A 55,515-nucleotide genomic window follows, 5' to 3' on the forward strand; every position below is an offset into this window, starting at 1 on the left:
CTGTCCTCGGGCACCCCGGCCCACCCCTTCGCGTACACGAAGGACCAGGTCGTCAAGACGCTCGCCGGGCTGATGGAGCGGTTCCGCCCGACGCATGTGCGCACCCTGGACCCGACACCGGGCGTGGACGGCAAGCCGCAGAAGATCATCGACCACCAGGACCACATCTTCAGCGCCCGCTTCGCCCAGGCCGCGCTCCAGCTGTACGCCAAGTCCGCGAACCACCCGGACTTCACCATCCAGACCTACCTCGGCTACAACACCAGCCACCTGCCGCACGCCTTCGCCAAGCCGGCCTCCGACGCCAAGGCCGACATCGTGAAGACGTACGCGTGGATGGACCCGGACGACAACTACTGCGCCAGCACGGCCGGTTGCGGCGACCGCAAGGTCTCGACCAGTCCGTACGGCAACAACTGGGCCCAGTCGGTCCGTTACAGCCGCACCAACTCCACCTCCTGGCTCCAGTCAGCCAAGGACGGCAGCCTGTGGGCGTTCGGCGTGCTCGACCAGCGGCTCGCCGTCTGGCACAAGGCGCCCGGCGCGGACGGCACTTGGGGCAAACCCGAGCTGCTGCCCGGCGACGGCATGGACTCCGGGGTGAGCGCGACGCGGCTGCCGGACGGCCGGCTCGCGGTGTTCGGCACCCGTACGGTCTTCGGCGCCGGGCTCACCGACTACCACCGCGAGGTGGTGGCCACGGAGCAGACGGCGGACGGCGGCTTCGGTCCGTGGCGTTCGCTCGGCGCGCCCGACCGGAGCGGCAGCGACGGCGTCTTCGACATGTCCACGCCGACCGCGGCGGTGGACGGCTCCGGGAAGCTCACCGTGTTCCTGCGCGGCGGCGACCGGCAGCTGCACTCCGCGGCCAGGACCGCGGACGGCGGCTGGACCCCGTGGACCGGCCTCGGCGGCGCCGGCCTGGTCGGCGACCCGGTGGCGGCCACCGACGGCGGCGGCCGCGTCCACGTGTTCTCCAGCACCCCGAAGTCGATGCTGACCTGGGCGCAGGCGGACCCGGGCGCCCCGGTGCCCGCGCGCGCCGAGGAGACCAAGCTGCCGCCGAACACGACGGGCCTGTCCGCCCGCGCGGACGGCGACGGGGTGCGGGTGTACTACCGCCAGGGCGGCTCGGGCAACGTCCAGAGCGTGCTGTTCACCGGGACCGTCCCGTCCGCGGTCACCGACCTCGGCGACACCTCCGGCTACGGCATGGTCGGCGCGGCCGGCCCGCTGCTCGCGGGCCGCACCGCCTCCGGCGCGCTCGCCACCCTGGAGCCGGGCGGCGCGGCCCCGCAGTGGAAGCCGGACAGCACCATCCTGTTCACCGGCGCCCCCTCGGCCGTGCAGGACGGCCGCGGCACCGTGGCGGCGGCGATCGGTCTGGACGGCCGCTTGTACTGGACGCAGACCGCCGCCGACGGCCCGATCGGCGGCTGGAAGCCGGCCGGAAAGTAGCCGCCGCCCGTCACCGCACGAGGCTCTTCTCGCGCTGGGCGGGCGCGGCCGCAGGGGCCGGCGCCTGCGGCCCGGGGACCAGCCACCGGGGCAGGCGCGGCTCCACCAGGGGCCGGACCAGGACGCGTACCGGCTTCGTGGACAGCAGCGCGACCACCGCCACGGCGACCGCGCTGAGCACCAGCTGCCCCGCCGGCCCCGCCTCCCGGACGACCCGGAAGACCCCGTAGTACTCGGCGACGCGGAGCAGGATGCCGTGCAGCAGATACGGGTAGAGGGTGACCGCGCCGAACGCCGTGATCCACAGGCGGCGGCCCGGCACCAGCGCCAGGAACGACGCCACCAGCAGCGCGCTCACCGCGAACAGCGCCAGCCTGAGCAGCAGGTACCGGCCGAGCGGGACGTGCAGCGCGACGTTTCCGGCGTCCATGGACAGCCAGTCGTCGTTCGGGTCCGGTGACAATCGGTAGGCGAGCGCGAGGGCCCCGATGAAGACGGGCACGGCGATGCGGCGGGCCGTGCGGGTGCGCAGCCGGGCGAAGTGTTCGGGGCGCAGCCGCAGTCCCAGGACGAAGTACGGCAGGAACATCAGTACCCGGGGCAGCGCCAGGTCCGCGCCGATGACGGTCGTGCCCGCGGCGAGCGAGATCACGACCGCGATGGCGACCGGATGGCGCAGGGCGTTCCATACGGGGGTGGTGAGCCGCCAGACGAACAGGGCGATGAGGAACCAGCACAGGTACGTCGGCGAGGTCGGGGTGATCGCGAGCTCGGTGCCGCGCAGCCAGTGGTAGACGAGGCTGTAGATGGTCTCGAAGATCAGATACGGCGCCAGCACTCCGGACAGGAGCCGGCGGATCTGGTCGGGGCGGCCGGTGAAGCTGCGTGAGAAGTAGCCGGAGAGCAGAATGAAAGCCGGCATGTGAAAGGCGTAGACCAGGTTGTGCAGGGCTCTGAGCGCCTGCGTGTGGGGGGTGATCACCTGCTCCCAGCTGTGGCCGAGCGCGACCAGGGCGATCAGCAGGAACTTGGCGTTGTCGAAGAACGGACTGCGATCGGGGGTTCGGGGGCTGCCAGGACCGGGATGGGGGGTGGAGCTGGTCATTCACCCCAATGTAGGGGGACGGGAGCGCCTCATGGGGTCATCAGCGCGGTGGGCACGGGACGTTCCCCGGGTCTTCACCCACTTTCACCTTCCAGGTTGTCATGGACACCCCTAACCTCTGGGTGCACCGCCCCGCCAACCCCCACTCATTCCCGGAGGTAGCCGTGTCCGGCGAGCCAAAACCGCGCCGCACCCGCACCGCCCTGCTCTCCGCCCTCGGCCTCACGGCCGCGTCCGTCGGCCTGTGGGCCGGCCTCGGCGGAACGTCCGCCGCGCACGCCGCGGCGAGCGTCCCCACCCCGGACCACGTGATCGTGGTCGTCATGGAGAACCACGCGTACAACCAGGTCATCGGCAGCTCCAGCGCCCCGTACATCAACTCGCTGAAGGACGGCGGTGCCAACCTCACCGCCTCGTACGCCGAGACCCACCCGAGCCAGCCGAACTACTACGCGATGTTCTCCGGCTCGACGCAGGGCATCACCGACGACAGCTGCGTCACCCCCGGCTTCTCCGCCGAGCCGAACCTCGCCTCCGAGCTGATCGCGGCCGGCAAGACGTGGGCCAGCTACAACGAGTCGCTGCCCGGTCAGGGAGCCACCGACTGCTCCAGCGGCGACTACGCGCAGAAGCACAACCCGTGGTTCGGCTTCTCCAACGTGCCGACGTCGTCGGCGTACACCTTCGACCAGTTCCCCACCGACTACTCGACGCTGCCGCAGGTCTCCTACGTCGTCCCGAACCTGTGCAGCGACATGCACGACTGCTCGGTCGCCACGGGTGACACCTGGATCCAGAACAACCTCGGCGCGTACGCGACCTGGGCCCAGACGCACAACAGCCTGCTCGTCATCACCTTCGACGAGGACAACCGGCTCGCCGGCAACAGGATCCCGACGGTCCTCTACGGCCAGCAGGTGACCCCGGGCTCCTCGTCCTCGACGACGTACAACCACTACAGCCTGCTCCGCACGATCGAGGACATGTACGGCACCTCGCACGCGGGCGAGGCCGCCAACTCCTCCGACATCACGGGTATCTGGAACAGCTGACGTGTACGTAGCGGACAGTCGCGGCACTCCCGCCGCCGCGGCCGACGCCGCCCGGATCTCCTCCGGGCGGCGTTCGGCCGTCGCCCCCACCGTGTTCGCGCTCGGCACGGTCAGTCTCATCACCGACGTCTCCTCGGAGATGGTCACCGCCGTCCTCCCGCTGTACCTGGTGACCGGCCTCGGCCTGTCCCCGCTCGGCTTCGGGCTGCTCGACGGCGTGTACAACGGCTTCAGCGCGCTGGTGCGCCTGGTCGGCGGCCATCTGGCCGACCGCGGCGGGCGCCACAAGACGGTCGCGGTGCTCGGCTACGGCCTGTCCGCGCTGTGCAAACCCCTTCTGCTGCTCGCGAGTTCACTGCCGGCGATCGGCGCGGTGCTCGCCGCGGACCGCACCGGAAAGGGGCTGCGCACCGCGCCGCGCGACGCCCTGATCTCACTGGCCTCCGAGCCGGAGACACGCGGCCGGGCCTTCGGGGTGCACCGGGCGATGGACACGGCGGGAGCCCTTCTCGGCCCCCTGACCGCCTTCCTGATCCTGCGTCAGGCGGCGGACGGCTACGACGCGGTGTTCACGGTGAGCTTCTGCGTGGCGGCGGTCGGCGTCCTGGTCCTGCTCCTCTTCGTGCCCTCCCGCACCACCGAGGCTCCCGCCGAGGGCGCCCCCCGCCCCTCCCTGAAGGCCGCCCTGGCCCTCCTTCGCGACCGGACCGTACGCCAACTCACCCTGGCCGCCCTCCTGTTGGGCCTTGCCACGGTGAGCGACTCGTTCATCTACCTGCTCCTCCAGCACCGCCTCGGCGTCCCCGACCGCTGGTTCGCGCTGCTTCCGCTGGGCACCGCCGCCGCGTTCCTGCTGCTCGCCGTGCCACTGGGACGCCTCGCCGACAAGGTGGGCCGCTGGCAGGTGTTCCTCGGCGGCCATCTCGCGCTGCTCCTCGCGTACGCGCTGCTCCTGACCGGCTGGCAGAGCCCGGCGCTCCCCTTCCTCACGCTGGCCCTGCACGGCGCCTTCTACGCGGCGACCGACGGCGTGCTGATGGCCGCGGCGGCCGGGTCGGTGCCGGCCGGGCTCCGCTCCTCCGGACTCGCGCTGATCCAGACCGGCCAGGCCGCGGCCCGCTTCGTCTGCTCGATCGCCTTCGGCGCGGCCTGGACGGCCTGGGGCGACCGGACGGCGCTGGGCACGGCGGCGACGGCACTGGCCGCCTGCGCGGTGGGGGCCTTCCTGCTCCGCCCCTCGACCAGCCCGAAGGAAGTCCGGCCTTGACGCTCCGCAACAAGATCCTGGTGCTCGTGGCGGCGCTCGCCGTCCTGGCGGCCGTCGCCACCGCGTCCGTGCTGCACGCGGCCGGCCGCGAGGACCGCAAGAACCGGACCCGGGCGGGCGGCCCCCAAGTGACCGAGGGAGAGGTGTCGTTGACGCCGGACGCCACCCGCCGGATCGTGTTCCGCAACATGGCGTGGGGCCCGCACCGCGACGAGCTGGCCACGGTGCCCGCCACCGATCCGGCGGGCCCGCGCACGGCCTCCGGCGTGAAGTGCCTGCGCTTCTACGCGGCGGCTGGCACCGGCATCTGCCTCCGGGCCGAGCGCGGCACGGTCCAGGACTCGTACCGTGCGGTGGTCCTCGACGCCCGGCTCAAGGAGCGCGCGCACTACAGCCTGCCGGGCATCCCGACCCGGGCCAGGGTCTCCCCCAGCGGCCGCTGGGTGGCCTGGACGGTGTTCGTCGGCGGCGACTCGTACGCGGGCACGAACTTCTCGACCCGCACCGCGATCCTCGACACCAGGACCGGTCGACTCACCCAGTCCCTCGAAGAGTTCAAGGCCCTGAAGGACGGCCACGAGCACCACGCCGCCGACACCAACTTCTGGGGCGTGACCTTCGCCGCCGACGACCGGCAGTTCTACGCGACGATGGCGACGGGCGGCCAGACCTACCTCGTCCGCGGCGACCTCGCGGCCCGCACCGTGACCACCCTCCACGCGAACGTCGAGTGCCCCTCGCTCTCCCCCGACGGCACCCGGATCGTCTACAAGAAGCGGGTGCCGGGCCTGCCCGCCGACGCGCCCTGGCGGCTGTACGCCCTGGACCTGGCGACGATGGGCGAGAGCGCGCTCGCGGAGCCGAGGAGCGTCGACGACCAGGCGGTCTGGCAGGACGGCCACACGGTCGCCTACTCCCTGGCCGGGGACTACGGCAGCGACCTGTACACGGTCCCCGCCGACGGCACGGGCAAGCCGCAGCGCCTGCTCACGGCGGGTCTCGCCCCGGCCTATCTGGGCTGAGACACAGGCTCTGACTACTCCTTGTGGGCGCGGTAGTAGTCCCGCTCCATCTCCCGGGTCTCCACCATGACGTGCAGCCGGCGGCCCGCGACCCCCGTCACATGCTTGCGGGCGATCTCCAGGACGGTCTCGCTCAGCTCCTCGATCGCCTTCGGGGTGCGCCCGGAGAGGATCGCGACCTGGATGAAGACGGCGTCGATGTCGTCCTCGGCCGCGCCGAAGTACGACTCCTCGATGCGCCGGAAGCGGGTCTTGAAGGCCTCGGTGGTCGCGTTGATCGGGGCGGGCGCGACCTCGTGGACCTCACGGGCGAAGGCCTGGCGGTCGAAGGTCGCGGCGAGCCGCTCGGAGTACTCGACGGTGACGAATGGCATGAGACCGATTCCCTTGTGTAGTGGAGCAGTTGATCAGGTGGACGTCTTGCGGGCCGCGTAGTGGCGGGCGGCCCGCACCCGGTTTCCGCACTTGGTGGTGCACCAGCGGCGGGCCGCGTGGGAGCGCAGGAACCAGCGGGTGCAGCCCTGGGCGCCGCAGGGCGCGAGCAGATCGGCGTCGGCCCCGGTGAGCAGGTCGGCGCCGTCCTCGGCGAGCAGGGAGAGGGCGGCGCCGACCGGGTTCCCGGTGTCGGGTTCGTCGGCGCGGTGCGGTGCGCGGCCGGTCCACAGGAGGCGGGGCGTGGGGGGCGCGGCGGCCAGCGCGGAATTGAGCGCGTCCAGGCTCGGCGCGGGCGGCCGGGTCCCCTCGGCCCGCGCCGCGAACAGCTCCCGGAGCGCCTCGCGCAGGGAGCGCAGCCGGCTCGCCTGACGGCCGTTGAGGACCGTCCGGTCGGGCAGCAGCTCATGACGTACGAGCCAGAGCCGCGCGGCGTCGGTGTCCTCCAGGAGGTCCACCCGCCCGTGGCTCAGCGCGAACCGGGTGTTCACCAGGGCGAGGGAAGCAAAGCGCTCCTCGCCGGGAACGGGCGGCTGATGGAGGTAGTGCGGCGCGTCATGATCCACGCCTCTCATGCTAATGCTTGCCGTTCCCCGTGAGAAGGTCTAGCGTCCCTCACGGCAAAGGGAAACCTGAAGCGTTAGACAGGGGGCGCCCGGAAGATGACGTACGACATGACGGCCTTCGATGTGGACCGGATACGCGAGGACTTCCCGATCCTCGGCCGCACGCTCGACAGCGGGGCCCGGCTGGTCTATCTGGACTCGGGCGCCACCACCCAGAAGCCGCTCCAAGTCCTGGACGCGGAACGGGACTTCTACCTGAACCACAACGCCGCCGTGCACCGCGGCGCCCACCAGCTCTCGGTCGAGGCGACCGACGCCTACGAGGGCGCGCGCCGCACGATCGCCTCCTTCGTCGGCGCGGCCGAGGACGAGATCGTCTTCACCAAAAACACCACCGAGAGCATCAATCTGGTGGCGTACGCCCTCGGGAACGCGGGCGCCCTCGGCCCCGGCGACAAGATCGTGGTCACCGAGATGGAGCACCACGCGAACCTGGTGCCCTGGCAGCAGCTCGCCGAGCGGACCGGGGCAAGGCTCGACTGGTTCGGCCTCACCGACGAGGGGCGCCTGGACCTGTCCGGCCTCGACCGGCTGATCGACGGGACGACGAAGGTCGTCGCCCTGACCCACCAGTCGAACGTCCTCGGAACGCTCAACCCCGTCCGTACGATCGCCGACCGGGCGCACGCGGTGGGCGCGGTGGTGGTGGTCGACGGCGCCCAGTCGGTGCCCCATCGGCCGGTCGACGTAGGGGAGTCGGGCGCGGACTTCCTCGCGTTCTCCGGGCACAAGATGCTCGGCCCGAGCGGGGTCGGCGTCCTGTGGGGCCGCGCGGACCTGCTCGACTCGCTCCCCCCGTTCCTGACGGGCGGCTCGATGATCGAGGTGGTCGAAATGGAGCGCTCGACGTTCCTCGCGCCGCCCCAGCGCTTCGAGGCGGGCGTCCCGATGACCGCCCAGGCGGTGGGACTCGCGGCGGCGGTCGACTACCTGGAGGCCCTCGGGATGCCGGCGGTCGCGGCGCACGAGGAGCGGCTGACCGCGCTCGCCCTGGACCTCCTCGGGGAGATCCCCGGGGTGCGGATCATCGGCCCCCGCGACCTCGCCGACCGGGGCTCGGCGGTGTCGTTCGTCGTGGCGGGAATCCATCCGCACGACGTCGGCCAGGTCCTCGACGACCGCGGCGTCGCCGTCCGGACGGGCCACCACTGCGCCCGCCCGCTCGCCCGCCGCCTGGGAGTCCCGGCGACGACGCGGGCGAGCTTCTACGTCTACAACACCCCCGCGGAGGTGGCGGCCCTGGCGGAAGGCGTGCGGGCCGCCCAGAAGTACTTCGCCTGAGGGGCCCTTGACACTGCAGAGTTGAGGGGGCTGACGCCCCCTCAACTCCCTTACAGCACCGGCAGGTTCTTCCGCAGCTCGAACGCCGTGACCTCGGAGCGGTACTCCTCCCACTCCTGCTTCTTGTTGCGCAGGAAGAAGTCGAAGACGTGCTCGCCGAGCGTCTCGGCGACCAGCTCGCTGCGCTCCATCAGGGCGATCGCCTCGCCGAGGTTCTGCGGGAGGGGCTCGATGCCCATCGCGCGGCGCTCGGCGTCGGTGAGCGCCCAGACGTCGTCGTCGGCGCCGGCCGGGAGCTCGTAGCCCTCCTCGATGCCCTTCAGGCCGGCCGCGAGGAGCAGGGCGTAGGCGAGGTAGGGGTTGCAGCCCGAGTCGAGCGAGCGGACCTCGATCCGGGAGGAGCCGGTCTTGCCCGGCTTGTACATCGGGACGCGGATGAGCGCCGAGCGGTTGTTGTGGCCCCAGCAGATGTACGAGGGGGCCTCACCGCCGGCGCCCGCCGTGCGCTCCGAGCCGCCCCAGATCCGCTTGTAGGAGTTGACCCACTGGTTGGTGACCGCGGCGATCTCGGCGGCGTGCTTGAGGAGGCCCGCGATGAAGGACCGGCCGACCTTCGAGAGCTGGTACTCGGCGCCCGACTCGTAGAACGCGTTGCGGTCGCCCTCGAAGAGGGAGAGGTGGGTGTGCATGCCCGAGCCGGGGTACTCGGAGAACGGCTTCGGCATGAACGTGGCCTGGACGCCCTGCTCCAGCGCGACCTGCTTCATGACCAGACGGAAGGTCATGATGTTGTCGGCCGTGGACAGCGCGTCCGCGTAGCGCAGGTCGATCTCCTGCTGGCCGGGGGCGCCCTCGTGGTGGCTGAACTCGACCGAGATGCCCATCGATTCGAGCATGGTGATCGCCTGTCGGCGGAAGTCCATCCCGACGTTCTGCGGGGTGTGGTCGAAGTAGCCCGAGTTGTCGGCCGGGACGGGGCGGGTGCCGTCCAGCGGCTTGTCCTTCAGCAGGAAGAACTCGATCTCGGGGTGCGTGTAGAAGGTGAACCCGAGGTCGGAGGTCTTGGCGAGGATGCGCTTGAGGACGAAGCGCGGGTCCGCGAAGGACGGGGAGCCGTCCGGCATCCGGATGTCGCAGAACATCCGGGCGGTGCCGGGCGCCTCGGCGCGCCACGGCAGGATCTGGAAGGTGGACGGGTCCGGCTTGGCGATCATGTCGGACTCGTAGACGCGCGCGAAGCCCTCGATGGCCGAGCCGTCGAAGCCGATTCCCTCGTCGAAGGCCTGCTCCAGCTCGGCCGGGGCGACCGCCACCGACTTGAGGAAGCCCAGCACATCGGTGAACCACAGGCGCACGAACCGGATGTCGCGCTCCTCGAGAGTCCGGAGCACGAACTCCTGCTGCTTGTCCATAGCCACATCCTTGCAGTTCAGACGGCCTGTGCACCACTACCCCGTCAAGAACGGGGACGGCGTGGGAACCCTCAGTATCGAGGCGCGGGATTACCTCCACATTACGCACCCGGTATGACGTAGAGCACGTCCCCTCCTCTTCGGTGCCCCGGAGCGTTCCCCGGGCGAGGATGTGGTGGATACTCGCTCCTCGTTGCCCGCAGAAAGGCTTAGGAGAACCTCGCATGACCGGCACCCAGGTGGATCCTCCGGATACCACCGTCGCATCCCCCGACCGGCGCCACTGGCGCGGCTGGCTGCTCGACGGGCTGAGCGAGCGCTCCGCCCGCCACCCCGGCCCCCACGGCACCCCGCCGGCCGAGCACAAGGGCCACCGCTGGTGGCGGGTCATGTGCCTGACCGGTGTCGACTACTTCTCCACCCTCGGCTACCAGCCCGGCATCGCCGCGCTCGCCGCCGGACTGCTCTCGCCGCTCGCGACGCTGGTGCTGATCGCGCTGACGCTCGGGGGCGCGCTGCCGGTCTACCGGCGGGTCGCGAAGGAGTCGCCGAACGGCGAGGGCTCGATCGCGATGCTGGAGCGGCTGCTCCCGTGGTGGGCGGGGAAGGTCTTCGTTCTGGTGCTGCTCGGCTTCGCCGCCACCGACTTCATGATCACGATCACGCTGTCGGCCGCGGACGCCTCGGCGCATGTCGTGGAGAATCCTTTCGCTCCGAGCTTCCTGCACGGCTCCAACCTGTGGATCACGCTCGCCCTGGTCGCGGCGCTCGGCGCGGTCTTCCTCAAGGGGTTCAAGGAGGCCATCGGGATCGCGGTGGCGCTCGTCGGTGTCTATCTGGCGCTGAACCTCGTGGTCCTGGCCACCGCCGTCTGGAAGATCGCGACCGAGCCGGTCGTGATCGGCAACTGGTGGGACGCGATGACCGCCCAGCACTCCTCGCCGCTGGCGATGATCGGGGTCTCGCTGCTCGTCTTCCCGAAGCTCGCGCTCGGCATGTCCGGGTTCGAGACGGGCGTGGCGGTCATGCCGCAGATCCAGGGCGACGCCTCGGACACGCACGCCGAGCCGGCCGGCCGCGTCCGCGACACCCGCAAGCTGCTGACCACCGCCGCGCTCATCATGAGCGGCTTCCTGCTGGTCTCCAGCCTCGCGACGACCATCCTGATCCCGGAGTCCGAGTTCGAGGCCGGGGGCCAGGCGAACGGCCGCGCCCTCGCCTTCCTCGCCCATGAGCACCTGGGCCAGGCCTTCGGGACGGTGTACGACATCTCGACCATCGCCATCCTCTGGTTCGCCGGGGCCTCGGCGACGGCGGGCCTGCTCAACCTCGTACCGCGCTATCTGCCGCGGTACGGGATGGCGCCGGAGTGGACCCGCGCGGTCCGGCCGCTGGTCCTGATCTTCACGGCGATCGCCTTCTTCATCACCTGGTGGTTCGACGCCGACGTCGACGCGCAGAGCGGCGCCTACGCCACCGGTGTGCTGGTGCTGATGCTCTCGGCCTCGTTCGCCTCCACGGTCGCCGTGCACCGGCGCGGCAACCGGGGCGCGGCGATCGGCTTCGGGGTGGTCACCGCGGTCTTCGCGTACACGCTGGTCACGAACGTGATCGAGCGGCCGGACGGCATCAAGATCGCGCTGCTGTTCATCGTCGGCATCCTGGTGTCGTCGTTCGCCTCGCGGGTGCACCGCGCCTTCGAGCTGCGGGCCACTGCGGTGACCTTCGACGAGAGCGCCGCCCGGTTCGTGGACGAGGCCGCGCGCAGCGGGCCGCTGCGGATCATCGCGAACGAGCCGCACGAGCACTCGACGCGGGAGTACCGCGCCAAGGAGTACAGCCAGCGCGAGGAGACCCACATCCCGGAAGGCCGGCCCGTGCTGTTCCTGGAGGTCTTCATCCAGAACTCCTCGGACTTCACCACCGAGCTGACCGTCCACGGCGACGAGAAGCACGGAGTGCGCAGGCTGCGGGTCGAGGGCGCGGTGGTGCCCAACACCATCGCGGCCGTGATGATGGAGCTCCGCGACCGTACGGGCGAGGTCCCGCACGCCTACTTCAACTGGACCGAGGGCCATCCGCTCAGCCACCTGCTGCGCTTCCTGGTGTTCGGTGACGGCGAGGTCGCGCCGGTGACCCGCGAGGTGCTGCGCCGGGCCGAGCCGGACCTGCGCCTGCGGCCCCGGGTGCACGTGGGCTGACCGCCTCGACGGTTCCGGCCGCCCCGGCCCCGCCCTGAGCCGCACTCCTCCCCTACCATCTGCGCCCAAGGGGGGAGTGCGGCTCACGCGTATCACGGCACCTGCTCCGCCCCGACTCCCCCTCGGCAGAAGGACGTTACGGACAGATGGCCACCAACGGCACGTCAGGGCCCGACCGCAGGACGCACATGGAGGAGCTGCGCCGCACCGAGCAGGCCCGGCGGCGGCGCGGCAGGATCGTGGTGGTCTGCGCGGTCACGGCCTCGGCCGTCGCGATCGCGGGCCTCGTCGGGTTCGGTGTGTACGAGTTCGGCAGGTCGGACGGCGGCGGAGGCGATAGCCAGGCCAGGAGCCAGGCGCAGAGCCAGGCCAAGAACGAGGCCCGGCCCCGGGCCGGCACCGATCCGAATCTGCCGATCGCGGGCGAGAAGGACTGGGACGCCAAGACGCTGACCCGCAACCACGTCACGACGGAGGTCAGCTATCCGATGAAGCCGCCGGTGGGCGGCGACCACGCCCCGGTGTGGATGAACTGCGGCGGCAACGTCTACCAAAAGCCCGTGCCGGACGTGAACGCCGTGCACTCCCTGGAGCACGGCGCGGTCTGGGTGACGTACACGGACAAGGCGCCCGCCGCCGATGTGGAGAAGCTCGCCGCCACGGTGTCGAGGACCCCGTACTCGCTGATGAGCCCGTACCAGGGGCAGGCCGGGGCGATCATGCTGAGCGCCTGGGGCAGGCAGGTCACCGTGGACGGTGCGGACGACCCCCGGGTCGGCCGGTTCTTCACCCGGTACGTACAGGGCCCGCAGACACCCGAGCCGGGTGCGCCGTGCACGGGCGGGCTGGACGAGCGGTGAGCCGGCGGTACTGGGGGCTCGCGGCCGCGGTGGTGCTCGCGACGGTGTTCGCGGCGGCCTCGGTGCTCGCCTCCTCCGGCCGCGGTGACACCGCCGAGGCCAAGTCCCCCGCGCCCGTGGCCACTTCGGCGGACGCCGGGTTCGCCCGGGACATGGCGGTGCACCACGAGCAGGCGGTGGAGATGTCGTTCGTCGTGCGCGACCGCACCTCGGACGAGGAGGTGCGCCGGCTCGCGTACGACATCGCCAACACCCAGGCCAACCAGCGCGGCATGATGCTCGGCTGGCTGGATCTGTGGGGGCTGCCGAAGAACGAGGCGTCCCAGCTGCCGATGGCGTGGATGGGGATGGGCATGGAACCGGGCGCCGACGGCGCGCTGATGCCGGGGATGGCCACCAACACCGACCTGGACCGGCTGCGCCGACTCGGCGGCAGGGACGCCGAGGTGCTCTACCTCCAGTTGATGACCGAGCACCACAGGGGCGGCATCCACATGGCGCAGGGCTGTGTGCAGCGCTGCACGGTGGGCCCGGAGAAGCAGTTGGCGCAGGGCATGGTCGACTCCCAGCAGTCGGAAATCGACCTGATGGCACAAATGCTGAGGAAACGGGGAGCTCAAGTGCCCTCCAACTGACCATCAGTAAACGCTCTTTGGCGTTTCTTGGTGATCACATGCCCCCCGCATGAACAGTTCCTGACAAGAGTGACGCATTACGTGCGCGCATCAGACAGCGCACGTACAGCATGCGAAGACCTCACGCAGGGGGTTACATGAGAACCAGCCGCGCCAGACGGCGCGCCGTTGTGAGCATGGCAGCGACACTGCCCGTGCTCGCCGGTGCGCTCGCCTTCGGCATACCGTCCGCTCAGGCGGCCGACCCGGTCCCGAGCGGACGGGCGGCCCTCACGGGCACCAAGCCCATGTGGGCCACCGGCTCCGCCGACCAGGGCGCCACGGCCAAGTCCACCCAGGTCAACGCCCGGGTGTTCCTCGCCGGACGGGACGCGAAGGGCCTTGACGCGTACGCCGCGGCCGTGTCCGACCCGCGGTCGGCCTCGTTCGGCAAGTACCTCGGCGCCGAGCAGGCGCAGCAGCGCTTCGGCGCCACCAAGGAGCAGATCGACGCGGTCACCAAGTGGCTGAAGTCGTCCGGACTGACCATCACGGGCTCCAACCAGCACTACATATCGGTGTCCGGCGACGTCGCCGCGGCGCAGCGGGCGTTCGCCACGCAGCTGCACGACTACCGCAAGGACAACCGGACTTACCGGGCCCCGTCCAAGGCCGCGTCCGCGCCGAACGCGCTGGCCGACGCCGTCCTGACGGTGACCGGCCTGGACAACGCGCCGCACCAGTCGACGCACCAGGACACGCTGCCGGGTCCGGGCGCCGGGTTCCGCAACTCGGGTCCGTCCTCGACGTACTTCGGCTCCAACGTCGCCAAGACGCTGCCGGACGCGTACGGCACGAAGATCCCGTACGCGGTGCACGGCTACACCGGCAAGCAGCTGCGGGCCGCCTACGGTGCGGGCAAGTACACCGGCAAGGGCGTGACGGTCGCGATCACCGACGCGTACGCCTCGCCGACCATGGCGTCGGACGCGGCGACCTACGCCAAGCGCAACGGTGACGCGGCCTACAAGAAGGGCCAGTACACCGAGGTCCTCCCGGCCGCCTACAACAGCGTGGACGCGTGCAAGGCGTCCGGCTGGTACGGCGAGGAGTCCCTGGACGTCGAGGCCGTGCACGCCCTCGCGCCGGACGCGAACATCGTGTACGTGGGCGGCGCGTCCTGCAACGACCCGGATCTGCTCGACGGCCTCAACAAGGTCGTGGACAAGCACCTCGCCGACATCGTCTCCAACTCGTGGGGCGACGTCGAGAGCAACGAGACCCCGGACATCCAGGCCGCCTACGACCAGACGTTCAAGATGGGCGCGATCGAGGGCATCGGCTTCTACTTCTCCTCCGGTGACAACGGCGACGAGGTCGCCAACACCGGCAAGAAGCAGGTCGACACCCCGGCGAACTCGGCCTGGGCCACGTCGGTCGGCGGCACCTCGCTGGCGGTCGGCAAGGGCGACAAGTACCAGTTCGAGACCGGCTGGGGCACCGAGAAGGCCGTCCTGTCCGCGGACGGCAAGAGCTGGGTGAACTTCCCGGGCGCCTACACCGGCGGCGCGGGCGGCGGCACCAGCTCGCTGGTGAAGCAGCCGTTCTACCAGCGCGGCATCGTGCCGGACTCGCTGGCGAAGGCGAACGGCGCGACGCGGATGCGTACCGTGCCGGACATCGCGGCGGTGGCCGACCCCAACACCGGGTTCCTGGTGGGCCAGACGCAGTCCTGGCCCGACAAGTCGGTCAAGTACGACGAGTACCGCATCGGTGGTACGTCGCTGGCCGCTCCGGTGATCGCGGGCGTCCAGGCGCTGGCCCAGCAGGCCGGCCGCTTCCCGATCGGGTTCGCGAACCCGTCGATCTACGCGCGCTACAACTCGCCGCTGTTCCACGACGTCACGGACCACCCGCTGGGTGCGGGCCGTAACATCGCGGTGGCCCGCGTCGACTTCGCCAACGGTGTCGACGCGTCCGGTGGGCAGCTCACCTCGGTGCGTACGCTCGGCAAGGACAGCTCGCTGAGTGCGGTCAAGGGGTACGACGACGTGACGGGTGTGGGCTCGCCCGCGCCCGGCTACGTGGAGTCGTTCAACTTCCCGTTCCGCCGCTGACCCCCTGCCCGGGTCTCCGTCCCGCCCCTGGCCGCGTGTTGCTGCGGCTGGGGGCGGGGCGTTTTTCTTCCCCACCCCGCCCTTCCCGCTGTGACATTCTGCGGCTCCGCCGCGTGGGGGCTTCGCCCCCGGACCCCCAGTCCTCAATCGCCGGACGGGCTTGATTTTCCTCAGGGGCGTACCGCCCGCGCCACTTCCGCCGGACTGTCCAGCATCACCAAGTGCCCGGCTCCCGGCGCCAGTTGGAACGTTGCGCCCAGCGTCGCCGCCAGGGCTCGCTGGCGACGGACCCAGGCCGGGCCGCCCGCACCGCCCGCCAGGACGGTGACCGGGACCAGGGGGAGCCCGAACTGCCTGCGCAGACAGAGGAGTTCGGCCGCCACCGCGTGGTAGCGGGCGTTCTCCAGGACCATCCCCCGCAGCACCCGCGAGGTGCGGTAGCAGCTCCGCACCACCTCGCGCGGCGCCGGATCCCCGCCCCCCGCACGCGAGGCGCGGACCATGCCCCGCCGCGCCGCCGGACCGAGCGCGGCCGGCCCGCCCGCACGGCAGAGCACCTCACCCACCGCCCTCGCCAATGCCAGCCGCAGCGCGCCGGCGGCCGGAGGCCGCGCGTCCTCCTCGATGCTGGAGTCGGCCAGGACGAGCCCCGCCGTACGGGCCGGGTAGAGCCGCGCGAAGGCCTCCGCGTGGAACCCGGCGATGGAGTGGCCGACCACCGTCGCGGGCCCGGCGGCACCCACCGCGTCGAGGATCCCGGCGATCCGGTGCGCCTCCCCCGCGGCGGTCGGCGCCACCGTGGCGGGCCCGGACAGACCGTGCCCGGGGCGGTCGAAGCGTACGACCGTGTGGTGCGGGGCGAGCAGCGGCACCACCGGGTCCCAGTCGAACCAGCTCATGCCGAGCCCCGCGCTGAGCACCACGACCGGTCCGGCCCCCTCGACCACCACGTGGTGCGGCACCCCGCCCACCGTCAGGAACGTCATGCCCGCTTCTCCCGCGCCACGCTCAGCGCGAGTACGCCCAGCCACACCGCCACGAGGAGCACCTGGAGGCGTTGGCCCGCGCCGAGCGCCCAGGTGCCCCGGCCCGCCTGGAACGCGGCGACGGAGGCCAACGTCCAGGCGGTGGCGAGGAGTTCGAGGACGGCGAGGGCGGGGCCGAGGCGGGCGGCGAGGAGCGGCCACCGGCCGTAGCGGCGGGCGGCGACCGTGAGGGCCACCACTCCGACCAGGGCTCCCACCATGGCGAGGGTGCTGCTGACGGCGTGCGCGGTGTGCGTCGCCGGGACGAGGCCGGCCGTTTCGCGGGCCGCGCACACCGGGTCGGCGGTGGGCGCGCAGCTCAGCGGAAGGCGGGAGTCGACCGCGGTGGCGGCGCCGAAGAGCGCGAGGCCCGACCAGCCGGCCAGCGACCAGGGGCGGTGGTCACGACGCCCGAGCGCACACACCGCGCCCGCGAGGACGAGGAGTCCCGCGGTCAGGTCGGTGGCGCGGAAGAGTCCGCCGAGCGGCTGGTCGGCGGCGGCGAGTTCGCTCACGTACGCCTGGATCGGGTCGAGTCCGGTCTGGAACAGGAGCTCAAGGACCCAGGCCGTGTACGCCAGGGCGCCGAGCGCGAGCAGGACGGCCACGGGCCGGGTTCGCACACCACGCTGGGACATAGTGGGGCCAATGCTACGGGGCGGCCGCGGTTACTGGTGGTCGGGATGGACCCAGCCCGGCCTGCGGAACTTCAGGAAGGCGAGCGGGGCCGCGATGCCGAGCGCGAGCAGTCCGCCGCCGACGATCAGCAGATAGCGCCAGAGCGGCTGGTTGCGGAACTGGTCGGGCGGTACGAACCCGATGCACAGCGCGGCGACCGAGGCCACGAATCCGATGCCCGCGACCCAGGCGACCGCGGGCACCCGGAAGCCGCGCTCCACCTCGGGCCGGGTCCTGCGCAGCCTGACCACCGCCACGAACATCAGCAGGTAGGCGATCAGATAGATCTGGACGGTGATGACGGAGAACATCCAGTACGCGCTCGACACGTCGTCGCTGAAGGCGTACAGGACGCCGATGAGGGTGGTGATGACGCCTTGGGCGACCATGATGTTGCGCGGGGTGCCGTACTTGTTGAGCCGCTGGAGGACCGGCGGCAGATACCCCTCCTGGCGCGACAGCAGGACCAGGCCCTTGGCCGGTCCGGCCAGCCAGGTCAGCATGCCGCCGAGCGCGGCCGCCACCAGCATCACGCCGACGACCTTCGTCATCCAGCCGATGCCGAAGTGGTCGAAGAAGGCCTGGAAGGCCTGCATCAGACCGGCGGTGAGGCTGAGTTGGCCGGACGGCATCACCCAGGAGATGGCCAGGGCCGGAAGGATGAAGATCAGCAGCACCAGGCCGGTCGCCAGGAACATCGACTTCGGGTACTCGCGCTTGGGGTCGCGCAGCGAGGAGACGTGGACGCCGTTCATCTCCATGCCCGCGTACGAGAGGAAGTTGTTGACGATCAGGACCAGGCTGGCCAGGCCCGTCCAGGGCGGCAGCCAGTGCGAGGGGCTCATGGGCGCGGCGGACGGGTTGCCCTGGCCGAGGAAGACGAAGCCGAGGGCGACGAGGAGCACGCCGGGGACGAGGGTGCCGATGACGAGCCCCAGGGAGCTGAGTCCGGCGACCGTCTTCGTGCCGCGGGAGGAGATCCAGACGCCGGTCCAGTAGATGACGACGATGACGACCGCGACGTACAGGCCGTTCTCGGCGAGAGAGGGGTCGATGACGTACGCGAAGGTGGAGGCGACGTAGGCGAGCAGGCTCGGGTAGTACGCGATCGTCATGGCGAACTGGCACCACACCGCGAGGAAGCCGAGCGGTTTGCCGAGCGCCTCGCTCACCCAGCGGTAGATGCCGCCGGTCCAGCCGGAGGCCAGCTCGGCGCCGACCAGCGCGGTGGGCAGCAGGAAGACGACGGCGGGCAGGAGGTAGAGGAAGATCGCGGCCAGGCCGTAGATGGCCATGGCGGGCGAGGGGCGCAGGCTCGCGACGGATGCCGTCGTCATCAGGCCGAGCGTCACCCAGGAGACGAACTGCCGTTGTGTCCCTCCGTCCGCGACGAGTTCTCGTCCAGCAGGGGGCGCCGCACGCCTCCTCGACCCCCCATCGCGTCGCATTGACGATTACACTGGCCGGGTGCCTCAACTACGTCTCGCCCTGAATCAGATCGACTCGACGGTCGGCGACATCGCCGGCAACACCGAGGCGATCGTGCACTGGACCCGGCACTCCGCCGAGCAGGGGGCGCACCTCATCGCGTTCCCCGAGATGATGCTGACCGGCTATCCCGTCGAGGACCTCGCCCTGCGGTCGTCGTTCGTGGCGGCGTCCCGGGCGGCGCTGACGGCGCTCGCGGTACGCCTGGACGCGGAGGGCTTCGGGGAGATCCCGGTGGTCGTCGGGTACCTGGACCGGTCCGCGTCCGCCGCCCCCCGGCTCGGCCGGCCCGCGGGCGCCCCGCAGAACGCGGCCGCCGTGCTGCACGGCGGCCGGGTGGCGCTGGCCTTCGCCAAGCACCACCTGCCCAACTACGGCGTCTTCGACGAGTTCCGCTACTTCGTGCCGGGCGACACCATGCCCGTCGTGCGGGTGCGCGGCATCGACGTCGCCCTCGCCATCTGCGAGGACCTGTGGCAGGACGGCGGCCGGGTCCCGGCCACCCGCTCCGCCGGTGCCGGGCTGCTGATCTCCATCAACGCCTCGCCGTACGAGCAGAACAAGGACGACTCCCGGCTCGACCTGGTCCGCAAGCGGGCCCAGGAGGCCGGCTGCACGCTCGCGTACGTGGCGACCATCGGCGGTCAGGACGAGCTGGTCTTCGACGGCGACTCGATCGTGGTCGACGCGAGCGGTGAAGTCGTGGCGCGGGCACCGCAGTTCGCCGAGGGCTCGGTGGTCCTCGACCTGGAGCTGCCGGCCGCGGGCCCGGTCCCCTCCGGCGTGGTGGACGACGGGCTGCGCATCGACCACGTGGTGATCTCCGAGGAGCCCCTCACGGCGTACGAGCCGGAGCTCACCGGCGGTTACGCCGACCGCCTGGACGACGACGAGGAGGTGTACTCGGCGCTGGTGGTGGGCCTGCGGGCGTACGCCGCGAAGAACGGCTTCCGGTCCGTCCTGATCGGCCTGTCCGGCGGCATCGACTCGGCCCTCGTCGCCGCGATCGCCTGCGACGCGCTGGGCGCGGCCAACGTGTACGGCGTGTCCATGCCGTCGAAGTACTCCTCGGAGCACTCCCGGGGCGACGCGGCGGAGCTCGCACGGCGTACGGGGCTGAACCTCCGCACCGTCCCCATTGAGCCGATGTTCGACGCGTACCTGGGCTCGCTCGGCCTGACCGGGCTCGCCGAGGAGAACCTCCAGTCGCGGCTGCGCGGCACGATGCTGATGGCGATCTCCAACCAGGAGGGCCACATCGTCCTGGCCCCGGGCAACAAGTCCGAGCTGGCGGTGGGCTATTCGACGCTGTACGGCGATTCGGTGGGCGCGTACGGGCCGATCAAGGACGTGTACAAGACCTCGGTCTTCCGGCTGGCCGAGTGGCGCAACCGGGCGGCGGCCGAACGCGGCCAGACCCCGCCGATCCCGGAGAACTCCATCACCAAGCCCCCGAGCGCCGAGCTCCGACCCGGCCAGGTCGACACGGACTCGCTGCCCGACTACCCGGTCCTGGACTCGATCCTGGCGATGTACGTCGACCGGGACCAGGGCGCCGACGCGATCGTGGCGGCGGGCTACGACCCCGATCTGGTGACGAAGACGCTGCGGATGGTGGACACGGCGGAGTACAAGCGCCGCCAGTACCCGCCGGGCACGAAGATCTCGGCGAAGGGCTTCGGCAAGGACCGTCGCCTGCCGATCACCAACCGCTGGCGCGAGGGTAGTTGGGGGCGTTAGCCCCGGATCTCAGCTGCTTTCCGGGGTGCGGGGTGCAACCCCGGGCCCTCACACCTGGAGGCGAGCGGCGATCGGCACATGGTCGCTCTTCGTCTTCGGCAGGGTCCACGACGACTTCGGCTGGATGCCCTTGACCATGATCTGGTCGATGCGGGCCATGGGGAACGCGGCCGGCCAGGTGAAGCCGAAGCCGTCGCCCGCGGCGCCCTGGGTGGAGCGCATCTGGGAGGTGATGTTGTTCAGCGAGCGGTCGTTCATCGTGCCGTTGAGGTCGCCCAGCAGAACCACCTTCTTGAGCGGCTCGGCGGAGATCGCCTCGCCCAGCGTGTAGGCGCTGTTGTCGCGCTGGTTGGCGGTGAACCCGGCCTTCAGCTTGACCCGTACCGACGGCATGTGGGCGACGTACACCGCGACGTCGCCGGTCGGGGTCTTCACCGTCGAGCGCAGCGCACGGGTCCAGCCGATCTTGATGTCGACGGGCCGGCTGTCGCTCATCGGGTACTTCGACCACAGGCCCACCGTGCCCTGCACCGAGTGGTACGGGTAGATGTCCGCCAGCGCCTTCTTGTACGCCTCGACCTTGTCGCCCGGGATCTCCTCCAGGGCCAGGACCTGTGCGCCGGAGGCCGCGACCTGACGGGCGGTGCCGGCCGGGTCGGGGTTCTCGGCGTTGACGTTGTGGGTCGCCACGATCAGGTTGCCGCCCGCGCTCTGCTTGTCGGTGAGCAGTCCGCCGAACAGGTTGAGCCAGACGACCGACGGGAGCAGCAGCGCGATCAGCGCGGTCGCCGAGCGGCGCCACAGCGCGAGGCCGAGCAGGACCGGCACGAACAGGCCGAGCCACGGCAGAAACGTCTCGGTGAGCGAGCCGAGGTTGCCGACGGAGTTGGGGATCTTCGCGTGCAGGACCATCACGAGCGCCATGAGCACGGCGATCCCCGCCAGGACCAGGCCCCGGCGCCAGATGCCGGGGTCGCCCCGCCAGCCGTCGAGCAGGCGCCGGAACCGGGACCCGGTGCGCTCGCCCTCCGCGCCGCCGTCGCCCGTTTCCGTCACATACGCCCGCGCCATGCCGCTGTCCTCACTGCTGTCGCCGGTACACCGTCAACGCTGTCGACCCTAGGCGAAGACGGGTGGCTTTCCCTGCTGTCGTACTTCTCGTACGAAAGCCGTACGCCCCGCAGGACGACCGGGTGCAGTGGCGGGTTCCAGGCAGCGGCCCGGCGGCGGGCCCTGTGACGAAACGCGCATATTAGCGGGCCGGGCGCAGCCCTTCGAGTACGGCGTCGACGATGCGCTCGGCGAGCTCGGGCCCCGGCAGCTCGGTGCCGGGCCGCATCATGGTGCGGACCAGCATCGGGGCGACGAAGAGGTCCCCGGCCATTTCGAGGTCGACATCGGCGCGGATCTCGCCGTTCTCGATGCCCCGCCGCAGCAGTTCGTCCATGAGCGCGCGGCGGGGGTCGATGACCAGGCTGTGGTACTTCGACCAGAGCTTGGGATAGCTCTGCATCTGGGCGAAGACGTTGTGCAGCAGCGCGGAGGACTGCTTGGCGACGCTGCGCCGGCGCACGTTGTCGACCATGCGGACGAGGTCGTCGCGGAGCGAGCGGCCGGGCAGCGGCGGGGTCGGCGACTCCATGGACTGGACGACCTCGACGTACAGCTCCTCCTTGCCGGCCCAGCGCCGGTAGATGGTGGCCTTGCCGACGCCGGCGGTGCGGGCGATGCGTTCGATGGAGAGGTCGGCCAGCGACACGCCGTCCTCAAGCAGCTTGATCACGGCTTCCAGGATCTGGCGTTCCACGGCCTCGGAGCGGGGCCGCCCGCGCCGTGGTCCGGCGTCCTTGTGCTGCTTGTCCATCAGGTTCACGCCCGCTCCGCTTCTGTCGAGAGACCCGCATTCTTCCCGATTCTTCCGGGGGGGGCCGCCCTACCGGCGGGCGGCCTCGGTGGGACGGTCCTCGGCCCGGGGAGCGCCAGCCGCAGGCGGCTTCGCGGGCAGGAACAGGACGACGACGACCGCGCCGAGCAGGGCCACCCCGGACGAGGCGAGGGCGGTGACGTGCATGGCGTGGATGAAGGCGTCGTGGGCCGGGCCGATCAGGGCCCGGCCCGCGGGGCCCATCCTGTCGGCGACGCCGAGGGTCGCCTCGATGGACTCGCCCGCCGCCTTGCGCGCCCCTTGGGGGACCGCGCCGAGGTGGCCCTCGATGTCGCCGCGGTAGACGGTGGAGAGCACCGAGCCGAGCACGGCCACCCCGAGCGCGCCGCCGACCTGGCGGAAGGTGTTGTTGACGGCCGAACCCGAGCCGGCCTTCTCGCGCGGCAGCGACTGCATGATCGAGACGGTGACCGGCGGCATGATGTGGGCCATTCCGGCGCCCTGGAGGAAGAAGACGACCTCCATGAGCCAGATCGGGGTGTTCGCGTCGAACAGCGCGAAGGCCGCGAGGCCGATCGCCACCAGGATCAGCCCGGCCGTGCAGACCGCGCGGGCGCCGAAGCGCTCGACGACGAGCCGGGCGCGCGGCGCGAAGATCATCTGGGCGATGGCGAGCGGCAGGATGAGCAGGCCGGACTGCAGGGCGCTGTAGCCGCGCACGCTCTGCATGTAGAAGACCGAGAAGAAGGTCACGCCCATCAGCGCGAAGAAGGTCAGCGCGATGGCGACGACGGCGGCCGAGAAGGCGGGCTTCCGGAAGTAGTTGATGTCGATGGCGGGGTGGTCGCTGCGCTTCTCGTACACGACGAAGCCGACCAGGACCGCGATGCCCGCGAGGATGGTGGCGAGCACCGTCGTATCGGTGAAGTCCGCCAGCTGGCCGCCGTGGATGATGCCGTACACGAGCAGGACCAGGCCCACGACGGAGAGCAGTACGCCCACCGGGTCGAGCCTGCCCGGGGCGGGGTCCCTGGAGTCCGGTACGAGGACGACCATGGCGATCAGCGCGATGAGCACGACCGGCACGTTGACCAGGAAGACCGAGCCCCACCAGAAGTGCTGGAGCAGTACGCCGCCGGTGATCGGCCCGATCGCGATGGCCAGGCCCACGCCGCCGGCCCAGATGCCGATCGCCTTGGGCTGCTCCTCGCGCTCGAAGACGTTCATGAGGACGGCGAGGGTGGCCGGCATCACGAAGGCGCCGCCGAGGCCCATCAGGGCGCGGAACGCGATGAGTTGGTCCGAGGAGCCGGAGAAGGCGGCGAGCACCGAGCCGAGGCCGAAGACCGTGATGCCGAAGAGCAGGATCTTCTTGCGGCCGAGCCGGTCGCCGAGCAGGCCCGAGGTGAAGAGCAGTCCGGCGAAGACGAGCGTGTAGGCGTTGATCGCCCACTCCAGCTGGCTCTGGGTGGCGCCGAGGCCGGTGGGGGCGGGGCTGGCGATCGTCTTGACGGCGACGTTCAGGATCGAGTTGTCGAGGACGACGATCAGCAGGCTGAGCATCAGGACGGCGAGGATCGCCCAGCGCCGGCGGTGGACGGCTTCGGGTATCCGGGAAGCGGCCGGCGCACCGGACGCGGCAGGCGTGGTTGGCATGCCCACCAGCCTAGAACCATTTCGATACGACACCGTCTCGTATAGGAATGTCTTTACTTTTCGGACACCGCTTCGTGTTCGTGGCCGATGTGCGTGAGGGGGTGACCCACTTCCCGGCGGTGGGCACGGGATGCCACCATGGATGTGGTCCGGAGACGCCGTAAGGGCGCTTCGAGATGACGAACAGGAGCCGTTGCGATGACGCAACAACTTCAGGCTGCCCACAAGCAGGCATCCGACAGCAGCAATCCCAAGGCGCTGTACGGAGGCAAGGGCACCCGGCGCATCACCGTGCACGACATCGCCGGCGCGAAGGCGCGCGGCGAGAAGTGGCCCATGCTCACCGCCTACGACGCGATGACCGCGTCCGTCTTCGACGAGGCCGGCATCCCGGTCATGCTCGTCGGCGACTCCATGGGCAACTGCCACCTCGGCTACGAGACCACCGTCCCGGTCACCCTGGACGAGATGACCATGCTCGCCGCGGCCGTCGTACGGGGCACCTCGCGTGCCCTCATCGTCGGCGACCTCCCCTTCGGCTCGTACCAGGAAGGCCCGGTCCAGGCGCTGCGCAGCGCGATGCGCCTGGTCAAGGACGCGGGCGTGGGGGCGGTCAAGCTGGAGGGCGGTGAGCGCAGCCACGAGCAGATCCGGCTGCTCGTCGACTCCGGCATCCCGGTCATGGGGCATGTCGGCCTCACCCCGCAGTCCGTGAACACGCTCGGCTACCGGGTGCAGGGCCGCGGCGAGGAGGCGGCCCAGCAGTTGCTGCGCGACGCCAAGGCCGTCCAGGACGCGGGCGCCTTCGCGATCGTCCTGGAACTGGTCCCGGCCGAGCTCGCCGCCGAGGTGACCCGGGTCCTGCACATCCCGACCGTGGGCATCGGCGCGGGCGTCGAGTGCGACGCGCAGGTGCTCGTCTACACCGACATGGTGGGCCTGACCCCCGGAAAGACCCCGCGCTTCACCAAGCAGTACGTGAACCTGCGCCAGTCCCTCGGGGACGCGGCGAAGGCCTTCGCCGACGAGGTCGTCGGCGGCGCCTTCCCGGCCGAGGAACACACCTTCCACTAGCCAATGCGGTAACGACGACAGTCCGCCGACTCCCCCCTCGGCGGGCTGTCCGTCGTCTGTCGGCCGGTTGTCCACAGGCTGTCGGTGGACTGTCGGTCGTTTGTCGGTGGCGGCTGGCACCTTGGTGTCCATGACGCGAATCGACAAGAACCCCACTGATGGCGGCGCCGGCCACGCCATCACCGTACGGGGGCTGGTGAAGCACTACGGCGACACCAAGGCGCTGGACGGCGTCGACCTGGATGTCCGCGAAGGCACCGTCCTCGGTGTCCTCGGGCCGAACGGCGCCGGCAAGACCACACTCGTACGCTGCCTGTCCACCCTGATCGTGCCGGACTCCGGCACCGCCACCGTCGCCGGGTACGACGTGGTGAAGCAGCCCCGGCAACTGCGCCGCACCATCGGCCTGACCGGGCAGTACGCCTCGGTCGACGAGAAGCTGTCCGGCCGCGAGAACCTGTACATGATCGGCCGGCTGCTCGACCTGTCCCGTCAGGACGCGCGGGCCCGCGCCGACGAGCTCCTGGAGCGGTTCTCGCTCACGGACGCCGCCAGGCGGCCCGCGATGACGTACTCCGGCGGCATGCGCCGCAGGCTCGACCTGGCCGCCTCCATGATCGGCCACCCGGCCGTCCTCTACCTGGACGAGCCGACCACCGGCCTCGACCCGCGCACCCGCAACGAGGTGTGGGACGAGGTGCGCCGGATGGTCGCCGAGGGGGCCACCGTGCTGCTCACCACGCAGTACATGGAGGAGGCCGAGCAACTGGCGAGCGAGCTGACGGTCGTCGACCGCGGCAAGGTCATCGCCAACGGCAGGGTCAACGATCTGAAGGCGAAGGTCGGCGGCCGCACCCTGCAGATCCGGCCCACCGACCCGGACCAGCTGGGCGCCATGGCGCGGGACGTCACCGAGGCGGGCCTGGACGGCGTCTCGGGCACCCAGGTCATCCCCGACGAGGGCGTGCTGAACGTGCCGATCCTCAGCGACGGGCAACTGACCGCCGTGGTCGGCCTGTTGGGGGCGCGCGGTTACGGCATCGCCCACATAGGCACCCATCTGCCCAGCCTGGACGAGGTGTTCCTGGCCATCACCGGCCAGAAGACCGCCGACGCCCAGGACGGCACCCGTGAGACCGAGGAGGTCGCGGCATGAGCACCACCACCACTGTGAACGCGCCTGCCCAGCAGGCCCCTTCGAGCCCGCGGCCGCCCGCCGCGTCCGACGACGTACGCATCGGGCTGCGCGCCAACCTGCGCCACATCGGCGCCCTGGCGCGCCGCAACATGCTCCAGATCAAGGCCGACCCGGAGTCGATGTTCGACGCCGTGCTGATGCCGATCATCTTCGTGCTGCTCTTCGTGTACGTCTTCGGCGGCGCGATGTTCGGCAGCGGCAAGCAGGGCGAGTACGTCAACTACCTGATCCCCGGCCTGATGGCGATGATGGGGATGAACATCGCCATGGCGGTCGGGACCGGCGTCAACGACGACTTCAAGAAGGGGGTGATGGACCGGTTCCGGACGATGCCGATCGCCCGGTCGTCCGTCCTCATCGCCAAGATCGTGGTCGAGATAGGCCGGATGCTGGTCGCCATCACCATCCTGCTGATCATGGGCTTCGTCCTGGGGCTCTCCATCCACACCTCGGTGCTCGCGCTGCTCGCCGCCATCGGTCTCTCGCTGGTGTTCGGCGCCTCGCTGATGTGGGTCTTCATTCTGCTCGGGCTCACCATGAAGACGGCCCAGGCCGTCCAGGGAGTGGCCATGATCGTGCTGATGCCGCTGCAGTTCGGCTCGTCGATCTTCGCGAAGCCGACCACGATGCCGGGCTGGCTCCAGTCCTTCACCGACTACAACCCGCTGTCCAACCTCGCGGACGCGGCCCGCGGCCTGATGATCGGCGGCCCGGTCGCCCACTCCGCGCTGTTGACGCTGGCCTGGTCCGCGGGGATCACCCTGGTGATGGCCCCGATCGCGGTCGCCAAGTTCCGCAAGCGCACCTGATATTGACGGCTCGTCAGTTCTTGCGTTCGCGCCGCACGAGGGCGGTGGCCTGCTCCGCACCAAGGCCACCGCCCTCGGCGTACGCGGCCTCGTACGCGGCGGCGTCCAGCAGGGCGCGGGCGGTCCGCTCCGCGACGGCCCGCTGCTCCACCTGCACGGGCACCGAGAAGTGGCCCGCCGGGAGCAGCGCGTCGTGCGCGCCGATGAGCCGGGCCGCGTCCAGGCCGTTGCCGGTGCCGCCGAGCCCGGCGATCGCACAGGCCGCGGCGAGCAGGTGGATGGCGACCATCTCGGGCGCGACCATCCGCGACAGCGGCTCCTGGGCCCGCTCCAGCGAGGCCAGCGCCCCGGCCAGCCCCTCGCTGAAGCGGCCCTGCGCGTTGTCCAGCCAGGCCCGCACCCCCAGGACGAACCCCTCGAACAGCGCGAGGTTGGCGGAGCGGAACTCCTGGAGCATCAGCTCGACGTGCTCGCGCGCCTCCTCGTACCGGCCGGTGCGGCCCAGCCGGATGGCGAGGAAGAGCCGGGCCGCGGGCCGCGCCTCGAAGCCCGTCCGGCGCTCGTCCGCGAGGATCTCGCGCAGCATCGCCTCACCGCGCTCGGCCTCCCCCGTCTCCATCAGCACGGCGGCGAGCCTGGCTCGCAGCAGGGTCACCTGGGACTGGGCGCCGAGCTGCTCGGCGTACTGGAGCGCGGCGGTGAAGTCCTCGGCGGCCGGGCCGAATTGGCCCCGCTTCTCCCGTGCCTCGCCGCGCGCGCCCAGCGCCTCGGCCGCGCCCCAGGCGTCGCCGAGGCGGCGGAAGAGCAGGAGGCTGGCGTCGGCGTCGACGGTCGCGTCGGCGGCCCACTCGGCCCGGTTGGCCAGCACGTTGGCGCGCATCTGGAGGGCGGCGGCCAGCTCCCACTCGTAACCGAGCTCCTCGCAGGCCACCACGGTCGCGTCCAGCACCTCCTTCAGCCGGGCCACGTCGCCGGTGAGCACCACCGGGAAGAACCAGAGCGAGCCCGGCATCCGGCAGGTCTGCGGAAGACCCGGCCGATAGGCGGAGGCGATCAGACGGAGGCGTGCGAGCGCGGTCGGGCTGGTCCACAGGTCCAACTCGTGGTCCATGGAGGCCAGTTGGACGAGCCGCACCCCGCGCCGCGCTTCCTGGAGCACCTCGGGGTGCATGGGCGGCGGGCTGTCCGTGCAGCGGTCGTACACCGGGGGCGCGGGCGCCACGGGCGGCTCGAACGGGTCGGGTCCGAGCGCGGCCGCCTCCTGCGCCCAGTGCCGCGACTCGCCGCGCAGATCGCGCATCTGCCAGTACCAGACGAGGGCGTGCACCAGGCAGAGCGCCTCCTGCTCGTCGCGGAGCGCGACGGAGCGGCGCAGCGCGGTCCGCAGGTTCTCGTACTCCCGCTCCAGCGTGTCGATCGCGGCCCGCTGGCCGGGGCCGCGCAGCCGGGCGTCGGTGTGGCGGGCCAGTTCGCGGTAGTGCGTGAGGTGCCGTCGCTCGGCGCCGCTGCGGTCCCCGGCGTCGTCGAGGCGTTCGGCCGCGTACTCGGCGACGGTTTCGAGCAGCCGGTAGCGCATCTCGCCGGTGTCGTCGGGGGCGGCCACGACGAGCGACTTGTCGACAAGGGAGCCGAGGACGGCGGGCACGTCCCCGGCCGCGACGCGGGGGGCTCCGGCGCGCGGGCCCGCGTCGGAGCAGACCGCCTCGGCCGCCGCCAGGTCGCAGCCGCCCGCGAAGACGGCGAGGCGGCCGAGGACCGCGCGCTCGGGGGCCTCCAGCAGCTCCCAGGACCAGTCGACAACGGCCCGCAGGGTCTGCTGGCGCGGCAGTACGGTGCGGCTCCCGCTGGTGAGCAGGCGGAAGCGGTCGTCGAGCCGGTCGGCTATCTGACGCGGAGTCAGCATCCGCAGCCGGGCGGCGGCCAGTTCGATCGCCAGGGGCAGCCCGTCCAGGCGCCGGCAGATCTCGGCGGCGGCGGCCGCCGTCTCGTCATCGGAGTCGGTCCGGAAGCCGGGCCGGGCCGCCGCTCCCCGGTCGGCGAGCAGCCGCAGCGCGACCGGCGCGGGCAGCGGCTCGACGGGGCGCACCAACTCGCCCGGTACGCCCAGCGGTTCACGGCTGGTGGCGAGGACGGCCAGGCCCGGACAGCGGGCCAGCAGGTACTCGGCGAGTTCGGCGGCGGCGCCGATGACGTGCTCGCAGTTGTCGAGGAGCAGCAGCATGCGGCGCGGCCCGCAGTGTTCGGCGAGCCGGACCACGGGGTCGTCGGCGTGCCGGTCGCCGGCCCGCAGTTCCTCGGCGCCGGCCGAGTGCAGCACCGTCTTGCGGGCGCCCACGGCGGTGAGCACGGCGGCGGGCACCCCGGCCGGGTCGTCCACGGGCGCGAGTTCGGCCAGCCACACCCCGTCCGGCCACGCGGGCGCGGTGGCCTCGGCGGCCTCCTGCGAGAGCCGGGTCTTGCCCGCCCCGCCGGGCCCGAGCAGGGTGACAAGACGGGCGGTTTCGAGGTCGCCGCGGATGTGCGCGAGGTCGGCCTCACGGCCGACGAACGAGGTGAGGCGGGCCCGCAGGTTGCCGTTGGCCGGGGCGGCCGCGGGCGCGGGCGGGGCCACCGGGTTCAGCAACTCGGCGTGCAGGGAACGGAGTTCGGGCCCGGGGTCGGCGCCGAGTTCCCCGGCGAGGGTGGCGCGCACGCCCTCGTAAGCGGCGAGTGCCTCGGCGGGGCGGCCCGCCGCGCGCAGGGCCCGGATGCGCAGGGTGTGCAGCGGCTCGTCCAGCGGATGGGCCTCGCACAGCGCGGCGAGTTCGGCGAGCGTCTCGCCGGGCCGGCCGAGCGCGAGGGCGGCGGCGAGCCGGAGCCGGCGGGCATCCAGCCTGCGGGCCTCCCAGCGGGCCGCGAGCGCGCCGCGGTCGGGCAGGTCGGCGAGGGCGGGGCCGGCCCACAGCGCGAGTGCGTCGTCGAGCAGGGCCGCGGCCTTGGCCGGATCGCCCTCGTCCAGGGAGCGTGTTCCGTCGGCGGTGAGCCGCTCGAAGCGGTGCAGGTCGATGTCGTCGGACTCGGCGGCGAGCCCGTATCCGCCGCCCTCCGCCGAGAAGACCGCCTCGTGGCCGAGCACCCGCCGCAGCCGCCCCACCAGCGCCTGCAGCGCGCCCGTGGCGTCGGCGGGCGGTTCGCCGTCCCACACCCCGTCCACCAGGACACCCACCGGGGCGGCGCGGCCGGGCCGCAGCGCGAGCACCGTCACCAGCGCGCGCAGCCGAGCGCCGCCCAGCGCGACGGGGCTGCCGTCGGGGCGGAGGACCTGGGTAGTGCCGAGAATCCGGTAGCGCACGCCCCCCATTCTCAACGACGTGCGAGGCGGAGCCCTCCCGGCCCGGCCGAAGACGGTCTCTCCGGCGCGGAACTCCCGCCGCATCCCGAGTCGTTCGAGGCGGTAAGGGCGCGATCCGTGCGCTGAAGATCTTGCCCGGCACGGATTTCCGGCGCGCTCCCGGCCCCTGTACGGTCGGGCGCGACCCGCCGATCGTCCCCCGAGCCCCTGGAGCCCCTGGCATGGCCACCGCACACTCCCGCCACCCCGACCGGCGGATCAGTCCGGTCTTCCTCGGGATCGTCGCCGTGATGGCGGTCTCCGGGTGGGCGGTGTGGACGAGCTATGCCGCCTCCCGCGGCCTCGCCGTGTTCCTGTTCGTGACGGCCGCCTGGGTCGTCTCGCTGTGCCTGCACGAGTACGCGCACGCCCGCACCGCGCTGCACAGCGGGGACATCTCGGTCGGCGCCAAGGGCTATCTGACGCTCAACCCGATGAAGTACACCCACGCGCTGCTGTCGATCGTGCTGCCGGTGATCTTCGTGATCATGGGCGGCATCGGTCTGCCCGGCGGCGCCGTCTTCATCGAGCGGGGCCGGATCCGGGGCCGCTGGCGGCACAGCCTGGTCTCGGCGGCGGGCCCGCTCACCAACGTGCTGTTCGCGATCGTGTGCACCGCCCCGTTCTGGCTGCACGCGCTGGACGGGGTGCCCGCCGACTTCCGCAGCGCGCTGGCCTTCCTGGCGCTGCTCCAGGTGACGGCCGCGCTCCTGAACTTCCTGCCGGTGCCGGGCCTGGACGGCTACGGGATCGTCGAGCCGTGGCTGTCGTACGGGGTGCGGCGCCAGATAGAGCCGTTCGCGCCGTTCGGACTGCTCGCGGTGTTCGGGCTGCTCTGGATCCCCCAGATCAACCAGGAGTTCTTCCGCCTGGTCTACACGCTCCTGGACGGGCTCGGGGTGTCCGACCTGGACGCGGCCACCGGCCGCAGCCTCTACCAGTTCTGGCCGGACCTCTCGCTCACTCCGCCGCGCTAGCGAGCCGCCCCTTGCGCAGGTAGTACCACGTCATGTTGGACGAGAGCCCGGCCAGCAGCACCCAGATGATCCCGAGCCAGCTGCCCTGGACGAAGGAGACCACGGCCGCGGCGACGGCGAGGACACAGACGACGAGGGCGTACAGAGCGAGGCGGGGCATGGAGGTCGGCTCCTGTCGGGTACTTCGGCCACTTCGGCACTGATTCGCAACGGATGACGGTGAGTGCCGCCGGGCACTCACCGTCCAGTGTCCCCCATGCCCGGGGGCCGTCTACACGTCGGTGACGCGCAGCCCCGCGTGGGCCTTGTAGCGCCGGTTCACCGAGATCAGGTTGGCGACGAGCGACTCCACCTGGTGCGCGCCCCGCAGCCGCCCGGCGAAGACGCCGCGCATCCCGGGGATCCGGCCGGCCAGCGCCTGCACGAGGTCGGTGTCGGCGCGGGCCTCGCCGAGCACCATCACGTCCGTGTCGATCTCCTCGACCGACTCGTCCTGGAGCAGCACGGCCGACAGGTGGTGGAAGGCCGCGGTCACCCGGGACTCCGGCAGCAGCGCGGCGGCCTGCTGGGCCGCGCTGCCCTCCTCGGGCTTCAGCGCGTACGCGCCCTGCTTGTCGAAGCCGAGCGGGTTGACGCAGTCGATCACGAGCTTGCCCACGAGCTCGGTGCGCAGCGAGTCGAGGGTCTTGGCGTGCCCGTCCCACGGCACGGCCACGATCACGATGTCGCTGCGCCGCGCGCACTCGGCGTTGTCGGCGCCCTCGACGCCGAGGCCGAGTTCGTCCGCGGCGCTCTGCGCTCGCTCGGCGGCCCGCGAGCCGATGATCACCTTCTGGCCGGCCCGCGCGAGGCGGTAGGCGAGGCCGCGGCCCTGGTCGCCGGTGCCGCCGAGCACGCCGACCACGAGGCCGGAGACGTCCGGAAGGTCCCAGGGGTCCTTCGCGGCGGGCTTCGAAGCGTTCCCAGCATTGTCAGTGGAAGTCATGAGGGCGACCCTACTCGGCCGTAGCGGGGGCCTTCCTTCGGATGAGGAAGCTCCGTTCGGGCCCCGCAGCGCGCGGGATGCGGCAGGATGCCGGGCCATGGACGCCGTACGGGTCGCACTGCTGCGGGAAGTGCTCGCCGGGACGGAGTGGCTGCGGGCCACCCGCCGCTTCGCGGGCGTGCTGCGCTCCTCCGTCGTACCGCACGGCGGCGGGCTGCTCCTGGTCGGCACCGAGCGGTACGAGCCGTGGCATCTGGCCGCCCACCTCACCGACGAGGCGGCCTGGTCGGGGCTGCCCGAGCTGAGCCCGACCCTGGTGCGCCACCGCACCGAGCCGGGCGGGCCCCCGCACCTGTCGGTCGGGCTCGGCCGCCTGGCGGCGGCCCGGCGCGGCGAGACCCTGCTCGTGGTGGCGCCGGAGCGGCCCGCCGAGGGCCTGCTCGAACGCGTCCACGACGCGCGCCGGGCGGGCGCCACCCTCCTCGCCCTGGACGGCGGCGACCGGGAGGTGCGGGGCCTGGTCCACGAGTGCCTGACGGTGGCCCCGGACGCGGAGCTCGACCTGGACACCGTCCAGCACCTGGTCAGCGCCGCCGCCGGTGAGAACACCCTGCCGCCGCAGCGCGGCCCGCGCCGTTTTCGCGACCGCCTCGGCCGGCTGGCCGACCAGCTGACGGCCCCGCCGCCGGGGCGCTGGTAGCCGCTCGCGGCCGGGTCAGTCCGTTTCGCCCTGCGAGGACTTGTCGTGCCACTTCGGGTCGGTCTCCCACTCCAGGTTCCGCTCCTGCGCGCTCTCCATCGCGTGCGTGGCCTCCTCGCGGGTCGCATACGGCCCGAACCGGTCCTTGGCCGGGCACTCCGGGCCCTCCTCGACCTTGTGGTGGACCAGGCAGTAGTACCACTCGCCGGGCTTTCCGACCGTGCGCTTCTTGAACAGAGCCATGGGTGCCTCTTCCCTGGGACAGTGGGCCGTGGGCCTCAAGGCCATGCTGCCCCACACCCGCTCGATAGACTCGCCGGCATGTCTGGCCAGCCGAATGCGCAGTCCCTGCTCGTGCCCGGGGAGATCTCTCCGGCCCGTTCCGTCCCGGGTCATATCCGGCGTCCCGAGTACGTCGGGAAGCCGATGCCCACGCCGTACACCGGCCCCGAAGTGCAGACCGCCGAAACGATCGAGCTGATGCGGACCGCGGGCCGGATCGCGGCGCGGGCCATGGAGGAGGCGGCCAAGCTCATCGCGCCGGGGGTGACGACGGACGAACTCGACCGGGTCGCCCACGAGTTCATGTGCGACCACGGCGCCTACCCCTCGACGCTGGGCTACCGCGGCTTCCCCAAGTCGCTGTGCTCCTCGGTGAACGAGGTGATCTGCCACGGCATCCCCGACTCGACCGTCCTGAAGGACGGCGACATCGTGAACCTGGACGTCACCGCGTACATCGGCGGCGTGCACGGCGACAACAACGCCACCTACTTCTGCGGGGACGTCGACGAGGAGTCGAAGCTGCTCGTCGAGCGGACCCGGGAATCGCTGAACCGCGCCATCAAGGCGGTCCGGCCCGGCCGCCAGATCAACATCATCGGCCGGGTGATCGAGTCGTACGCGAAGCGCTTCGGCTACGGCGTCGTCCGGGACTTCACGGGCCACGGGATCAGCACGGCCTTCCACTCCGGCCTGATCGTGCCGCACTACGACGCCCCGCACGCGACCACCGTGATCAAGCCCGGCATGACCTTCACGATCGAGCCGATGCTCACCCTCGGCACCCACGAGTACGACATGTGGGAGGACGGCTGGACGGTCGTCACCAAGGACCGCAGGCGCACGGCCCAGTTCGAGCACACCCTGGTGGTCACGGAGACGGGCACGGAGATCCTCACCCTGCCGTAGTCCGCGCCGCTTTTTTCGAGCGCGTGTCCCGTCCGGGCCCAGCGGGTACGTTTTTACCGACAGGACGTCGGGAACCGGTTGACTTAGGTAAGCCTAAGTTGAGACGATTCCCGTGGTTCCCGCAATCGGTCCCCGGAGGCCCGCCTTGACCACGACCTCGACCACGCCGTTCTCCACCCTCATCCGCACTGCCTCGCACGAGCAGCACACGGAGGCGGAGACGACGACGTTCATGGGCGATCTGCTCGGGGGCCGGCTCGGTGTGACGGCGTACGCCCGCTACACCGAGCAGCTCTGGTTCGTGTACCGGGCCCTGGAGGAGGGCGCCCAGGCCCTCGCCCACGACCCGGTGGCGGGGCCGTTCATCCGGCCCGAGCTGATGCGCACCGCCGAACTGGAGCGGGACCTGGCCCACCTGCGCGGCGCGGGCTGGCGGCACACCGCCGCCCCGCTGCCCGCGACGGCCGCGTACGCGCGGCGCGTCGCCGAGTGCGCGCGGACCTGGCCCGCCGGATACGTGGCGCACCACTACACCCGCTACCTCGGCGACCTCTCGGGCGGCCAGATCATCCGCGACCGGGCGGAGAAGACCTGGGGCTTCGCGCGCAAGGGCGACGGCGTACGGTTCTACGTCTTCGAGCAGATCCCCAACCCGCCCGCGTTCAAGCGGAGTTACCGCGAGCTGCTCGACGCGGTGCGCGCGGACGACCTGGAGAAGCAGCGGATCGTGGACGAGTGCAAGCGCGCCTTCGCGCTGAACACGGCGGTGTTCCGGGAACTGGGCGAGGAGTTCCCGCTCAGCGCGTAGCGCGCCGGGTGAGGGTGGAGTGCATGCGCACCCGCCCGCCGATCTCGACGGTGCCGTCGGGGCCGGGGGCCGTCAGGAGCTGCGAGCCCCGCCCCTGGGTGATGTTGAGGGCCCGGCCGAGCTGCTGGGTGAGCAGCAGGGCGGCGGCTCCCGTCGCCTCGTCCTCGTCGACGCCGTCGCCGCGGCCGGGGAAGGCGCGCGCCCGCACCCGCCCGGCGGCCTCGTCCGCCCAGCCCCAGGCGTACACCCATTGCCCACCGAGGGCCCCTCCCGGCTCGGGCACCCCCAGCGCGTCGACCTCGGCGGCCGAGGCGTACTGCCGCAGGGTGCGCGGCGGGGCCCACTGCGCGCGGGCCGTGATCCAGGTGAACTCCCCGTCCTGGCGGGCGAGGATGTCGCCGACGGGCAGTTCGAGGACGTCCAGGTCGAGCAGCCAGGCCGTGCCGACGAGGGGATGGCCGGCGAACGGCAGCCGCAGCCCCGGGGTGTAGATGTCGACGGTGCCGCGCTCGGGGTCGTCCACGAACACGGTCTCGCTGAAGCCGAGTTGACGCGCCAGCTCCTGCCGGGCCGCCTCGCCGGGCACGGCCGCGCCCTCGCGCACCACACCGAGGGCGTTGCCGTGCCGCCCGTCGGGTCCGCAGAAGACGTTGAGCACGTCGATCAGTACGTCGAGTTCCGTCACGCAGGCATTGAAGCATCAGGGCGCCGGCGGCCGCGCCACAGGTCCCGGGCCGCCGGGCGGGCTCCGGTGAGAGTTGAATCACCCACCCCATGGACTTGAGTGAGGTAAGGCTCGGTTAAGTTAGGTCAGCCTCAGTAGAGGCGCCGACCCTGACCCAGCGTGGAGCCCCGCATGCGACCCGTCCGTACCTCCGTAGTCACCGCCGCCGCTGCCGTGGCGGCCCTGACCGCCGTCACGGGCTGCGCCGACAAGAGCGACACCAAGGCCGGCGGCGCCGGTGACACGGTCCGGGTGACCGCCACCGACGACTCCTGCGAGCTGTCGAAGACCGAGTTCCCGGCCGGACACATCACGTTCGACATCGCGAACAAGGGCTCCAAGGTCACCGAGGTCTACCTCCTCTTCCCCGACGACCGCATCGTCGCCGAGCGCGAGAACATCGGCCCCGGCCTCAAGCAGCAGCTCACCGCCGAGGTCAAGGCCGGCTCCTACGAGGTCGCCTGCAAGCCCGGCATGAAGGGCGACGGCATCCGCCAGAAGGTCACCGTCACCGGCGCCGCCGCGGCCAAGCGCAACCCGCAGCTGGACACGGCGGTCGCCGAGTACCGCAAGTACGCGCAGGAGCAGGCCGACGAGACGCTGCCCAAGGTCAAGGTCTTCACCGACGCGGTACGGGCCGGCGATCTGGACGCCGCGAAGAAGGCGTTCGCCCCCTCGCGCCTGGGCTGGGAGCGCACCGAGCCGGTCGCCGAGTCCTTCGGCGACATCGACCCGAAGACCGACACCCGCGAGGACGGCCTGGAGAAGGGCCAGAAGTGGACCGGCTGGCACCGCCTGGAGAAGGCGCTGTGGGTCGACAACAGGATCGGCCAGGACGAGAAGGACCTCGCCACCGAGCTGGACAAGGACCTGGCCGACTGGCAGAAGCGGGTCGGCACCGCCGAGATCACCCCGACCTCGATGGCCAACGGCGCCAAGGAACTCCTGGACGAGGTCGCCACCGGGAAGATCACCGGTGAGGAGGACCGCTACAGCCACACCGACCTGTCCGACTTCAAGGGCAACGTCGAGGGCGCCCAGAAGGCGTACGAGCTGCTCAAGCCGGTCGCCACGAAGAACGACCCGTCGCTCGCCACCGAGCTGGACAAGCAGTTCGCGGCCCTGAACACGCTGCTCGACAAGTACCGCACCGACAAGAACTCCTACGACTTCATCGCGTACGACAAGGTCGGCCAGAGCGACCGCAAGCAGCTCTCCGACACGGTGAACGCGCTCGCCGAGCCGCTGTCGAAGCTCGCCGCCGCCGTCACGAAGTAGCGCCCGGAGCCAGGAGGAGATCCGTCATGAGCGACACGACCGAGGTCACCGGACCCGGCAGGTCACCGTCCCGCCGGGCACTGCTCGGCTGGGGCGGCGCGGGCCTCGCGCTCGGCGCGGCCGCGGCCGGCGGCGCCGTCGCCGCCGTGAAGGCGAACGGCGGTGCCGCCGCGCCGGCCGCCGACACCGGTGCCGCGGTGCCCTTCCACGGCGCCCACCAGGCCGGCATCGCCACCGCCGTCCAGGACCGGCTGCACTTCGCCTCGTTCGACGTGACGACGAAGGACCGCGCCGAACTCGTCCAGCTCCTCAGGGACTGGACGGCCGCGGCCGCCGCGATGACCGAAGGCAAGACGGTCGGCGAGGGCGCCTACGGCGGTCTCGCCGAGGCGCCGCCGGACGACACCGGCGAGGCGCTCGGCCTCAAGCCGTCCCGGCTGACCCTGACCTTCGGCGTCGGCCCCTCCCTCTTCGCCAAGGACCGCTTCGGCCTTGAGGCCAGGCGGCCCGAGGCGCTGGTCGACATCGAGCAGTTCCCCAAGGACAACCTCGACCCGGCGCGCAGCGGCGGCGACCTGTGCGTGCAGGCCTGCGCGGACGACCCGCAGGTCGCGGTGCACGCGATCCGCAATCTGGCCCGCATCGGCATGGGCAAGGTCGCGATCCGCTGGTCGCAGCTCGGCTTCGGCAAGACGTCCTCGACCACGCCGGACGCGCAGACCCCGCGCAACATGATGGGCTTCAAGGACGGCACCCGGAACGTCTCGGGCACCGACGCCAAGGCCCTCGACCAGCACGTCTGGGTCGGCGAGAAGGACGGCAGCGACTGGATGACCGGCGGCTCCTACCTGGTGGCCCGCCGCATCCGGATGCACATCGAGACCTGGGACCGCACCTCGCTCCAGGAGCAGGAGGACGTCTTCGGCCGCGACAAGGGCGAGGGCGCCCCTGTCGGCAAGGCCAAGGAGCGCGACGAGCCTTTCCTGAAGGCGATGAAGCCGACCGCGCACGTCCGGCTCGCCCACCCCGACACCAACAACGGGGCGACGATCCTGCGCCGCGGCTACTCCTTCACGGACGGCACGGACGGCCTCGGCCGCCTGGACGCGGGCCTGTTCTTCCTGGCGTACCAGCGCGACGTGCGCAAGGCCTTCCTGCCGATCCAGCGGAGCCTGGCCAAGAACGACGCACTCAACGAATACATCCAGCACGTGGGTTCGGCGATTTTCGCGATCCCGCCGGGCGTCCGCGACAAGGGCGACTGGTGGGGCCGGGGACTCTTCGGCTGAGAGGACGACATGTTCGCCAACTATCTGATCGGCCTGCGCGAGGGTCTGGAGGCCAGCCTGGTCGTCTGCATCCTGGTCGCGTACCTGGTGAAGACCGGGCGGCGCGACGCCCTGCGGCCGGTGTGGACCGGCATCGCGGTCGCCGTGACCGTGGCCTTCGGTTTCGGCGCCGGGCTCGAATTCGGCTCGCAGGAAATGACGTTCAAGGCCCAGGAGGCGCTCGGCGGATCGCTGTCGATCATCGCCGTGGCCCTGGTCACCTGGATGGTGTTCTGGATGCGGCGCACCGCGCGGCACCTGAGGACCGAGCTCCAGGGCAAGCTCGACTCGGCACTGCGGATGGGCACCGGCGCGCTGGTGGCGACCGCGTTCCTCGCGGTCGGCCGGGAGGGATTGGAGACCGCGCTGTTCGTGTGGACCTCGGTGCACGCGGCCGGTTCCGAGAACGGCACCTTCCAGCCGATGACCGGCGCCCTGCTGGGCCTGGCCACCGCGGTGTGCCTGGGCTGGCTGTTCTACCGCGGCGCCTTGAAGATCAACCTGGCGAAGTTCTTCACGTGGACCGGCGGCATGCTGGTGGTCGTCGCGGCGGGCGTCCTCGCGTACGGCGTGCACGACCTCCAGGAGGCCGACTTCGTCGCCGGCATCAACAACAAGGCCTTCGACATCAGTTCGGCGATCCCGCCGGACAGCTGGTACGGCACCCTCCTCAAGGGCGTCCTCAACTTCCAGCCCGACCCGACCGTCGTCCAGGTCGTGGTGTGGGCGCTGTACCTGATCCCCACGCTCGCGCTCTTCTTCGCCCCGGTAGGGTTCCGGAAGTCCATGGGGGTTACGAGGGTCGAGGGGCAGAAGGCGGTTCATGAGACGGGTGAGTCGGCTGGTGGCGGGGCTCGCGACGGCGACCGTACTGACGGTGACCGCGAGCGGCTGCGTGACGGTGCACGGGGAGCGGGAACTCGTACCCTCGGCGACGAAGGCTGAGGCCGCCAAGGCGCTCACCGACTTCACCGACGCCTACAACAAGGCCGACAAGGCCTACGACCCGGCCCTGGACGCGGGCCGGGTCACCGGCGCACTCGGCGCCACCAACCAGGCGGGCCTCAGGTCGCGCCATGTGACCAACCCCGGCGGCAACACCCAGCACGTGGATCTGGCGCTGGCGGACGCCAAGTTCACGATCCCCAGGCAGGCGGGCTGGCCGCGCTGGTTCGTCGCCGACACCGACCCCAGCCGGGGCCGGGACAACAAGGGCCCGAACGCCACCCGCTGGCTGCTGCTCTTCATACGCGGCGGCCCCGATCAGGTGTGGAAGGCCGCCTGTCTGTCGGTCCTGGGCACCGCGGACGTACCCGTCTTCAAGACGGACAAGGGCGGCTGGGCGGAGCCGGTGAGCCCCGACGACCCCTCGCTCGCGCTGGCTCCGAAGGACGTGAGCGCGGACTACGCCTCGTACCTCCAGGACGGGAAGCCGCCGGTGTTCGCGGACGGCGAGAACACCAGCGGCTGGCGGGAGACGCGCCGCAAGAACGCGGTACGGTCCGGCCGGATCACCCAGTTCATCGACCAGCCCCTGACGGACGGCGACTTCGCCCCGCTGGGCCTGCGCACCGCGGACAACCGCGCGCTGGTCTTCTTCTCGACCCGCCATTTCGAGCGCCAGACCGCGGCGAAGGGCGTGCGCCTGGACATCAGCCCGGACGAGAAGGCCCTGCTGACCGGCGAGGTCAAAACCTCCCTGACCAGGGAGTGGATCTCCAACGAACTGGCCCTGATCCCGGCGCAGGGGCGCGTGGTGGTGGCGAACCGGGTGCAGGGGTTGGTCTCGACGAAGGGCGAGTGAGACGGCGGCCGGGCTTCGCCCCCGATTACGCCCAGCCGCCCGCGGCCGCTCGGGGGCCCGGGGCGCAGCCCCGAAGGGGGTCGAGGGGCGCAGCCCCGAAGGGGGTCGAGGGGCGCAGCCCCCGAGGGGTCCGGGGCGCGGAGCCCCGGTAGACAAGGGGCTAGCGCCCCAAGGGCCACGCCACGGCGTGCGAGCCGGCCTCGCCCGCGTACCGCGCGCACGCGTCGGTCAGCGCTTCGAGCAGCGTCAGCGGATCCGGAAGCGCATGCTCCGGCCCCCGCACCCAGGCGACCTCAAGCTCCCCCGGCAGCCGCGCCGGCGGCACGAGCACATAGCTCCCCCGGCAGTGCCACCGCAGCCCCGGATGCTCGTCCATCGTCTCGGGGTGGCAGTCGAGCTCGCAGGGCCACCATTCGTCCTCGTCCTCGGGCGTACCCCGGGTCGCGGTGAAGAACAGCATGCGCCCGTGGTCCCCGTCGCCGCCGGACTCCGCGACGGGCCCGACGTCGACCCCCTCGGACAGGAGCCGGGCGAGCGCCTCGCGGCCCGCTTCGAGCGGCACGTCGAGCACGTCGTGGACCATGCCGGTCGCGGTGATGAAGTTGGCCTCGGGCTGACCCAGCGCCCAGCGCTCGATCTGCGCGCGGTCGGTGGTCGACTGGGTCTGCCAGGCGAAGGAGACGGGGTGGCGGGCGGGCGTGGGACATCCCACGCGCTCGCAGGAACACCGGAAGCCGACGGGGTACGCGGCGGGCGCCAGCGGCAGCTCGGCGGCGGCCACAGCCAGGAGCAGCCCGAGCCGGCCCTCGTCCGCGCCCGGAGCGTCCTTGGGCCGCCTGCGCAGCCAGCGGGACAGTTTGCTCTCCTCGCCGCGGGAACGGCCGAACTCAGCGCCCATCTATCCCCTCACCTCACCGTTGACCCCAACGGACTCGTCCACGATGAACATGGTCCCACCATCCTGCTCCCCGGGTGACCGCACTGGACAACCGGGGTGTGTGACATGACCTGCCCGTGACCAACGGGCGGCTGCCGGATGATCGGCGCGGGGCGATTCCGCGCAGCTGTCCGGGCCGCGGTCCGGGCGTCCCCATGGACCCCCTGGGACAGGAGCGCGAGCTGCTGCGGAAGCCGAAGCAGGGGCGGATGGCACCGCACGAGCAGTGAACGCGCGGATGAACCGGATGGGCCAGCTGAAAAACACCCGGACGGTTCACTGCGCGGGCGCCCGGCACGGCGGACCATGGGCTGCACGGGGCTGCGCGCTCGTGCGGCCCAAGTCGCCCGTGAGGAGCCCTCATTGCCTCGTAACGCCCGTGACCTCCGCACCCCGAGAACCGCCCGACCCCGGCGCTATCTGATGTGCCCACCGGCACACTTCAAGGTCACGTACTCCATCAATCCCTGGATGGACCCCGCGAAACCGATCGACCTGCCGCTGGCCCTGGCCCAGTGGGAGGACCTGCGCGACCGGTACCGGTCGTTCGGCCACACCGTCGAACTGCTCGAACCCCGCCCCGACCTGCCCGACATGGTCTTCGCCGCCAACGGAGCCACCGTGATCGACGGCCGGGTGCTCGGCGCCCGCTTCGCGCATCCGGAACGCGCGGCGGAGGCCGAGGCCCACCTCGACTGGTTTCGTACGCACGGCTTCACCACCGTCCACGAGCCGTCCCACATCAACGAGGGCGAGGGCGACTTCGCCGTCACGGCCTCGTATCTGCTCGCCGGGCGCGGCTTCCGGTCGAGCCCGCTCTCGCACGACGAGGCCCAGGAGTTCTTCGGCCGCCCGGTGATCGGCCTCGACCTGGTCGACCCGCGCTACTACCACCTGGACACGGCCCTCTGCGTCCTCGACGACACGGCCGACGAGATCATGTACTACCCGCCGGCCTTCTCCCCCGGCAGCCGGGCCGTGCTGTCCAGGATGTTCCCGGGCGCCCTGATCGCCGAGGAGCCGGACGCGGCGGCACTCGGGCTCAACGCGGTGAGCGACGGCCACCACGTCCTGCTCCCCCAGGCCGCGGTCGGCCTCTTCGACCCGCTGCGCGCACGCGGTTACGAGCCGGTCGCCATGGACCTGGGCGAGCTGCTCAAGGGCGGCGGCAGCGTGAAGTGCTGCACCCAGGAACTGCGCCCCTGACTACGGGGCCGGCTCTGCGGGGTGGGGCGGCCAGGAGTCGCCCCACTCGGCATCCCGGGCCGCGCGGTACAGAGCGCCATGGCGCTTGGTGACCGTCTCGCGGCGCAGCTGCTCCTCGGCGGTGCACAGATCGAGCAGCACCTGCCCCTTGCGGATCTGGGGCCGGCGGGTGACCCGAGCCGGGGCGGGTTCCGGCGTGAACCGGGTCGCGGCGACGTAGCTGAACTTCTCGTCCTCGTACGCCAGCGAACCGCCCTTGACCTGGCGGTGCAGGGAGGAGCGGCTGACCCGGGCCGAGAAGTGGCACCAGTCGGTGCCGGGCTCGATGGGGCAGGCGGCGCTGTGCGGGCAGGGCGCCGCGATGCGCAGACCGGCCGCGATCAGCCGGTCCCGGGCCTCGATGATCCGGGCGTAGCCGTCGGGGGTGCCGGGCTCCACGATGACGACGGCGCCGGTGGCGGCGCGGGCGGCGGCGTCCACGAGGGAGCGGCGGTCGTCGGGGGTGAGCTCGTTCAGGACGTAGGAGACGGTGATGAGGCCGGCGCTGTCCAGGGTGAGCGCCGAGCCGATGCGGGCGCGTTCCCAGCGGACGGCGCGCAGCCCGAGGAGCCCGGAGGCCTGGGCGAGTTCGCGGCCGACGGCGAGCGCGGGCTCCGCCCAGTCCAGGACGGTGGTGGCGACGCCTTCGTCCTGCCAGGCCTCGGCGACCGCCCAGCTGGCGGCGCCGGTGCCGCCGCCGATGTCGGTGTGCGTCGTGGGCGTCCACTCCCCGGTGGCGTCCCGGAACGCGCCGAGCGCGGAGCGCACCGCCTCGAAGGTGGCGGGCATCCGGTACGCGGCGTAGGCGGCGACGTCGGAGCGGTCCCGCAGCACCGGGGCGTGGGTGGGGACGACGCCCCGGTAGTGGCCGATCAGCCGGTCGACGGCGCCCGCGGCCTGCGAGGGCGGCAGTCCGTCGAGCAGTCCGGCCAGGGCCGAGCGCAGGACTTCCGGGAAGGGGAGGGAGTGGTTCACCGGGGGAGTCTACTTTTGCGGCGCCGCGGGAGCGGCCGCCGAGGTGAGGGGCCCGGCGTTGAGCTGCCAGGGCCGGCACAGCAGCAGGAAGCAGAGCAGGGCCGCGACGGCCGCGGCGAGCTGGACGACCGCCATGGGCACGGCGGTCGCCTCGCCCGCGATGCCGACCAGCGGGGAGGCGATCGCGCCGATCAGGAAGGAGGAGGTGCCGAGCAGGGCGGACCCGGCTCCGGCGGCGTTCGGGGTGCGCATCAGGGCCTGGGCGTTAGTGTTCGGCATGGCGAGCCCCATCGCCGACATCAGGACGAACAGTCCGGCCGCGATCGGCGCCAGACCGACGTGACCGAACACTCCGGAGGTCATGAGGAGCAGCGCCGTCGCCGCCAGGGTGATGACGGCGAGGCCGAAGCCGAGCGCCTTGTCCAGGCTGACCCGGCCGATGAGGAGCTTGCCGTTGATCTGGCCGACGACGACCAGGCCGACGGAGTTCAGACCGAACAGCAGGGAGAAGGTCTGCGGGGAGGCGCCGTAGATCTCCTGCACCACGAACGGGGAGGCCGAGATGTAGGCGAACAGCGCGGCGAAGGCCAGACCGCCCGCGAGCATGTAGCCGGTGAAGACCCGGTCCCTGAGCAGGCCGCCCATGGTCCGCAGGGCCTCGCCGACACCGCCCGGGTGCCGCCGGTCCACCGGCAGCGTCTCGTGCAGCCACTTCCAGACCACGGCGGTCAGGAGGACACCGATCACGGTCAGTACGGCGAAGACGCCCCGCCAGTCGGTCAGGCGCAGCACCTGTCCGCCGATCAGCGGCGCCACCACGGGTGCGACGCCGGAGATGAGCATCAGGGTGGAGAAGAAGCGGGCCATCTCGACACCGTCGTACAGATCACGCACCACGGCGCGGGCGATCACGATGCCCGCGGCCCCGGCCAGGCCCTGCAACAGGCGGAAGGCGACGAGGAGTTCGGCGTTCGGGGCGAAGGCGCAGACCGCGGTGGCGACGACGTAGACGACCATGCCGATGAGCAGGGGGCGGCGGCGTCCCCACTTGTCGCTCATGGGCCCGACGACGAGCTGGCCGAGCGCCATGCCGGCGAGGCAGGCGGTGAGGGTGAGCTGGACGGTCGCGGCGGGCGAGCGCAGCGCTTCGGTGACCTCGGGCAGTGCCGGGAGGTACATGTCCATGGAGAGCGGGGGAAGTGCGGTGAGCCCGCCGAGCACCAGCGTCACCAGGAGACCGGTGCGGCGGACCGCGGCCGTGGCGCCACCGGGGGCGCCCCCGGTGGCGGCTCTCGTCGATATGCGGCCCTGGGTGTCCTGGCCCCCGCGCTCCGGCATTGGTTTCTCTCCTGAAAGTTGAATCGAATAACCATGCTCTCAGCCCGCCCCGGCTGGTGGGGTCCTTCGGGGCGGACGGGAAAGGAGGGACGGGTCACACCGGCAGGGCTGCGGCACACCGGCACGCGGCTCCCACATGGCGGACGGGCGGCTTCGCGGGGACGTCGCTCCCGTACGCTCCGGGCCCATGGACATCACCTCGCAGAAGTCTGCCGTCGTGACCGGTGCCGGGTCCGGCATCGGCCGCTCCGTGGCGCTGGTCCTGGCCGGCGCGGGCTGGGCGGTGACCCTGGCCGGGCGCCGCGCCGAGGCCCTGGAGGAGACCGCGGCGCTGGCGGGGCCGGACGCCGAGGTGCTGTGCGTCCGTACGGATGTGACCTCGCCGCAGGAGGTCGGCGCGCTGTTCGGCGCGGCGCGGGCGGCGCACGGGCGGGTGGACCTGCTGTTCAACAACGCGGGGACGTTCGGGCCCGGCGGGGTGCCCGTCGAGGACCTGTCGTACGAGGCGTGGCGCGCGGTGGTCGACGTGAATCTGAACGGCGCGTTCCTGTGCGCGCAGGCGGCGTTCCGGGCGATGAAGGAGCAGTCTCCGCAGGGCGGGCGGATCATCAACAACGGGTCGATCTCGGCGCACGCGCCCCGGCCGAACTCGGTGGCCTACACGGCGACGAAGCACGCCATGACCGGGCTGACCAAGTCGCTGTCCCTGGACGGGCGGCCGTACCGGATCGCCGTCGGGCAGATCGACATCGGCAACGCGGCGACGGAGATGACGCAGCGCATGCAGACCGGGATCCCGCAGGCCAACGGGGAGTTGGCGGTGGAGCCGGTGATGGATGCGCGGGACGTGGCGCGGACGGTGCTGCACATGGCGGAGCTGCCGCTGGAGGCGAACATCCAGTTCGCCACCGTCCTCGCCACGACGATGCCCTACATCGGCCGCGGCTGAGCCCGCCGCCCCCCGGCCCGCGCAGCCTGGAGGGTCAGGCCTGCCCGGTCTCAAAGCGGCTGACCTTCCCGGCGTCGACGGTGAAGCGCCAGGCGGTACGCATCTCGCCCCAGGTGTCGTTGCGGTAGTTGGCGACCAGGCCGAGCCCGTCGTGCGTCTGCTTCTCGATGTCCATGTGCCCGCCCGAGGAGAAGATCTCGCGCTCGGTCCAGTCGGAGACGTCACGGTCCGAACCGTCGTCGGACATGGTGGCGCCGGGCGTGAGAGCGGCGGCGAAGGCCTGGCGGTCACCGGCGTTGAGCGCACCGACGAAGGCGCGCACGGCCGGGTCGGTCAGCTTGTCGAGGGCAATGGTCACGATCTCTCCTGGTCGGTGCGGAACGATGCATCCCCAGGACACCCCAGCCCGGCGCCCCCCGCCACTCGTGTTCTGCCGAGTGATGACACCGTGGGCGCATGGACGACTCCACCTGGAACTCCCCCTGGCCCACCGTCGCCGCCCTGCACGCCTGGCTGACCGAGCGGAGCCCCGTACCGCCCGAGCAGCAGACGCTGCTGCGGATGCTGAAGCTGTCGGAGGAGGTGGGCGAGGTCGCCGAGGCGGTCATCGGCGCCACCGGCCAGAACCCCCGCAAGGGCGTCTCGCACAGCTGGCAGGACGTCCAGTCCGAACTGTGCGACGTCATCGTCACCGCGATGGTCGCCCTGACCACCCTCACCCCGGACGCGGCCCGCGTCTTCGACACCCATCTGAAGGGGGTCGCCGCGCGCTCGCTCGGTACCGATTAGGGGGTGTCCGGTGGATCAGGGTCGGACAGGGCGCGGCTGGTCGCGCGGTTCCCCCGCGCCCCTTCAGCACCGGACTTCCGCGAGACCGCTCAGCCCACCGGCAGCCGCAAGGTCGTGACGGCGCCGCCGGTCGGGGCGTTGGCGAAGCGCAGGGCGATGCCGAGCACCTCCGCCTGGCCCACGGCGATCGTGAGGCCCAGGCCGTGGCCCCTGCCGCGGCCGGGGTCGCCGGTGCGGAAGCGCTGGGGGCCGCGGTCGATGAGTTCGGCCGGGTAGCCGGGCCCGTGGTCGCGGACCTCGATGACCGGGCCGTCCACCGTGACGCTCACCGGGGGCGCGCCGTGCCGGTGGGCGTTGACGACGAGGTTGGCGACGATCCGGTCCAGGCGGCGCCGGTCGGTGCGCACGGTGGCATCGCGTACGACGCGGACCTCGCAGGGCAGTGCCGTGGCGCGGACCGCGCGTTCGGCGAGCGGGCCCAACTCGTGCTCGGCCAGCTCCGGTTGCTCGGCGCCCGCGTCGAGGCGGGAGATCTCCAGGAGGTCCTCGGTGAGGGTGTGCAGCGCGTTGAGCCGGTCGTTGATCATCTCCTTGGGGCGGCCCTCGGGCAGCAGCCCGGCGGCGGCCAGCATCCCGGTGAGCGGGGTGCGCAGTTCATGGGCGACGTCGGCGGTGAAGCGCTTCTCGGACTCCAGGCGGCGTTGCAGCGACGCGGCCATCGAGTCCAGGGCGACGGCGACGGCCGTCACCGCGTCGCGTTCGGCGCCCTTGCCGCCGGGCGGGATGCCGGTGCGCACATCGAGGTCGCCGTCGGTGATCCGCCGTGCGACCGTGGCCGTATGGCGGAGCCGGCGGCTGATCCGCCCGGCGAAGTAGGTGCCGGCCAGCGTGACGCTGCCCGCCGCCAGCAGCGCGGAGCCGAGGATCGCGGTGTCCATCTGGCGCAGGTGGTCACGGGTGCTCCCGTACGGAATGGTCAGCGCGAGCACATGCCCGCCGGCCGGGGCCGCCGCCCACATGACCGCCTCGCCGCCCTGCTCGCCGACCATCATTCCGCGCTCACCCCCGACCGCCAACTTCCTTAGTGCATCGGGGAGTTCGGCCGGGTCGAGCGTGGCGGCGTGCCCGTCGGTGGTCTCGGTGCCGTACGCGTAATGCTTGATCGCGGCGTCCAGGTCCTGCCGCGCCTCCTTGCGGACCTCGTCCACCCGCTGCCGGGTCAGCACGTTGTGCACGAGGACGCCGAGGATCGCTGCGACGGCGCAGGCCACCCCGGCGACGGTGAGCACGATCTTGCAGCGCAGGCCGTACGTCCAGCCCGGCCGCAGCCGCTCGCGCCAGGCCGTCACGAGGGGCCGCCCGGTGCGGGCGACGCCGTGGCGCAGGGGATGCCGGAGGTCTGCTTGAGTGCGCGGCAGGTGTCGAGCTTGAGCTCGCTGAGGGCCATCATCCTGCCGTCCCAGGCGTAGTGCGAGACGTACACGAACTTGTCGTTCGAGGTGGGTTCGCGGATCGCGAGGTGTCCGGCGGCGAGTTCGACGCCTTCGAGGATCGCGCGGCGCGAGAGCACTCTGGTGACGACGGAGTCCACGACGTGGTAGACGCGCAGCTCGCTGGCCCTGCCGTCGATGTCGACGGCGGTGATCAGTTCGGCGCGGCCGTCGCCGGTCAGATCGCGCAGGACCGGTTCGCGCATCGGGCAGTCGGCGGCCCGTACGCAGCGGGCCACCCGGTCGGCGGCCCTGCGGTCCACCAGCCAGCCGTTGCCCCGGTCCTCGCGTTCGGCGGCGGCGAGGTCCGCCTTGACCACGGCGAGCGGGTCGGCGTCCCGCATGTCGCCGGAGGGCACCTTGGGCACGCCGGGCACGGCGAAGGGCCGGCCGCGCTGCTGCTCGGGGCCGGGCGGGGAGGGCAGGGTCTGCGGCCACAGGGGCTCCGGCGGGGAGACGCTCGCCGCCACTCCGTCGCGGTGCAGCCCCTCCACGTCCGCGCAGCCCGTCAGTACGGCGACGAGGCAGGCGGCCAGGACGGGCCACCGCGCCCGGCGGCGGACGGCGCCCGCGCCGGGGTGCTCAGCCAAGCTGTCCGAGCATGCCGGCGACCGAGTTGATCGCGGTGTGCAGCGTGGGGGCCACCGCCGTGTCGGCGAGGTAGAACCCGAACCCGGCGCAGACGAGCGCGTGCGAGAGCTTGGTGCCGCCTTTGTGGCAGAGGAAGAATGCGGCGGCCGCGAGGGCGGCCATCACGGGAAAGTGCAGGGAAGGCACTGGCGATTCACCTCGTGTTCCCCGAGCCGGAGTGTGCGGCGCCCCCGGGGGCCCCGCCGCCTCCTCGGACGGGCGGGCTCCCGGTTCGGTGCCGCAGATCACGCTACGACCGCCGCCCGCGGTCCGCCACACGGGCGATGACCGTACGGTCACGTGCGGTGAAAACCGCAGGTGGCTCGGGGGTACCAGTGACGACTCAGGGCGTGAGCCGCGCCGTGAAGCTGAACCGGTCGCCGCGGAAGAGCGAGCGGACGCACTCGACGGGAATGCCGTGCGCGTCCTTGGTGACGCGGTTCATGAGCAGCATCGGCAGCGCGGGGCTGGTGCCGATCAGCCGCGCCTCACGCGGGGAAGCCAGCACCGTCTCGATGCGCTCGTCGGCCTCGGCGAGCAGCACGCCGGTCGCGGTGAGGTACCGGTAGAGGGACGTGGCGGGGTCGAACTCGGCCAGCAGGGCGGGGAACCGGCCCACCGGCAGATGGGTGCGTTCCAGGCCGACGCGTACGCCGTCCGCGAGCAGCAGCCGCTCGATGCGCAGGACGGCGGAGCCCGGCTCGATGGCGAGCGCGACGGCCACCAAGTCGTCGGCCGGTGTCTCTTCGAAGGCGACGACCTGGCGGCCCGGTTCGAGGCCCTGCTGGCGAACTCCCTCGGTGTAGCTGGCCAGTTGGAGCGGCTGCACCAGTTTGGGTCCGGCGACGACGGTGGAGCGTCCGCGCCTCTCCACCCGCCCTTCGAGGCGCAGTTCCCTGATGGCCTGGCGGACGGTGGTGCGCGAGACGGCGAACCGCTGCGCGAGCTCTCGTTCGGTGGGCAGGACCGCGCCTTCCCCCAGCCCGCCGAGCAGGGCCGAGACCCGCATCTTCACCTGGAAGTACTTGGGCAGGCCGCCTGCTTCGTCCACCCGGCCGAGCCTAGTCGACGCGCTGGGAGCCGCCGTTCGCCTGCTCGTCGTCTGCCGAGCAACTCGCCGTTCACCGGGCGCCGTTCACCGCGACCACCCTTACCGTGTTTGGGCTAGCCCAATTGCTCGGACAGCGTGTCCCCCATCGCGTCAGGAGAGAGCAATGCATCTGCGCACCCCCCGCTCGGCGACGAGAACCCGGCTTCTGCGGAGCCGGGTTCTCGTTCTGTCGACCGTGCTGCTCGGCGTCGCGGGCTTCGCCCCGGCCACCGCATCGGCGTACGCCGGGCAGGCCGCCGCCCCCTCGGCCCCGAACCGCACCGCTGCCGCCCCGGCCACCAGCGGCAACCTGCTGGTCGACCCGGGCGGCGAGTCGGCCGCCATCTGCTCGCCCAACGGGCTCGACGGCATGACCGTGCCCGGCTGGACCATCACCCGCGGCGAGCCGAACGTGGTCTGCTACGGAGCGGCCGGCGGCTACCCCACCGCGAGCACCCCCGGATCACCCACCCGCGGCAAGGGGTTCTTCGCCGGCGGAGCGACCGGCGATTCCGCACTGAGCCAGGACGTCGACGTCTCCTCGGCCGCGTCGGAGATCGACGCGGGCTCGGTCGGCTACAACCTGTCCGGCTGGCTGGGCGGTTACGCCTCGCAGAACGACCGCGTCGCGCTGAGCGGCACCTTCCTCGACAGCAGCGGCAACGCCCTCGGCAGCACCACCCTCGGCCCGGTGACCAACACCGACCGCGGCAACAGCACCGAGTTCCTGCAGAAGACCGGTACCGGCACCCTGCCCGTCGGCACCCGCTCCATCAAGGTCGCCCTCGCCTTCACCTGGTCCGCGGGCAGCACCACCGACGGCTACGCCGACGACCTCTCCCTCACCCTGTCCGCGGCCGTGCCGACCCCCGCCCTGACCGCGCCGCCGTCCTCCGTGCCCGGGTACGACCACGTCTTCGTGGTGTACATGGAGAACGAGAACTACGAGAACATCATCGGCAACACCGCGCAGGCCCCGTACATCAACAGCCTCGCGAGCGCGAACTCGGTGCTGTCCCAGTCGTACGCCACGACGCACCCCAGCGACCCGAACTATGTGGCGCTGGCCGCGGGCGGCCTGTACGGGCTGACCGACAACTCGATCACGACCACGACGATCGACGCCCCCCACCTGGGCACCAGCGTCGAGGCCGCCGGCAAGACCTGGAAGGCCTACGTCCAGAACATGCCGAGCAACTGCTACCCGCAGGACAGCGGCAACTACTCGCCCGACGACACGCCGTTCTACTACTTCAAGGACATGAAGACGGACAACGCCTACTGCCAGGCGCACTCGCAGCCGCAGACCAGCATGGTCGACGACCTCAAGTCCGCCGACACCACGCCGAACTTCGTGTGGTTCGCCGCGGACGGCTGCAACGACATGGAGGGCTGCGGGATCACCGCGGGTGACAACTACCTGAAGGAGACCCTGCCGACGATCTTCAACTCGCCGGCCTGGACCCAGCAGCGCTCCCTGCTCATCGTCACCTGGGACGAAGGCGCGACCAAGGCGTACGGCCCCGGCTACCCCAACCGCGTACCCACCATCCTGGTCGGCTCGCAGAACTCGGTGAAGACCGGCTACCAGTCCAGCCAGCGGACCGACCAGTACGGCCTGCTGCGCACCGTCGACAACGCGCTCGGTCTGGCCCCGCTGACCAACAACGACCGCTACGCCGCCACGGTCAACGACACCTGGCAGTAGATCCCGCAGCAGATCTCGGAGCCGTACGGGTCCCGCGCGCCGCGAAGCCGTGGCGTGCGGGCCTGAACCCCCAGGTCAGAGACCTGGGGGCAGACGAGTCGGGCTGTACGCCGGGTTCTGTGCCCCGGGACCTCGCGGTCGTCGGGGCGACGGCCATCCATCTAGGACCGGCGTTGCCGCCGGCCTCGTGCGGTCTACCCGCGGACTCGGGCAGGCTGCCCTCGATCGTCCGCGCAGAGCCGCGTTTCACGGCGGCTCCTCTTGACCTTGCTCCGGGTGGGGTTTACCTAGCCGCCTGAGTCACCTCAGGCGCTGGTGGTCTCTTACACCACCGTTTCACCCTTACCCGGCGCCTGAGCGCCGGGCGGTCTGTTTTCTGTGGCACTGTCCCGCGGGTCACCCCGGGTGGGCGTTACCCACCACCCTGCCTTGTGGAGCCCGGACGTTCCTCGGGAAGATCCAGAAGATCTCCACGCGGCCGTCCGCCCGGCTCGTCTGCCGTGCCGACCATGCTACCCGTCGCGCGGCGGCGGAACGGCCGCGGGCGGAGCGGCGCCGGTGTCGGCCCGGCAGGGGCGGAGCCACCGGGGGTTCCGCTTGACCTTGCCGCAGCGTCAGGGTTTCTACTGAAGCCATGCGCATCTCGGAGATCGCCGCGCTGGTGGGGGTGACCACCCGGGCCGTCCGGCACTACCACCACCTCGGGCTGCTGCCGGAGCCGGCCCGGCTGGCGAACGGCTACCGGCAGTACTCGGCGCGGGACGCCATCGAGCTCGCCCGCATCCGGCGCCTGACCGAGCTGGGTCTCGGCCTCGACGAGGTGCGGGACGTGATCGCCGACGACGCCGGGCGCGAACTGGCCGAAGTGCTGGCCGAGCTGGACGCCGACCTGGCCCGTCAGGAGGCGGAGATCCGCGCCCGCCGGGCCCGGCTCGCCACCCTGCTGGCGCGGGCCGGGAGCGGGAGGCTGACGGCCGACGACGAGCTCTCCCCCGAACTGGCCGACTTTTTCGCGGAGTTGGGCCCGAGCAGGACCGGTTCGGCGACGGCCGCCAAGGACCGGGAGCTGCTCACCCTGCTGGCGACCGTCGCGGCCCCCGAGGAGCGGGACCGGCTGATGTCCGCCCTGCGCACCCTGGCCGCCGCGCCGGGAGCGGCCGAGCGGGCACACGAGGTGTACGCGCTGCTTGACGACCTGGCGGACGCCGACCCGGCCGACCCCCGGGTGGAGACGGCCGCACGGGCGCTCGCCGACTGCCTACCGCCCGGCCTGGCGACGGAGCCGGTCACCGACACGGGCCTCGCGGCGGCGGCCGACAACGGATTCCTCAAGGCTTTCTTCGCCGACTTCGCCCCCGCACAGGCGGAGGCGGTACGGCGGGCGATGCGGAGACATTCGGAGAAGGGACGTGCAGGGACATGAGACTGGGCTTCATACCGGGACCGCTGCGCCGACTGGCCGCGCACGAGCTGCGGACGTTCACCAGCTTCGGGCTGTGGATCGCCCGGCGCCGCCACCAAGTGCGGTCGGCGGACCGGCCGTTCGGGTACGCGAGCCCGCAGGCCGCGACCGTGTACGGGCTCGCCTTCGTGTGCGTCGTCGAGAGCGTCGGGGTGTCGTTCCTGGTACGCGACTGGCCCGCCGTGCACGCGGTGCTCCTGGTCCTCGACGTCTATACGGTCCTGCTGGTGCTCGGCACGCAGGCCGGCGCCGTGACCCGGCCCCATGTGCTGACCCCGGACACCCTGCGCCTGCGCCGGGGCGTCCAGGTGGACCTGGCGATACCCCTGGCCCACATCACGTCCGTACGCAAGGAGTTGCGCTTCCCCGACGGGAGCGCGCCACCTCCGGACGACGTCCTGGAGCTGGCTGTCGGCTCGCAGACCTCTCTGACGGTGGAGCTGGCCGAGCCCGTCACCCACGTACAACTCCTGGGAAAGCGGCGGCAGGTGACGACCGTGCGCTTCCACGCGGACCAGGCCGGGGAGCTGGCGCAGGCGCTGCGGGCGGCGGTCGCGCAAGGGCCCGCGGCTTGAGCCGCGGCAGGTCAGGCGGGGGCGAACAGGACCTTCGCGGTGCCCGGGTCGGCCTGGGTCAGGCGGACCCTGAGGCGCTCGCCGAGCGGGAGTGCCTTGTCGCCTCCCTCGATGCGGGCGACCACCGCCGGGTCCGCCAAGTGGACGGTTCCCACGGCGGGTTCCTGCTCCTTGACGTCCACGACGGTCGCGTCGAACAGCTCGCCCACCCGGTCCTTGAGCAGCGCCGCCTCCACGATGTCGACGCATTCGCGCTCCACCGCGTTGGCGCGGCGGGTGCCCTCGGCCATCTCCCTGGGGAGCCCGTCGAGCGCGGCCGTCACCCAGTCCGGCGGGTCCTGCCCCGCCACCGCCGCCAGGCACAGCTCGCCCGCGTAGCGGTCCACGAGGCGGCGCAGCGGGGCCGTGCAGTGCGTGTACGCGGCGGCCACCGCGGCGTGGATGGCGAGCTCGGGCGCCGCGCCGCCGGTGAACACGGTGTACCCGGCGCCGCGCAGCAGCGTCGTGCACTCCTGGAGGAACGCGGCGTGGTTCGGCTCGCGCGGATCGAGGGAGCGTACGACCGCGGCGTACGGGACGTGGTGCGGCCAGTCGATGCGCAGCGCCTTCGCCGAGCGGCGCAGGCGGGCGACCGCGCCGCCCGGGGCGCTGGGCAGGGTGCGCAGGATTCCGGTCCCGTACGCCAGCATCAGCTGGGCGGCGGCCATGCCGGTGAGCAGGGAGATCTGGGCGTTCCAGCCGTCGGCGGGGAGCGGGGCGCGGTAGCTGAGGTCGTAGCGGTGGTCGTGCTCCACGACCTCCTGCTCGGGGACGTTGAGGGAGATGCCGCCGCGGGCGACTTCCTGCTGCTCGCGCAGGGTGCCGATGTCGCGGAGGAGGGCGAGGGACTCGGGCGCGGTGCCGGTGTCGATCTGCTTCTGCACGCCCTCGTAGTCGAGTTTGGCGCGGCTGCGGATCAGAGCGCGGCGGACGTCGGTGGCGGTGGTCGCGCCGTCCGCGTCCAGGTCGATCCGCCAGAGCAGGGCGGGGCGGTCCTGGTCCGGGAGCAGGCTGGCGGCGCCCTCGGAGAGGAGGGCGGGATGCAGCGGAATCCTCTCGTCCGGGAAGTAGAGGGTGGTCACCCGGCGGTGGGCCTCGGCGTCCAGGGCGCCGCCCGGGGTGACGAAGGCGGCGACGTCGGCGATGGCGTAGTGCACCCGGAAGCCGCCGCCCGACCGGCGCTCCAGGTGCATCGCCTGGTCGAGGTCGGTGGATGTGGGCGGGTCGATGGTGAAGAAGGGAAGGTCGGTCGCGTCGGACGCGGGCAGGCGCGGTGCGGCGGCCGCCTGCTCCGCCTCTGCGATGACGGCGGCCGGGAAGCCGTCGGGGACTTCCAGCGTCGTACGCAGTGCACTCAGGGCGGCGCGCAGCGGGGCCTCTGCTGCGCCGGTCACGTGGAGGTGGCGGCGGGGCATGCCACCGAGCGTAGGGTTTTTCCCACCCGCCCGCCCGTTCTGCCGGGCCGCGAAGGCCGAGCCCCACGGGGGACCTCCTCGCCGCCGACGGGAGCGCCCGCCGGCGGCGGACCATGTCCTCGGCTCGGGGAGGCGCACACCGTAGGCTGGCGCGGGGGCCGCACCCCCTCCCCGTACGTACAAGAAGGAGAATCGCCGTGCTGGTGCTGTTGCCGCCCTCCGAAGGCAAGGCCGCTTCGGGGCGCGGGGTGCCCCTGAAGGCGGAGGCGCTCTCGCTGCCGGGGCTCGCGGAGGCACGCGCGGCCGTCCTCGACGAGCTCGTCGAGCTCTGCATGGCCGACGAGGAGAAGGCCCGCGAGGTACTCGGGCTCAGCGAGGGCCTGCGCGGCGAGGTCGCCAAGAACGCCGGGCTGCGCACCGCCGGCGCCCGCCCGGCCGGCGAGATCTACACGGGCGTGCTGTACGACGCCCTCGACCTCGCCTCCCTCGACCCTGCCGCCAAGCGCCGCGCCGCGAAGTCGCTGCTCGTGTTCTCCGGGCTGTGGGGCGCCGTGCACACCGGTGACCGGATTCCCTCCTACCGCTGCTCGATGGGCGTGAAGCTGCCCGGCCTGGGTGCGCTGGGGGCGTACTGGCGGACCGTGCTGGACCCGGTCATGACGGAGGCCGCGGGCGAGGGCCTCGTACTGGACCTGCGGTCCTCGGCGT

52 protein-coding genes and 1 other RNA gene (2 of these 53 running past the window's edge) are annotated in these 55,515 nt (G+C 71.8%); 28 read left to right on the forward strand and 25 right to left on the reverse strand.

The features are described 5' to 3' along the window. Positions 1-1,458, forward strand: partial view of a PIG-L family deacetylase gene (locus tag ACIQ8J_RS02325; RefSeq protein ID WP_403263948.1) — the 3' portion only. It extends 642 nt beyond the left edge of the window; the window shows 1,458 of its 2,100 coding nt (coding positions 643-2,100); its start codon lies beyond the left edge, outside the window; its stop codon occupies positions 1,456-1,458. Between the two features lie 10 nt (positions 1,459-1,468). Here ACIQ8J_RS02325 and ACIQ8J_RS02330 read toward each other — a convergent pair whose 3' ends face one another. After that, on the reverse strand, positions 1,469-2,563 hold the full coding sequence (locus ACIQ8J_RS02330; RefSeq protein ID WP_403263949.1) for an acyltransferase family protein: 1,095 nt from the start codon (positions 2,561-2,563) through the stop codon (positions 1,469-1,471). A gap of 164 nt (positions 2,564-2,727) precedes the next feature. On the opposite strand from ACIQ8J_RS02330, the gene ACIQ8J_RS02335 reads away from it, so the two are divergent. The 3 genes from ACIQ8J_RS02335 to ACIQ8J_RS02345 are packed head-to-tail and all read left to right on the forward strand — an operon-like array spanning position 2,728 to position 5,904. After that, positions 2,728-3,615 carry an alkaline phosphatase family protein gene (locus ACIQ8J_RS02335; RefSeq protein ID WP_403263951.1) on the forward strand — a complete coding sequence of 296 codons (888 nt, stop codon included), beginning with the start codon at positions 2,728-2,730 and terminating at the stop codon, positions 3,613-3,615. A gap of 1 nt (position 3,616) precedes the next feature. Continuing rightward, a complete protein-coding gene (locus ACIQ8J_RS02340) occupies positions 3,617-4,882 on the forward strand; it encodes an MFS transporter (RefSeq protein ID WP_403263953.1) in 1,266 nt (421 codons plus the stop codon). Beyond that, positions 4,879-5,904, forward strand: coding sequence for a TolB family protein (locus tag ACIQ8J_RS02345; RefSeq protein ID WP_403263955.1), 1,026 nt, complete (start codon positions 4,879-4,881; stop codon positions 5,902-5,904). The genes ACIQ8J_RS02340 and ACIQ8J_RS02345 overlap by 4 nt, the downstream gene beginning before the upstream one ends. 14 nt (positions 5,905-5,918) lie before the next feature. Here ACIQ8J_RS02345 and ACIQ8J_RS02350 read toward each other — a convergent pair whose 3' ends face one another. Together ACIQ8J_RS02350 and ACIQ8J_RS02355 are read right to left on the reverse strand one after the other, a co-directional pair. Next, the gene (locus tag ACIQ8J_RS02350) at positions 5,919-6,278 is read right to left on the reverse strand and encodes a 5-carboxymethyl-2-hydroxymuconate Delta-isomerase (RefSeq protein WP_403263957.1); all 360 of its coding nucleotides are present in this window, start codon (positions 6,276-6,278) and stop codon (positions 5,919-5,921) included. Between the two features lie 33 nt (positions 6,279-6,311). Further along, positions 6,312-6,911 (reverse strand): CGNR zinc finger domain-containing protein, encoded by a 600-nt coding sequence (locus ACIQ8J_RS02355; RefSeq protein WP_403263959.1) that lies wholly within the window; start codon positions 6,909-6,911, stop codon positions 6,312-6,314. Positions 6,912-6,998: 87 nt separating this feature from the next. Between ACIQ8J_RS02355 and ACIQ8J_RS02360 the strand changes: the two genes are divergently transcribed. Continuing rightward, on the forward strand, positions 6,999-8,243 hold the full coding sequence (locus ACIQ8J_RS02360; protein WP_403263960.1) for a cysteine desulfurase: 1,245 nt from the start codon (positions 6,999-7,001) through the stop codon (positions 8,241-8,243). Between the two features lie 50 nt (positions 8,244-8,293). Here the strand turns inward: ACIQ8J_RS02360 and ACIQ8J_RS02365 are convergent, their stop codons facing one another. Next, the gene (locus ACIQ8J_RS02365; RefSeq protein ID WP_403263962.1) at positions 8,294-9,655 is read right to left on the reverse strand and encodes a glutamine synthetase family protein; all 1,362 of its coding nucleotides are present in this window, start codon (positions 9,653-9,655) and stop codon (positions 8,294-8,296) included. Between the two features lie 224 nt (positions 9,656-9,879). On the opposite strand from ACIQ8J_RS02365, the gene ACIQ8J_RS02370 reads away from it, so the two are divergent. From ACIQ8J_RS02370 to ACIQ8J_RS02385, 4 genes are all read left to right on the forward strand, one after another. After that, positions 9,880-11,856 (forward strand): amino acid transporter, encoded by a 1,977-nt coding sequence (locus ACIQ8J_RS02370; protein ID WP_403263964.1) that lies wholly within the window; start codon positions 9,880-9,882, stop codon positions 11,854-11,856. 146 nt (positions 11,857-12,002) lie between these two features. Further along, positions 12,003-12,716 (forward strand): DUF3105 domain-containing protein, encoded by a 714-nt coding sequence (locus tag ACIQ8J_RS02375; RefSeq protein ID WP_403263966.1) that lies wholly within the window; start codon positions 12,003-12,005, stop codon positions 12,714-12,716. After that, entirely contained in the window at positions 12,713-13,351 is a 639-nt protein-coding gene (locus ACIQ8J_RS02380; RefSeq protein WP_403263968.1) for a DUF305 domain-containing protein, read from the forward strand. The genes ACIQ8J_RS02375 and ACIQ8J_RS02380 overlap by 4 nt, the downstream gene beginning before the upstream one ends. Before the next feature lie 176 nt (positions 13,352-13,527). After that, positions 13,528-15,447 (forward strand): protease pro-enzyme activation domain-containing protein, encoded by a 1,920-nt coding sequence (locus ACIQ8J_RS02385; RefSeq protein WP_403263970.1) that lies wholly within the window; start codon positions 13,528-13,530, stop codon positions 15,445-15,447. Between the two features lie 170 nt (positions 15,448-15,617). Here ACIQ8J_RS02385 and ACIQ8J_RS02390 read toward each other — a convergent pair whose 3' ends face one another. From ACIQ8J_RS02390 to ACIQ8J_RS02400, 3 genes are read right to left on the reverse strand one after another with little or no spacing between them, the layout of a single operon-like run. Next, the gene (locus ACIQ8J_RS02390; protein ID WP_403263971.1) at positions 15,618-16,433 is read right to left on the reverse strand and encodes an alpha/beta fold hydrolase; all 816 of its coding nucleotides are present in this window, start codon (positions 16,431-16,433) and stop codon (positions 15,618-15,620) included. Further along, positions 16,430-17,110, reverse strand: coding sequence for a DUF998 domain-containing protein (locus ACIQ8J_RS02395; protein ID WP_403263973.1), 681 nt, complete (start codon positions 17,108-17,110; stop codon positions 16,430-16,432). Before ACIQ8J_RS02395 ends, ACIQ8J_RS02390 begins: the two co-directional genes overlap by 4 nt. Positions 17,111-17,140: 30 nt before the next feature. Further along, on the reverse strand, positions 17,141-18,598 hold the full coding sequence (locus ACIQ8J_RS02400; protein ID WP_403263975.1) for an APC family permease: 1,458 nt from the start codon (positions 18,596-18,598) through the stop codon (positions 17,141-17,143). Between the two features lie 19 nt (positions 18,599-18,617). Here ACIQ8J_RS02400 and ACIQ8J_RS02405 point away from each other — a divergent pair, with 19 nt between their 5' ends. Next, positions 18,618-20,378 (forward strand): NAD+ synthase, encoded by a 1,761-nt coding sequence (locus tag ACIQ8J_RS02405; protein ID WP_403263977.1) that lies wholly within the window; start codon positions 18,618-18,620, stop codon positions 20,376-20,378. Between the two features lie 48 nt (positions 20,379-20,426). Here the strand turns inward: ACIQ8J_RS02405 and ACIQ8J_RS02410 are convergent, their stop codons facing one another. The 3 genes from ACIQ8J_RS02410 to ACIQ8J_RS02420 form a co-directional block, all read right to left on the reverse strand. Continuing rightward, positions 20,427-21,449: an endonuclease/exonuclease/phosphatase family protein gene (locus ACIQ8J_RS02410; RefSeq protein WP_403263978.1), complete on the reverse strand. Its 1,023-nt coding sequence runs from the start codon at positions 21,447-21,449 to the stop codon at positions 20,427-20,429. Positions 21,450-21,630: 181 nt separating this feature from the next. Continuing rightward, positions 21,631-22,242 (reverse strand): TetR/AcrR family transcriptional regulator, encoded by a 612-nt coding sequence (locus tag ACIQ8J_RS02415; protein ID WP_403265175.1) that lies wholly within the window; start codon positions 22,240-22,242, stop codon positions 21,631-21,633. A 69-nt stretch (positions 22,243-22,311) separates the two neighbouring features. Continuing rightward, complete coding sequence (locus tag ACIQ8J_RS02420) at positions 22,312-23,919, reverse strand: MFS transporter (RefSeq protein ID WP_403263979.1); 1,608 nt, start codon at positions 23,917-23,919, stop codon at positions 22,312-22,314. A gap of 198 nt (positions 23,920-24,117) precedes the next feature. On the opposite strand from ACIQ8J_RS02420, the gene panB reads away from it, so the two are divergent. The 3 genes from panB (at position 24,118) to ACIQ8J_RS02435 (ending at position 27,000) form a co-directional block, all read left to right on the forward strand. Continuing rightward, complete coding sequence (panB, locus tag ACIQ8J_RS02425) at positions 24,118-24,993, forward strand: 3-methyl-2-oxobutanoate hydroxymethyltransferase (RefSeq protein ID WP_403263981.1); 876 nt, start codon at positions 24,118-24,120, stop codon at positions 24,991-24,993. A gap of 130 nt (positions 24,994-25,123) precedes the next feature. Further along, positions 25,124-26,149 (forward strand): ATP-binding cassette domain-containing protein, encoded by a 1,026-nt coding sequence (locus ACIQ8J_RS02430; RefSeq protein WP_403263983.1) that lies wholly within the window; start codon positions 25,124-25,126, stop codon positions 26,147-26,149. Further along, positions 26,146-27,000, forward strand: coding sequence for an ABC transporter permease (locus ACIQ8J_RS02435; RefSeq protein ID WP_403263985.1), 855 nt, complete (start codon positions 26,146-26,148; stop codon positions 26,998-27,000). Before ACIQ8J_RS02430 ends, ACIQ8J_RS02435 begins: the two co-directional genes overlap by 4 nt. 13 nt (positions 27,001-27,013) lie before the next feature. Here ACIQ8J_RS02435 and ACIQ8J_RS02440 read toward each other — a convergent pair whose 3' ends face one another. Beyond that, positions 27,014-30,340: a BTAD domain-containing putative transcriptional regulator gene (locus ACIQ8J_RS02440; RefSeq protein WP_403263987.1), complete on the reverse strand. Its 3,327-nt coding sequence runs from the start codon at positions 30,338-30,340 to the stop codon at positions 27,014-27,016. Between the two features lie 212 nt (positions 30,341-30,552). Here ACIQ8J_RS02440 and ACIQ8J_RS02445 point away from each other — a divergent pair, with 212 nt between their 5' ends. Further along, on the forward strand, positions 30,553-31,347 hold the full coding sequence (locus ACIQ8J_RS02445; RefSeq protein ID WP_403263988.1) for a site-2 protease family protein: 795 nt from the start codon (positions 30,553-30,555) through the stop codon (positions 31,345-31,347). On the opposite strand, the gene ACIQ8J_RS02450 is transcribed toward ACIQ8J_RS02445, so the two are convergent. Together ACIQ8J_RS02450 and npdG are read right to left on the reverse strand one after the other, a co-directional pair. Next, entirely contained in the window at positions 31,331-31,507 is a 177-nt protein-coding gene (locus ACIQ8J_RS02450; protein ID WP_399050074.1) for a hypothetical protein, read from the reverse strand. The genes ACIQ8J_RS02445 and ACIQ8J_RS02450 overlap by 17 nt on opposite strands. 111 nt (positions 31,508-31,618) lie before the next feature. Then, complete coding sequence (npdG, locus tag ACIQ8J_RS02455) at positions 31,619-32,332, reverse strand: NADPH-dependent F420 reductase (protein WP_403263990.1); 714 nt, start codon at positions 32,330-32,332, stop codon at positions 31,619-31,621. Between the two features lie 97 nt (positions 32,333-32,429). Here npdG and ACIQ8J_RS02460 point away from each other — a divergent pair, with 97 nt between their 5' ends. Next, the gene (locus ACIQ8J_RS02460; RefSeq protein ID WP_403263992.1) at positions 32,430-33,032 is read left to right on the forward strand and encodes a hypothetical protein; all 603 of its coding nucleotides are present in this window, start codon (positions 32,430-32,432) and stop codon (positions 33,030-33,032) included. A 15-nt stretch (positions 33,033-33,047) separates the two neighbouring features. Here ACIQ8J_RS02460 and ACIQ8J_RS02465 read toward each other — a convergent pair whose 3' ends face one another. Beyond that, positions 33,048-33,275 carry a hypothetical protein gene (locus tag ACIQ8J_RS02465; protein WP_403263994.1) on the reverse strand — a complete coding sequence of 76 codons (228 nt, stop codon included), beginning with the start codon at positions 33,273-33,275 and terminating at the stop codon, positions 33,048-33,050. A 78-nt stretch (positions 33,276-33,353) separates the two neighbouring features. Between ACIQ8J_RS02465 and map the strand changes: the two genes are divergently transcribed. Then, on the forward strand, positions 33,354-34,223 hold the full coding sequence (gene map, locus ACIQ8J_RS02470; RefSeq protein WP_403263996.1) for a type I methionyl aminopeptidase: 870 nt from the start codon (positions 33,354-33,356) through the stop codon (positions 34,221-34,223). A 145-nt stretch (positions 34,224-34,368) separates the two neighbouring features. Next, positions 34,369-35,031 (forward strand): heme oxygenase (biliverdin-producing), encoded by a 663-nt coding sequence (locus tag ACIQ8J_RS02475; RefSeq protein WP_403263998.1) that lies wholly within the window; start codon positions 34,369-34,371, stop codon positions 35,029-35,031. Here the strand turns inward: ACIQ8J_RS02475 and ACIQ8J_RS02480 are convergent. After that, positions 35,021-35,716 carry a PhzF family phenazine biosynthesis protein gene (locus tag ACIQ8J_RS02480; RefSeq protein ID WP_403264000.1) on the reverse strand — a complete coding sequence of 232 codons (696 nt, stop codon included), beginning with the start codon at positions 35,714-35,716 and terminating at the stop codon, positions 35,021-35,023. The two genes, ACIQ8J_RS02475 and ACIQ8J_RS02480, sit on opposite strands and share 11 nt — an antisense overlap. A gap of 171 nt (positions 35,717-35,887) precedes the next feature. On the opposite strand from ACIQ8J_RS02480, the gene efeO reads away from it, so the two are divergent. From efeO to ACIQ8J_RS02500, 4 genes are read left to right on the forward strand one after another with little or no spacing between them, the layout of a single operon-like run. After that, positions 35,888-37,033: an iron uptake system protein EfeO gene (gene efeO / locus ACIQ8J_RS02485; protein WP_403264002.1), complete on the forward strand. Its 1,146-nt coding sequence runs from the start codon at positions 35,888-35,890 to the stop codon at positions 37,031-37,033. Between the two features lie 26 nt (positions 37,034-37,059). Then, positions 37,060-38,322, forward strand: a complete 1,263-nt coding sequence (gene efeB, locus ACIQ8J_RS02490; protein ID WP_403264004.1) for an iron uptake transporter deferrochelatase/peroxidase subunit — start codon at positions 37,060-37,062, stop codon at positions 38,320-38,322. A 9-nt stretch (positions 38,323-38,331) separates the two neighbouring features. Continuing rightward, positions 38,332-39,306, forward strand: coding sequence for an iron uptake transporter permease EfeU (efeU, locus tag ACIQ8J_RS02495; RefSeq protein WP_403264006.1), 975 nt, complete (start codon positions 38,332-38,334; stop codon positions 39,304-39,306). Then, positions 39,194-40,165 (forward strand): hypothetical protein, encoded by a 972-nt coding sequence (locus tag ACIQ8J_RS02500; RefSeq protein WP_403265178.1) that lies wholly within the window; start codon positions 39,194-39,196, stop codon positions 40,163-40,165. Before efeU ends, ACIQ8J_RS02500 begins: the two co-directional genes overlap by 113 nt. Positions 40,166-40,325: 160 nt before the next feature. Here ACIQ8J_RS02500 and ACIQ8J_RS02505 read toward each other — a convergent pair whose 3' ends face one another. After that, the gene (locus ACIQ8J_RS02505) at positions 40,326-41,063 is read right to left on the reverse strand and encodes a bifunctional DNA primase/polymerase (RefSeq protein ID WP_403264007.1); all 738 of its coding nucleotides are present in this window, start codon (positions 41,061-41,063) and stop codon (positions 40,326-40,328) included. A 345-nt stretch (positions 41,064-41,408) separates the two neighbouring features. Here ACIQ8J_RS02505 and ddaH point away from each other — a divergent pair, with 345 nt between their 5' ends. Next, a complete protein-coding gene (gene ddaH / locus ACIQ8J_RS02510) occupies positions 41,409-42,308 on the forward strand; it encodes a dimethylargininase (RefSeq protein WP_403264009.1) in 900 nt (299 codons plus the stop codon). Here the strand turns inward: ddaH and ACIQ8J_RS02515 are convergent, their stop codons facing one another. Then, positions 42,309-43,322, reverse strand: a complete 1,014-nt coding sequence (locus tag ACIQ8J_RS02515) for a small ribosomal subunit Rsm22 family protein (RefSeq protein WP_403264011.1) — start codon at positions 43,320-43,322, stop codon at positions 42,309-42,311. Between the two features lie 9 nt (positions 43,323-43,331). Beyond that, positions 43,332-44,660, reverse strand: a complete 1,329-nt coding sequence (locus ACIQ8J_RS02520; RefSeq protein ID WP_403264013.1) for a multidrug effflux MFS transporter — start codon at positions 44,658-44,660, stop codon at positions 43,332-43,334. Positions 44,661-44,847: 187 nt separating this feature from the next. Between ACIQ8J_RS02520 and ACIQ8J_RS02525 the strand changes: the two genes are divergently transcribed. After that, the gene (locus ACIQ8J_RS02525) at positions 44,848-45,609 is read left to right on the forward strand and encodes an SDR family oxidoreductase (protein ID WP_403264015.1); all 762 of its coding nucleotides are present in this window, start codon (positions 44,848-44,850) and stop codon (positions 45,607-45,609) included. A 34-nt stretch (positions 45,610-45,643) separates the two neighbouring features. On the opposite strand, the gene ACIQ8J_RS02530 is transcribed toward ACIQ8J_RS02525, so the two are convergent. Beyond that, a complete protein-coding gene (locus ACIQ8J_RS02530) occupies positions 45,644-45,967 on the reverse strand; it encodes a nuclear transport factor 2 family protein (protein ID WP_403264017.1) in 324 nt (107 codons plus the stop codon). A 98-nt stretch (positions 45,968-46,065) separates the two neighbouring features. Here ACIQ8J_RS02530 and ACIQ8J_RS02535 point away from each other — a divergent pair, with 98 nt between their 5' ends. Continuing rightward, positions 46,066-46,398, forward strand: coding sequence for a MazG-like family protein (locus tag ACIQ8J_RS02535; RefSeq protein WP_403264019.1), 333 nt, complete (start codon positions 46,066-46,068; stop codon positions 46,396-46,398). Positions 46,399-46,487: 89 nt separating this feature from the next. Here the strand turns inward: ACIQ8J_RS02535 and ACIQ8J_RS02540 are convergent, their stop codons facing one another. The 4 genes from ACIQ8J_RS02540 to ACIQ8J_RS02555 all read right to left on the reverse strand — a co-directional run bounded on the left by ACIQ8J_RS02540 (position 46,488) and on the right by ACIQ8J_RS02555 (position 49,569). Next, a complete protein-coding gene (locus ACIQ8J_RS02540) occupies positions 46,488-47,747 on the reverse strand; it encodes a sensor histidine kinase (RefSeq protein ID WP_403264020.1) in 1,260 nt (419 codons plus the stop codon). Next, a complete protein-coding gene (locus tag ACIQ8J_RS02545; RefSeq protein WP_403264022.1) occupies positions 47,744-48,478 on the reverse strand; it encodes a hypothetical protein in 735 nt (244 codons plus the stop codon). The genes ACIQ8J_RS02540 and ACIQ8J_RS02545 overlap by 4 nt, the downstream gene beginning before the upstream one ends. Further along, positions 48,471-48,665: a hypothetical protein gene (locus ACIQ8J_RS02550; protein ID WP_403264023.1), complete on the reverse strand. Its 195-nt coding sequence runs from the start codon at positions 48,663-48,665 to the stop codon at positions 48,471-48,473. Before ACIQ8J_RS02550 ends, ACIQ8J_RS02545 begins: the two co-directional genes overlap by 8 nt. A 196-nt stretch (positions 48,666-48,861) precedes the next feature. Further along, the gene (locus ACIQ8J_RS02555; RefSeq protein WP_403264025.1) at positions 48,862-49,569 is read right to left on the reverse strand and encodes a GntR family transcriptional regulator; all 708 of its coding nucleotides are present in this window, start codon (positions 49,567-49,569) and stop codon (positions 48,862-48,864) included. Between the two features lie 163 nt (positions 49,570-49,732). Here ACIQ8J_RS02555 and ACIQ8J_RS02560 point away from each other — a divergent pair, with 163 nt between their 5' ends. Beyond that, the gene (locus ACIQ8J_RS02560; protein ID WP_403264026.1) at positions 49,733-51,316 is read left to right on the forward strand and encodes an alkaline phosphatase family protein; all 1,584 of its coding nucleotides are present in this window, start codon (positions 49,733-49,735) and stop codon (positions 51,314-51,316) included. Positions 51,317-51,406: 90 nt separating this feature from the next. Here ACIQ8J_RS02560 and rnpB read toward each other — a convergent pair. Continuing rightward, positions 51,407-51,810, reverse strand: an RNA gene (gene rnpB / locus ACIQ8J_RS02565) — RNase P RNA component class A. Positions 51,811-51,950: 140 nt separating this feature from the next. On the opposite strand from rnpB, the gene ACIQ8J_RS02570 reads away from it, so the two are divergent. After that, positions 51,951-52,739, forward strand: a complete 789-nt coding sequence (locus ACIQ8J_RS02570) for a MerR family transcriptional regulator (RefSeq protein ID WP_403264027.1) — start codon at positions 51,951-51,953, stop codon at positions 52,737-52,739. Then, positions 52,736-53,353: a hypothetical protein gene (locus tag ACIQ8J_RS02575; protein ID WP_403264029.1), complete on the forward strand. Its 618-nt coding sequence runs from the start codon at positions 52,736-52,738 to the stop codon at positions 53,351-53,353. Before ACIQ8J_RS02570 ends, ACIQ8J_RS02575 begins: the two co-directional genes overlap by 4 nt. 11 nt (positions 53,354-53,364) lie before the next feature. Here the strand turns inward: ACIQ8J_RS02575 and ACIQ8J_RS02580 are convergent, their stop codons facing one another. Beyond that, positions 53,365-54,807: an RNB domain-containing ribonuclease gene (locus ACIQ8J_RS02580; RefSeq protein WP_403264031.1), complete on the reverse strand. Its 1,443-nt coding sequence runs from the start codon at positions 54,805-54,807 to the stop codon at positions 53,365-53,367. Positions 54,808-55,004: 197 nt separating this feature from the next. Here ACIQ8J_RS02580 and yaaA point away from each other — a divergent pair, with 197 nt between their 5' ends. After that, on the forward strand, positions 55,005-55,515 hold the 5' portion of the coding sequence (gene yaaA / locus ACIQ8J_RS02585; protein WP_403264033.1) for a peroxide stress protein YaaA. 290 nt of this gene lie beyond the right edge of the window; the window shows 511 of its 801 coding nt (coding positions 1-511); it begins with the start codon at positions 55,005-55,007; the stop codon falls past the right edge of the window.

Source organism: Streptomyces sp. NPDC094147 (genome assembly GCF_044764265.1).
Taxonomy (GTDB): domain Bacteria; phylum Actinomycetota; class Actinomycetes; order Streptomycetales; family Streptomycetaceae; genus Streptomyces.

Coding starts and splice junctions, on each gene's coding strand:
- ACIQ8J_RS02520 (WP_403264013.1), bottom strand. CDS start 44,660: ATGCCGGAGCGCGGGGGCCAGGACACCCAGGGCCGCATATCGACGAGA.
- ACIQ8J_RS02435 (WP_403263985.1), top strand. CDS start 26,146: ATGAGCACCACCACCACTGTGAACGCGCCTGCCCAGCAGGCCCCTTCG.
- efeO (WP_403264002.1), top strand. CDS start 35,888: ATGCGACCCGTCCGTACCTCCGTAGTCACCGCCGCCGCTGCCGTGGCG.
- ACIQ8J_RS02390 (WP_403263971.1), bottom strand. CDS start 16,433: ATGACGTTCCTGACGGTGGGCGGGGTGCCGCACCACGTGGTGGTCGAG.
- ACIQ8J_RS02420 (WP_403263979.1), bottom strand. CDS start 23,919: ATGCCAACCACGCCTGCCGCGTCCGGTGCGCCGGCCGCTTCCCGGATA.
- efeB (WP_403264004.1), top strand. CDS start 37,060: ATGAGCGACACGACCGAGGTCACCGGACCCGGCAGGTCACCGTCCCGC.
- ACIQ8J_RS02370 (WP_403263964.1), top strand. CDS start 9,880: ATGACCGGCACCCAGGTGGATCCTCCGGATACCACCGTCGCATCCCCC.
- ACIQ8J_RS02460 (WP_403263992.1), top strand. CDS start 32,430: ATGGACGCCGTACGGGTCGCACTGCTGCGGGAAGTGCTCGCCGGGACG.
- map (WP_403263996.1), top strand. CDS start 33,354: ATGTCTGGCCAGCCGAATGCGCAGTCCCTGCTCGTGCCCGGGGAGATC.
- ACIQ8J_RS02415 (WP_403265175.1), bottom strand. CDS start 22,242: ATGGACAAGCAGCACAAGGACGCCGGACCACGGCGCGGGCGGCCCCGC.
- ACIQ8J_RS02465 (WP_403263994.1), bottom strand. CDS start 33,275: ATGGCTCTGTTCAAGAAGCGCACGGTCGGAAAGCCCGGCGAGTGGTAC.
- ACIQ8J_RS02395 (WP_403263973.1), bottom strand. CDS start 17,110: ATGTCCCAGCGTGGTGTGCGAACCCGGCCCGTGGCCGTCCTGCTCGCG.
- ACIQ8J_RS02580 (WP_403264031.1), bottom strand. CDS start 54,807: ATGCCCCGCCGCCACCTCCACGTGACCGGCGCAGCAGAGGCCCCGCTG.
- ACIQ8J_RS02365 (WP_403263962.1), bottom strand. CDS start 9,655: ATGGACAAGCAGCAGGAGTTCGTGCTCCGGACTCTCGAGGAGCGCGAC.
- ACIQ8J_RS02440 (WP_403263987.1), bottom strand. CDS start 30,340: ATGGGGGGCGTGCGCTACCGGATTCTCGGCACTACCCAGGTCCTCCGC.
- ACIQ8J_RS02430 (WP_403263983.1), top strand. CDS start 25,124: ATGACGCGAATCGACAAGAACCCCACTGATGGCGGCGCCGGCCACGCC.
- ACIQ8J_RS02355 (WP_403263959.1), bottom strand. CDS start 6,911: ATGAGAGGCGTGGATCATGACGCGCCGCACTACCTCCATCAGCCGCCC.
- ACIQ8J_RS02375 (WP_403263966.1), top strand. CDS start 12,003: ATGGCCACCAACGGCACGTCAGGGCCCGACCGCAGGACGCACATGGAG.
- npdG (WP_403263990.1), bottom strand. CDS start 32,332: ATGACTTCCACTGACAATGCTGGGAACGCTTCGAAGCCCGCCGCGAAG.
- ACIQ8J_RS02570 (WP_403264027.1), top strand. CDS start 51,951: ATGCGCATCTCGGAGATCGCCGCGCTGGTGGGGGTGACCACCCGGGCC.
- ACIQ8J_RS02575 (WP_403264029.1), top strand. CDS start 52,736: ATGAGACTGGGCTTCATACCGGGACCGCTGCGCCGACTGGCCGCGCAC.
- ACIQ8J_RS02560 (WP_403264026.1), top strand. CDS start 49,733: ATGCATCTGCGCACCCCCCGCTCGGCGACGAGAACCCGGCTTCTGCGG.
- efeU (WP_403264006.1), top strand. CDS start 38,332: ATGTTCGCCAACTATCTGATCGGCCTGCGCGAGGGTCTGGAGGCCAGC.
- ACIQ8J_RS02330 (WP_403263949.1), bottom strand. CDS start 2,563: ATGACCAGCTCCACCCCCCATCCCGGTCCTGGCAGCCCCCGAACCCCC.
- ddaH (WP_403264009.1), top strand. CDS start 41,409: ATGGGCTGCACGGGGCTGCGCGCTCGTGCGGCCCAAGTCGCCCGTGAG.
- ACIQ8J_RS02400 (WP_403263975.1), bottom strand. CDS start 18,598: ATGCGACGCGATGGGGGGTCGAGGAGGCGTGCGGCGCCCCCTGCTGGA.
- ACIQ8J_RS02445 (WP_403263988.1), top strand. CDS start 30,553: ATGGCCACCGCACACTCCCGCCACCCCGACCGGCGGATCAGTCCGGTC.
- panB (WP_403263981.1), top strand. CDS start 24,118: ATGACGCAACAACTTCAGGCTGCCCACAAGCAGGCATCCGACAGCAGC.
- ACIQ8J_RS02410 (WP_403263978.1), bottom strand. CDS start 21,449: ATGGCGCGGGCGTATGTGACGGAAACGGGCGACGGCGGCGCGGAGGGC.
- ACIQ8J_RS02350 (WP_403263957.1), bottom strand. CDS start 6,278: ATGCCATTCGTCACCGTCGAGTACTCCGAGCGGCTCGCCGCGACCTTC.
- ACIQ8J_RS02505 (WP_403264007.1), bottom strand. CDS start 41,063: ATGGGCGCTGAGTTCGGCCGTTCCCGCGGCGAGGAGAGCAAACTGTCC.
- ACIQ8J_RS02385 (WP_403263970.1), top strand. CDS start 13,528: ATGGCAGCGACACTGCCCGTGCTCGCCGGTGCGCTCGCCTTCGGCATA.
- ACIQ8J_RS02535 (WP_403264019.1), top strand. CDS start 46,066: ATGGACGACTCCACCTGGAACTCCCCCTGGCCCACCGTCGCCGCCCTG.
- ACIQ8J_RS02450 (WP_399050074.1), bottom strand. CDS start 31,507: ATGCCCCGCCTCGCTCTGTACGCCCTCGTCGTCTGTGTCCTCGCCGTC.
- ACIQ8J_RS02360 (WP_403263960.1), top strand. CDS start 6,999: ATGACGTACGACATGACGGCCTTCGATGTGGACCGGATACGCGAGGAC.
- ACIQ8J_RS02525 (WP_403264015.1), top strand. CDS start 44,848: ATGGACATCACCTCGCAGAAGTCTGCCGTCGTGACCGGTGCCGGGTCC.